General features: G+C 33.5%; 52 protein-coding genes, 2 tRNA genes and 3 pseudogenes (2 of these 57 cut by a window edge). 31 read left to right on the forward strand and 26 right to left on the reverse strand.

The window, feature by feature from the left end:
- Nucleotides 1-1,626, reverse strand: the beginning of a protein-coding gene (locus Trichorick_RS02360; protein ID WP_323738657.1) for a hypothetical protein. The gene continues 2,379 nt to the left of window position 1, outside the view; only the first 1,626 of its 4,005 coding nucleotides appear in the window; it begins with the start codon at nt 1,624-1,626; its stop codon lies beyond the left edge, outside the window.
- A 268-nt stretch (nt 1,627-1,894) separates the two neighbouring features.
- Between Trichorick_RS02360 and tkt the strand changes: the two genes are divergently transcribed.
- Nucleotides 1,895-3,874 (forward strand): transketolase, encoded by a 1,980-nt coding sequence (gene tkt / locus Trichorick_RS02365; RefSeq protein ID WP_323738658.1) that lies wholly within the window; start codon nt 1,895-1,897, stop codon nt 3,872-3,874.
- Between the two features lie 105 nt (nt 3,875-3,979).
- Nucleotides 3,980-4,858, forward strand: a complete 879-nt coding sequence (lpxC, locus tag Trichorick_RS02370; protein ID WP_323738659.1) for a UDP-3-O-acyl-N-acetylglucosamine deacetylase — start codon at nt 3,980-3,982, stop codon at nt 4,856-4,858.
- Nucleotides 4,859-5,071: 213 nt separating this feature from the next.
- Here the strand turns inward: lpxC and Trichorick_RS02375 are convergent, their stop codons facing one another.
- The 3 genes from Trichorick_RS02375 to Trichorick_RS02385 all read right to left on the reverse strand — a co-directional run bounded on the left by Trichorick_RS02375 (nt 5,072) and on the right by Trichorick_RS02385 (nt 6,828).
- On the reverse strand, nt 5,072-5,758 hold the full coding sequence (locus tag Trichorick_RS02375; RefSeq protein ID WP_323738660.1) for a hypothetical protein: 687 nt from the start codon (nt 5,756-5,758) through the stop codon (nt 5,072-5,074).
- A gap of 231 nt (nt 5,759-5,989) precedes the next feature.
- Nucleotides 5,990-6,550 carry a NifU family protein gene (locus tag Trichorick_RS02380; protein ID WP_323738661.1) on the reverse strand — a complete coding sequence of 187 codons (561 nt, stop codon included), beginning with the start codon at nt 6,548-6,550 and terminating at the stop codon, nt 5,990-5,992.
- A gap of 62 nt (nt 6,551-6,612) precedes the next feature.
- A complete protein-coding gene (locus Trichorick_RS02385; RefSeq protein ID WP_323738662.1) occupies nt 6,613-6,828 on the reverse strand; it encodes a YdcH family protein in 216 nt (71 codons plus the stop codon).
- 186 nt (nt 6,829-7,014) lie between these two features.
- Between Trichorick_RS02385 and tyrS the strand changes: the two genes are divergently transcribed.
- From tyrS to Trichorick_RS02440, 11 genes are all read left to right on the forward strand, one after another.
- A complete protein-coding gene (gene tyrS / locus Trichorick_RS02390) occupies nt 7,015-8,262 on the forward strand; it encodes a tyrosine--tRNA ligase (protein ID WP_323738663.1) in 1,248 nt (415 codons plus the stop codon).
- Nucleotides 8,263-8,476: 214 nt separating this feature from the next.
- A complete protein-coding gene (gene thrS / locus Trichorick_RS02395; protein WP_323738664.1) occupies nt 8,477-10,378 on the forward strand; it encodes a threonine--tRNA ligase in 1,902 nt (633 codons plus the stop codon).
- 161 nt (nt 10,379-10,539) lie between these two features.
- Complete coding sequence (gene infC, locus Trichorick_RS02400; protein ID WP_323738851.1) at nt 10,540-11,076, forward strand: translation initiation factor IF-3; 537 nt, start codon at nt 10,540-10,542, stop codon at nt 11,074-11,076.
- Between the two features lie 229 nt (nt 11,077-11,305).
- Nucleotides 11,306-11,382, forward strand: a tRNA-Arg gene (locus tag Trichorick_RS02405).
- A gap of 47 nt (nt 11,383-11,429) precedes the next feature.
- Entirely contained in the window at nt 11,430-12,938 is a 1,509-nt protein-coding gene (locus tag Trichorick_RS02410; protein WP_323738665.1) for a leucyl aminopeptidase, read from the forward strand.
- Nucleotides 12,939-12,955: 17 nt separating this feature from the next.
- The gene (locus Trichorick_RS02415) at nt 12,956-13,753 is read left to right on the forward strand and encodes a division plane positioning ATPase MipZ (RefSeq protein WP_410250259.1); all 798 of its coding nucleotides are present in this window, start codon (nt 12,956-12,958) and stop codon (nt 13,751-13,753) included.
- Nucleotides 13,754-14,076: 323 nt separating this feature from the next.
- A complete protein-coding gene (locus Trichorick_RS02420) occupies nt 14,077-14,772 on the forward strand; it encodes an SPOR domain-containing protein (protein WP_323738667.1) in 696 nt (231 codons plus the stop codon).
- A gap of 82 nt (nt 14,773-14,854) precedes the next feature.
- Nucleotides 14,855-15,448 (forward strand): dephospho-CoA kinase, encoded by a 594-nt coding sequence (coaE, locus tag Trichorick_RS02425; RefSeq protein WP_323738668.1) that lies wholly within the window; start codon nt 14,855-14,857, stop codon nt 15,446-15,448.
- Nucleotides 15,417-16,109 carry a DNA polymerase III subunit epsilon gene (gene dnaQ, locus Trichorick_RS02430; RefSeq protein ID WP_323738669.1) on the forward strand — a complete coding sequence of 231 codons (693 nt, stop codon included), beginning with the start codon at nt 15,417-15,419 and terminating at the stop codon, nt 16,107-16,109. The genes coaE and dnaQ overlap by 32 nt, the downstream gene beginning before the upstream one ends.
- A 143-nt stretch (nt 16,110-16,252) precedes the next feature.
- Nucleotides 16,253-16,876: a 5-formyltetrahydrofolate cyclo-ligase gene (locus Trichorick_RS02435; RefSeq protein WP_323738670.1), complete on the forward strand. Its 624-nt coding sequence runs from the start codon at nt 16,253-16,255 to the stop codon at nt 16,874-16,876.
- Nucleotides 16,873-17,562 (forward strand): CvpA family protein, encoded by a 690-nt coding sequence (locus tag Trichorick_RS02440; RefSeq protein WP_323738671.1) that lies wholly within the window; start codon nt 16,873-16,875, stop codon nt 17,560-17,562. The genes Trichorick_RS02435 and Trichorick_RS02440 overlap by 4 nt, the downstream gene beginning before the upstream one ends.
- 37 nt (nt 17,563-17,599) lie before the next feature.
- Here Trichorick_RS02440 and Trichorick_RS02445 read toward each other — a convergent pair.
- Both Trichorick_RS02445 and Trichorick_RS02450 read right to left on the reverse strand, forming a co-directional pair.
- Nucleotides 17,600-17,685: transfer RNA gene (locus Trichorick_RS02445), tRNA-Leu, on the reverse strand.
- Nucleotides 17,686-17,844: 159 nt separating this feature from the next.
- Nucleotides 17,845-18,303, reverse strand: a complete 459-nt coding sequence (locus Trichorick_RS02450) for a copper chaperone PCu(A)C (RefSeq protein WP_323738672.1) — start codon at nt 18,301-18,303, stop codon at nt 17,845-17,847.
- A 317-nt stretch (nt 18,304-18,620) separates the two neighbouring features.
- On the opposite strand from Trichorick_RS02450, the gene Trichorick_RS02455 reads away from it, so the two are divergent.
- From Trichorick_RS02455 to Trichorick_RS02470, 4 genes are all read left to right on the forward strand, one after another.
- Entirely contained in the window at nt 18,621-18,755 is a 135-nt protein-coding gene (locus Trichorick_RS02455) for a hypothetical protein (RefSeq protein WP_323738673.1), read from the forward strand.
- A gap of 64 nt (nt 18,756-18,819) precedes the next feature.
- A complete protein-coding gene (locus Trichorick_RS02460) occupies nt 18,820-19,362 on the forward strand; it encodes a hypothetical protein (protein WP_323738674.1) in 543 nt (180 codons plus the stop codon).
- Nucleotides 19,319-19,699, forward strand: coding sequence for an asparagine synthase-related protein (locus Trichorick_RS02465; protein WP_323738675.1), 381 nt, complete (start codon nt 19,319-19,321; stop codon nt 19,697-19,699). The genes Trichorick_RS02460 and Trichorick_RS02465 overlap by 44 nt, the downstream gene beginning before the upstream one ends.
- Nucleotides 19,696-21,174 carry an ATP-binding cassette domain-containing protein gene (locus Trichorick_RS02470; RefSeq protein ID WP_323738676.1) on the forward strand — a complete coding sequence of 493 codons (1,479 nt, stop codon included), beginning with the start codon at nt 19,696-19,698 and terminating at the stop codon, nt 21,172-21,174. Before Trichorick_RS02465 ends, Trichorick_RS02470 begins: the two co-directional genes overlap by 4 nt.
- A gap of 333 nt (nt 21,175-21,507) precedes the next feature.
- Here Trichorick_RS02470 and Trichorick_RS02475 read toward each other — a convergent pair whose 3' ends face one another.
- The 3 genes and pseudogenes from Trichorick_RS02475 to Trichorick_RS02485 form a co-directional block, all read right to left on the reverse strand.
- A complete protein-coding gene (locus Trichorick_RS02475) occupies nt 21,508-22,497 on the reverse strand; it encodes an ABC transporter substrate-binding protein (protein ID WP_323738677.1) in 990 nt (329 codons plus the stop codon).
- Nucleotides 22,494-22,790: a YerC/YecD family TrpR-related protein gene (locus Trichorick_RS02480; protein ID WP_323738678.1), complete on the reverse strand. Its 297-nt coding sequence runs from the start codon at nt 22,788-22,790 to the stop codon at nt 22,494-22,496. Before Trichorick_RS02480 ends, Trichorick_RS02475 begins: the two co-directional genes overlap by 4 nt.
- A gap of 103 nt (nt 22,791-22,893) precedes the next feature.
- Nucleotides 22,894-23,542: pseudogene (locus Trichorick_RS02485) on the reverse strand (IS982 family transposase).
- Between the two features lie 125 nt (nt 23,543-23,667).
- Between Trichorick_RS02485 and hemW the strand changes: the two are divergent.
- From hemW to Trichorick_RS02500, 3 genes and pseudogenes are all read left to right on the forward strand, one after another.
- On the forward strand, nt 23,668-24,843 hold the full coding sequence (gene hemW / locus Trichorick_RS02490) for a radical SAM family heme chaperone HemW (protein ID WP_323738679.1): 1,176 nt from the start codon (nt 23,668-23,670) through the stop codon (nt 24,841-24,843).
- Nucleotides 24,844-25,116: 273 nt separating this feature from the next.
- Nucleotides 25,117-26,724 (forward strand): hypothetical protein, encoded by a 1,608-nt coding sequence (locus tag Trichorick_RS02495; protein ID WP_323738680.1) that lies wholly within the window; start codon nt 25,117-25,119, stop codon nt 26,722-26,724.
- Nucleotides 26,725-26,828: 104 nt separating this feature from the next.
- A pseudogene (locus Trichorick_RS02500) lies at nt 26,829-27,496 on the forward strand (IS982 family transposase); the annotation flags it as partial.
- Here Trichorick_RS02500 and Trichorick_RS02505 read toward each other — a convergent pair.
- Together Trichorick_RS02505 and Trichorick_RS02510 are read right to left on the reverse strand one after the other, a co-directional pair.
- Nucleotides 27,475-27,963: a hypothetical protein gene (locus Trichorick_RS02505; RefSeq protein ID WP_323738682.1), complete on the reverse strand. Its 489-nt coding sequence runs from the start codon at nt 27,961-27,963 to the stop codon at nt 27,475-27,477. The pseudogene Trichorick_RS02500 and the gene Trichorick_RS02505 overlap by 22 nt on opposite strands.
- On the reverse strand, nt 27,941-28,522 hold the full coding sequence (locus tag Trichorick_RS02510; protein WP_323738683.1) for a recombinase family protein: 582 nt from the start codon (nt 28,520-28,522) through the stop codon (nt 27,941-27,943). The genes Trichorick_RS02505 and Trichorick_RS02510 overlap by 23 nt, the downstream gene beginning before the upstream one ends.
- Nucleotides 28,523-28,900: 378 nt before the next feature.
- Between Trichorick_RS02510 and Trichorick_RS02515 the strand changes: the two genes are divergently transcribed.
- From Trichorick_RS02515 to Trichorick_RS02530, 4 genes and pseudogenes are all read left to right on the forward strand, one after another.
- Complete coding sequence (locus tag Trichorick_RS02515) at nt 28,901-29,146, forward strand: AbrB/MazE/SpoVT family DNA-binding domain-containing protein (RefSeq protein ID WP_323738684.1); 246 nt, start codon at nt 28,901-28,903, stop codon at nt 29,144-29,146.
- A complete protein-coding gene (locus tag Trichorick_RS02520; protein ID WP_323738685.1) occupies nt 29,139-29,525 on the forward strand; it encodes a type II toxin-antitoxin system VapC family toxin in 387 nt (128 codons plus the stop codon). The genes Trichorick_RS02515 and Trichorick_RS02520 overlap by 8 nt, the downstream gene beginning before the upstream one ends.
- A 304-nt stretch (nt 29,526-29,829) precedes the next feature.
- Nucleotides 29,830-30,582, forward strand: a pseudogene (locus Trichorick_RS02525) (Na+/H+ antiporter NhaA).
- Nucleotides 30,579-30,839 carry a Na+/H+ antiporter NhaA gene (locus Trichorick_RS02530; protein ID WP_323738686.1) on the forward strand — a complete coding sequence of 87 codons (261 nt, stop codon included), beginning with the start codon at nt 30,579-30,581 and terminating at the stop codon, nt 30,837-30,839. The pseudogene Trichorick_RS02525 and the gene Trichorick_RS02530 overlap by 4 nt, the downstream one beginning before the upstream one ends.
- 204 nt (nt 30,840-31,043) lie before the next feature.
- On the opposite strand, the gene Trichorick_RS02535 is transcribed toward Trichorick_RS02530, so the two are convergent.
- Entirely contained in the window at nt 31,044-33,080 is a 2,037-nt protein-coding gene (locus tag Trichorick_RS02535; RefSeq protein WP_323738687.1) for a M3 family metallopeptidase, read from the reverse strand.
- A 375-nt stretch (nt 33,081-33,455) separates the two neighbouring features.
- Between Trichorick_RS02535 and Trichorick_RS02540 the strand changes: the two genes are divergently transcribed.
- Complete coding sequence (locus Trichorick_RS02540) at nt 33,456-34,025, forward strand: IS5 family transposase (protein ID WP_410250254.1); 570 nt, start codon at nt 33,456-33,458, stop codon at nt 34,023-34,025.
- Between the two features lie 344 nt (nt 34,026-34,369).
- Here Trichorick_RS02540 and Trichorick_RS02545 read toward each other — a convergent pair whose 3' ends face one another.
- The 8 genes from Trichorick_RS02545 to Trichorick_RS02580 form a co-directional block, all read right to left on the reverse strand.
- Nucleotides 34,370-35,212 carry a hypothetical protein gene (locus tag Trichorick_RS02545; RefSeq protein WP_323738688.1) on the reverse strand — a complete coding sequence of 281 codons (843 nt, stop codon included), beginning with the start codon at nt 35,210-35,212 and terminating at the stop codon, nt 34,370-34,372.
- Between the two features lie 625 nt (nt 35,213-35,837).
- Nucleotides 35,838-36,638 (reverse strand): exodeoxyribonuclease III, encoded by an 801-nt coding sequence (gene xth, locus Trichorick_RS02550; protein ID WP_323738689.1) that lies wholly within the window; start codon nt 36,636-36,638, stop codon nt 35,838-35,840.
- Between the two features lie 9 nt (nt 36,639-36,647).
- Nucleotides 36,648-38,033 carry a 2-polyprenylphenol 6-hydroxylase gene (ubiB, locus tag Trichorick_RS02555; RefSeq protein WP_410250255.1) on the reverse strand — a complete coding sequence of 462 codons (1,386 nt, stop codon included), beginning with the start codon at nt 38,031-38,033 and terminating at the stop codon, nt 36,648-36,650.
- Nucleotides 38,034-38,048: 15 nt separating this feature from the next.
- Nucleotides 38,049-38,816: a bifunctional demethylmenaquinone methyltransferase/2-methoxy-6-polyprenyl-1,4-benzoquinol methylase UbiE gene (gene ubiE, locus Trichorick_RS02560; RefSeq protein ID WP_323738691.1), complete on the reverse strand. Its 768-nt coding sequence runs from the start codon at nt 38,814-38,816 to the stop codon at nt 38,049-38,051.
- Between the two features lie 5 nt (nt 38,817-38,821).
- Nucleotides 38,822-39,244 (reverse strand): hypothetical protein, encoded by a 423-nt coding sequence (locus Trichorick_RS02565; protein WP_323738692.1) that lies wholly within the window; start codon nt 39,242-39,244, stop codon nt 38,822-38,824.
- A 119-nt stretch (nt 39,245-39,363) separates the two neighbouring features.
- A complete protein-coding gene (locus tag Trichorick_RS02570) occupies nt 39,364-40,119 on the reverse strand; it encodes an ABC transporter ATP-binding protein (protein ID WP_323738693.1) in 756 nt (251 codons plus the stop codon).
- Nucleotides 40,106-40,357, reverse strand: a complete 252-nt coding sequence (locus Trichorick_RS02575; protein ID WP_323738694.1) for a hypothetical protein — start codon at nt 40,355-40,357, stop codon at nt 40,106-40,108. Before Trichorick_RS02575 ends, Trichorick_RS02570 begins: the two co-directional genes overlap by 14 nt.
- Before the next feature lie 689 nt (nt 40,358-41,046).
- Complete coding sequence (locus Trichorick_RS02580) at nt 41,047-41,364, reverse strand: HesB/IscA family protein (protein WP_323738695.1); 318 nt, start codon at nt 41,362-41,364, stop codon at nt 41,047-41,049.
- 328 nt (nt 41,365-41,692) lie between these two features.
- On the opposite strand from Trichorick_RS02580, the gene Trichorick_RS02585 reads away from it, so the two are divergent.
- Together Trichorick_RS02585 and argS are read left to right on the forward strand one after the other, a co-directional pair.
- Complete coding sequence (locus Trichorick_RS02585; RefSeq protein WP_323738696.1) at nt 41,693-42,844, forward strand: deoxyguanosinetriphosphate triphosphohydrolase; 1,152 nt, start codon at nt 41,693-41,695, stop codon at nt 42,842-42,844.
- A gap of 2 nt (nt 42,845-42,846) precedes the next feature.
- On the forward strand, nt 42,847-44,580 hold the full coding sequence (gene argS, locus Trichorick_RS02590; RefSeq protein WP_323738697.1) for an arginine--tRNA ligase: 1,734 nt from the start codon (nt 42,847-42,849) through the stop codon (nt 44,578-44,580).
- 92 nt (nt 44,581-44,672) lie between these two features.
- Here argS and Trichorick_RS02595 read toward each other — a convergent pair whose 3' ends face one another.
- Together Trichorick_RS02595 and Trichorick_RS02600 are read right to left on the reverse strand one after the other, a co-directional pair.
- Complete coding sequence (locus Trichorick_RS02595) at nt 44,673-46,691, reverse strand: ATP-binding cassette domain-containing protein (RefSeq protein ID WP_323738698.1); 2,019 nt, start codon at nt 46,689-46,691, stop codon at nt 44,673-44,675.
- Between the two features lie 16 nt (nt 46,692-46,707).
- Nucleotides 46,708-48,585: a hypothetical protein gene (locus tag Trichorick_RS02600; RefSeq protein ID WP_323738699.1), complete on the reverse strand. Its 1,878-nt coding sequence runs from the start codon at nt 48,583-48,585 to the stop codon at nt 46,708-46,710.
- 210 nt (nt 48,586-48,795) lie between these two features.
- Between Trichorick_RS02600 and Trichorick_RS02605 the strand changes: the two genes are divergently transcribed.
- Nucleotides 48,796-49,902 carry an HlyD family secretion protein gene (locus Trichorick_RS02605; RefSeq protein ID WP_323738700.1) on the forward strand — a complete coding sequence of 369 codons (1,107 nt, stop codon included), beginning with the start codon at nt 48,796-48,798 and terminating at the stop codon, nt 49,900-49,902.
- Between the two features lie 137 nt (nt 49,903-50,039).
- On the opposite strand, the gene Trichorick_RS02610 is transcribed toward Trichorick_RS02605, so the two are convergent.
- The 4 genes from Trichorick_RS02610 to secA all read right to left on the reverse strand — a co-directional run bounded on the left by Trichorick_RS02610 (nt 50,040) and on the right by secA (nt 55,343).
- Nucleotides 50,040-50,690, reverse strand: a complete 651-nt coding sequence (locus tag Trichorick_RS02610) for an SCO family protein (protein WP_323738701.1) — start codon at nt 50,688-50,690, stop codon at nt 50,040-50,042.
- A 9-nt stretch (nt 50,691-50,699) separates the two neighbouring features.
- Nucleotides 50,700-51,686, reverse strand: a complete 987-nt coding sequence (hemB, locus tag Trichorick_RS02615; RefSeq protein WP_323738702.1) for a porphobilinogen synthase — start codon at nt 51,684-51,686, stop codon at nt 50,700-50,702.
- A 15-nt stretch (nt 51,687-51,701) separates the two neighbouring features.
- Nucleotides 51,702-52,442 carry a gamma-glutamyl-gamma-aminobutyrate hydrolase family protein gene (locus tag Trichorick_RS02620; RefSeq protein WP_323738703.1) on the reverse strand — a complete coding sequence of 247 codons (741 nt, stop codon included), beginning with the start codon at nt 52,440-52,442 and terminating at the stop codon, nt 51,702-51,704.
- 174 nt (nt 52,443-52,616) lie between these two features.
- Nucleotides 52,617-55,343: a preprotein translocase subunit SecA gene (gene secA / locus Trichorick_RS02625; RefSeq protein ID WP_323738704.1), complete on the reverse strand. Its 2,727-nt coding sequence runs from the start codon at nt 55,341-55,343 to the stop codon at nt 52,617-52,619.
- A 154-nt stretch (nt 55,344-55,497) separates the two neighbouring features.
- Between secA and Trichorick_RS02630 the strand changes: the two genes are divergently transcribed.
- From Trichorick_RS02630 to Trichorick_RS02640, 3 genes are all read left to right on the forward strand, one after another.
- Nucleotides 55,498-56,379 carry a peptidylprolyl isomerase gene (locus tag Trichorick_RS02630; RefSeq protein WP_323738705.1) on the forward strand — a complete coding sequence of 294 codons (882 nt, stop codon included), beginning with the start codon at nt 55,498-55,500 and terminating at the stop codon, nt 56,377-56,379.
- 147 nt (nt 56,380-56,526) lie between these two features.
- Nucleotides 56,527-57,516 (forward strand): tetraacyldisaccharide 4'-kinase, encoded by a 990-nt coding sequence (gene lpxK / locus Trichorick_RS02635; RefSeq protein WP_323738706.1) that lies wholly within the window; start codon nt 56,527-56,529, stop codon nt 57,514-57,516.
- On the forward strand, nt 57,479-57,671 hold the beginning of the coding sequence (locus tag Trichorick_RS02640; protein ID WP_323738707.1) for an LpxL/LpxP family acyltransferase. 680 nt of this gene lie beyond the right edge of the window; only the first 193 of its 873 coding nucleotides appear in the window; the start codon lies at nt 57,479-57,481; its stop codon lies off the right edge, out of view. Before lpxK ends, Trichorick_RS02640 begins: the two co-directional genes overlap by 38 nt.

Raw genomic sequence — 57,671 nt, forward strand, 5'->3', positions numbered from 1 at the left:
CAAATCTTGGATAGAGACTTCAGCAAGTTGTGCTCCAGGAAATAAATCTGCTGCTACTGATAAAGCAATGTTCTTACGATCCGCAAAAACAAACGCCATAAGTCCTTTGTTAACCTCAAATCCTAATTCTTCAATTGTCTTAATTATTTCCCCAGGCTCTTGGTTATAATTTATCTGATCTACAATCTGAGTTAATATAGCTGTCCCATTTAACTTAAAAGTCAAACCATATTCATCTTTAGCAGTTTGCAATAATTGCACTATATTATTTTGTATATTGTCAAAGGCAGAGATTTTACTAAGGATATTATCACCATTCATACCATTTAATTGTTGACCCCAATCAATATTTTCATAAGCCTTTAACAGCTTAATTACCTTCTTAAATTGTTGTTGATCATTTACATAATTAAATAGTTCTTTAAGTAAAGTAGTAGCTGACGCAAACATACCCATAGGAATCATAAATCCTGCTGGATGCATTATTGCTACTCCCAATTCTTGAGATGGAGTGTTGAAATCTATTTCCTGACCTTCATAAGCCTTTAACATATCAGAAATTTTTACTTTATCTCGAAATGCAATAAATACATCTACAAATTTAGTTTCAGTTTTTGCAATTGCTTGAACAAAATATTTATTAATATCAGCACCGTGATTAAGCTTATTAACAATGTCGTAAAATGCTGTATGATGATTTTGATCTTTTATTCCAAGATCTATTTTATTTTTAGCAAATGCCTTAACTGTTGGTAATAACTGCTCTGGTTGCATCCAATTATTCTGCTGAAAAAATGCGGTCATAAAATTACGTCCATGATGCATTCCACCATTAAAATTCTGCGCCCAATTGACGTCATGTTCTGACATTGCATCAAGAACCCGACCTAGGTCCTGATGCGGTATGTTTTTATTTGCTAAAATTTGTAAAGCTGTACCACTGACTCCATCTTGACTTGGTAGATTAAAATCAATTTTTATTCCTTCATTACTAAACGCTTTCAAAGCTAAATCTGTTGGCACTGTCCAGTTATTTAATATTGTATGAGCAAATTCATTTAAGTTGTATTTGCCTTTTAATAAACTAACCACCTCTTGTAATTGCTCATGATCGGTAATTTTAGCAGCTAAAGTTTGCGCTACATTTAAAGGTAACAGTGGCAATGCATCCTGCATAGGAACACCATTAGGTAGTAAATTTGACTCAACTAGATTTTTCAATGTTTTTACTAATCTCATATTAGATGTCTGCTGTATAAACCTTTCAACAATAGTTTGACCTGCTTGAATTTGATCAGTTGCAGTCAATTGAAAATTTTCTGCTAAAATCTTTACGGCTTGATCGTGCTGTTTTTTGATAGAACCATAAAAAAAATTATTCATGAATAAATTTTGTAACAATTGTAAATCAGCACTAATGTTAAAAGCCATTTCTGCGTTAGATATAGCTTGCAGAATTTCAGCTGGTTTTTGTGTACCATTCATTAATGGTGAAGTTAATAAATCTGCAAAATAACTATTATTTGTTTGATCATAAATATCTAATAAATTAATATTTTCGCCCTTCAACTCTTGTAACGACTGTTTTAATTCAGTTAAATTATTTAAATTCCTAAAATCTTTCATAAAATTACGCCTATAAATATTGAATAGAATTATTAATATACATTAATATATACTTAATAATCAAGTGTTTTGTTTTATTAATTTGTAATTTTTGTTATCAAAATAACATTGATACCATTAATCACCTAGCAATAATCATGCCATTGATAAATTATTGTCATTATCTAAGATTTAGTTTAGGATGTTTCAAAACTTGAGAACTCTCAATAAAATAGCGTCGAATAAAGAAGTTTTATAAGGACTTTAACATAATATACATCTCATCACTATGCTGACTAAAGATTCATATTTAAAATTAAGTAACTGTATTAGAGTATTAGCCGCTGATGCAGTTGAACATGCTAAATCTGGTCATCCTGGAATGCCACTAGGTATGGCCGATGTAATGACAAGTCTAGCCTTTGATTTTTTACGCTTTAATCCCAATGACCCTCTGTGGTTTAATCGAGATCGCTTAGTATTATCAGCAGGGCATGGCTCTATGCTACTTTATGCTTTTTATTATCTGACCGGCTATACTAATTTTACCATCTTTGATCTAAAAAATTTTCGTAAACTACACTCAAAAACTCCAGGGCATCCAGAATATGACGCCTATCAAGCAATTGAAACTACCACCGGTCCATTAGGACAAGGCTTCGCTAATGCCGTCGGAATGGCTATTGCTGCCAAGAAATATCAACATGTTCTTGGTAATAAGATCAGCAACTATAAAATTTATTGTATAGTTGGCGATGGTTGTTTAATGGAAGGAATAAGCTATGAAGCTGCTTCACTTGCTGGTCATTTAGGTCTTGATAATTTGATAGTTTTATTTGATGATAATCAAATTTCTATTGATGGTAAAACTAGCCTTGCTGTCTCTGAGGATCATTTAGGTGTATTTACTGCTCTTGGATGGGGAGTTAATGCTATTGATGGCCATGATTTTACACAAATTAGCTCTAGTTTAAATCAAGCACAAAATACCAACAAACCACAATTGATAGCTTGTCGCACTTTAATTGCCAAAGGCTGTACAAATAAAGCTGGATCTGAAACTGCACATGGCTCGCCATTAGGAGGTACTGAGATCAAATTATTAAAAACTCAGCTGCAAATGCCAGATGCTGCATTTGAGATTCCGGAAGAATTACGCGCTACGTGGAAAACAGCTTGGCAACGCAATAAATCAAATTATGAAACTTGGCAAAATCATTACGCTCAATTATCACCAACAGCACAGGAGTATTTAGCTCCGGTTAAAATTAATACTGATTTTTTAAATAACATTCAACTAGCAACTCAACCAGAATCAACTAGAGTATCGTCAGGACGCGTTATCCAAGAATTACTCAAGATGTCAACTAAAGTAATTTGTGGCTCAGCTGATTTATCATTCTCGAATAATATCAAAAATTCTCTGAGTGTTGTTATCACCAAAGATGATTTCAGTGGCAACTTCATTCATTATGGTGTTCGTGAACATGCAATGGCTGCAATTATGAATGGCCTTGCTTTGTCAGGATTCTTACCAATAGGGGGAACATTTTTCGTTTTTGTTGATTATATGAAACCGGCAGTGCGATTATCAGCAATGATGCGACAACAGGTAATTTATATCATGACCCATGATTCAATTGGAGTCGGTGAAGATGGTGCTACTCACCAACCGATTGAACAACTAGCAGGAATGCGTGCGATCCCCAATCTACAAGTACTGCGTCCGGCTGATTGCGCTGAAACCATTGAATGTTGGCAGATAGCTATATCTGATCACACCAGACCACACATGCTGGTCTTAACCAGACAAAATGTCCCACAAATCAAAGCATCTCTCGATTGGAGAAACACATCTTTAGGCGCATATGTAATTTCAGCAATAGCTCCACAATTAGATGTTAATAGTAATTTTGATGTTTGTATATTTGCTACCGGCTCTGAAGTCCAACTGGCATTGAACGCAGCAGAAACTTTGACCGTTGTCGATAATCTCAAAGTACAGGTAATTTCTATACCTTGTTTTGAATTATTTTTTAGACAAGATCAACAATATATCAACTCTATTATTCTAAAATCTACAAAATTATGCGTAGCAATTGAAGCTGGTTGTGCTTTTGGTTGGCACCAAATTATTGGAATAAATGGTATATTCTTTGGCATCAATCAATTTGGAGTATCAGCCCCTGCCGAAGTAGCCTATGAACACTTTACCTTAACTACCGAGAATATTGTAAATGCTATAAAAACTAAACTTTGTGATTTGTAACGTTATAACTCAGCTCATGAAATATTTTGTAATATAATGTCATTTGCTTTTAATATTCATTGATTTTAGACTCCTACAATCAATTTATTAACGCCTACTCCATATATGCTCAAACATTTATACGCACAATCTACAATAATTAATCCCATTAGTTGTTATGGCATAGGGGTACATTCTGGACAAAATATACAATTAACTTTAAAACCCACAAAACCAAACACTGGCATTATCTTTGTACGCACTGATGTTCAGTCAGAGATCAATTATATCGCAGCTTCATACTTAAATGTGGCAGATACTGCAATGTCCACTAACTTACAAAATCAACATATCCGCGTTAGCACCATAGAACATTTAATGGCAGCACTTTGGGGATGTGGAATTGATAATGTGATTGTTGAATTAGATGGCCCTGAAGTACCAATTATGGATGGTAGCAGTAAAGCCTTTGTTTTTATGATCGAATGTGCTGGAAAAAAACTACAAAATGTAGCAAAAAAATATCTAAAAATCCTTAAAGAAATTCGAGTCAGTGATCAAAATCGTGAAATTATAGCGTCGAAGTCAAAAACAATGCACATAAATTTAACTATAGAATTTGACAGTAAAGTTATTGGTAAACAAAATTTATTATTTTCTCAAACTATAAATTCTTTTAAAGAAAATTTAGCTAACGCCAGAACATTTGGTTTTTTAAATGAGCTTGACTATTTAAAAGATCGAGGATTAGCGCAAGGCGCTTCTCTGGATAATGCTATAGGAATTGATCGTGATACTATACTAAATCATGACGGACTAAGATATGAAGATGAATTCGTTAGGCACAAAGCTTTAGATATGGTAGGTGATTTGTACACATCAACAGCTAACATTGTAGCTTCATTTAATGCTTTAAAAACTGGTCATCAACTTAACAATGAATTACTACATAAGATTTTTAGTGATAGTCAAGCCTACACTTGGGTAGGAGCTAAAGACTTATAATCAATTCTATTGATTATAACTCAGTGTCGAACTATGTCAAATTGTCAAGCTTTGATGGCTTTGCCTGAAGCAATCAAATTTTGATGCTGTTGTGAGTGTTCACGGTTTTTTAAACATACTTTTCCGATGTCATTCCTGCTTTTGTAGAAATGACATCAGAGCTTACAGATCTAAAGCAAAGCCAAAAATCGCGAACAAGCGATCAATATTTTATTAAAATTTACCTTTGTCTACGCTTGGAGGATTACTTCTGCTTTTATCTAGTTGCTCAGTAAATTTCCCTACTACTTCTTTAGTAACTTCCTGAGTTACTTTTTGAGCACCTTTACTAGCTTGCCCACTTATTTCCTCAACTCCAGTTTTTGCAGTGCTTGTTATTTTATCAGCTCCTTCTTTTACTGCGCTTATAGTACCGGTTTTAACATTGTCTACTGCGGTATTCACAGTTTTTTTTGCATCATCCAGCACTTGATCTTTAGTTTCTTTACCAGATAAAAAATTACAAACACCACTCCATATGCTTTTTGCTGCAGTACCCAAGTTTCCTACTAGGTTATCAACCACCTTTTTTCCTGCTTCTAGCGCAGTATCTACCAATGCCTTACCAACGACATTTATAGTAGCGCATAAGCCGCTATTAACTTCCTTTAAGGTATCTTTAACCGTATCTCCAAAAGGTAATTTATCGATGCCTTTATTAATACTACCCTCTAGCCATGTAGTAGCCGTATCAATTGCGCCATAAGAAACTTCGGTAACTTTAGCACCCATTTCTTTTATTTTCTCATTAGCTAAATCTTGATACTGCTCTACCGCTTGTGTAGGCACTAGTGATTTTACTTTTTCAGTTAATACTCCTTGAAGTACTGAACCTAATTCTTCTGTTAAAGTGCCAGGCATAAATTTATCTCCATATTTGATTGATAATAAATAATTTAAAAAACTGTATCAGACCTAATTAAATTTAGTAATAATTATGTGATGCACTAGAGTCTACATAATAAACTATTTTCTTGTTTTTTTATAGAAAAACTATACCTAAACCATGTTAGTTAGTAGTGTTGTGTAAATTTTACACTTTTCTAAAATGTTGCAATAATATCATGCAAGAGAAGTCTAGATCTTTATGCTCTATTCTGAAACCGCTTCTACAGATTTTACTTCTGGTACAAAATGTTGTAGCATTGATTCAATACCATTTTTTAAAGTGATGCTTGAACTTGGGCAACCAGAACAAGCTCCATGTAATTCAAGTTTAACTACTCCATCCTTAAAACCACGATATATTATATCACCACCATCCATTGCAACAGAGGGTCTCACTCGTGTTTCTATAATTTCAATTATCTGTTTTTCTATATCAGAGACATCATCTAATTCGCTTGAGTATAATTTTTCTGCAGCGCAATCAAATATGGGCAAGTTCATGGTAAAGTGATCCATCATGGTCATCAAAATTTCTGGCTTAAGCACACTCCAATCGCTGGTGGTAGATTTTGTAATTGTAATAAAATCATCACCAAAAAATATTGCTGTTACATTTTCAATATCAAATAATTTTAAAGCCAAACTACTTTTTGCTTTGGCATGACTCGCATCGCTAAAATGTATTGGTTGATTACCAGCAATAGTGATCCCTGGTAAAAATTTCATTGCTTCTGGATTAGGGGTATGTTCGGTACGAATTAACATGATATGGTATTTACTCTAAATATTAAGATTCAGTAGTCTGTCATAGTCATAAACAACCAAATTCAAGCTACTATATCAGGATATAAGATTGACTTAATATATGCAATACGATCCTTTATAAATAATTTACGCTTTTTTAGCCTTTGCGTGGTAAGTTGATCTAAATCATTTTCTCCCTGATTCAAGCAATCATCTATTAACTGATTTAAGTTAGAATGCTCTTGCTCCAGTTGATTTAATTCTTCAGTTAGTGGCAATTCTTCATCGGTCATAGCCATAAATTAATTCCAGCATATTATTCCTTGAGTACTTTAATATATATCATAAATAGTTTCTTCTACAAAATATAATTACGAATCTTGCCCTAACTTTTAGTTAATTAATATGATATTTAACTTGACACCATTGCTAATTTTACCACAATTATATTGGTTATTATAATACAAAATACAAATATCTGTAAGATGAGTTTTATTAAAGACTTTATAGCTCGTGGCTACCTATACCAATGTACAAATTTAGATAAATTGACGCAATTATTTGCTACTCAGAGAGTCATTGCTTATGTAGGTTTTGATTGTACTGCCCCTTCATTGCATGTAGGTAATTTACTACAAATTATGATCTTAAGGTTATTGCAACACCATGGACATCAGCCTATTATTGTTATCGGCGGAGCGACGACTAAGATTGGTGATCCGACTGGTCGTGATGATTTACGAAAAATCCTTGATCATGAAGAGCTGACAAAAAATATTAATGGTATTAAAAATTCACTGGCCAAATTTATTAAATTTGGCGATGGTGCAAGTGATGCTATAATATTAGATAACTCGGAATGGCTTGAGCATATAAATTATCTTGGATTTTTACGTGATTATGGTAGATTGATCTCGGTTAATCGGATGCTCACGTTGGATTCGGTAAAAGCACGAATTGATCGAGAACAAGCATTAACATTTTTAGAATTTAATTATGCTTTATTACAAGCTTATGATTTTTGTCAGCTAAACAAAAAATATGGTTGTGTATTACAAATTGGTGGCAGCGATCAGTGGGGTAATATAGTTATGGGTGTAGATTTGTGTCACAAATTCTCTAAGCAGGAAGTGTATGGCATTACTACACCTTTACTAACCACAAGCTCTGGTCAAAAAATGGGTAAGTCAGTTAATGGTGCTGTTTGGTTAAATGAAGAAATATTAAGTCCATATGAGTATTATCAATTTTGGCGTAATTGTGCTGATGCTGATTTAACAAGATTTGCAAAATTATATGCTGAATTCACTGATGCTGAATTTGCTGAATTTAACCATTTAATTAACAGTAATATTAATGCTGCAAAAAAACAGCTAGCTTTTAAACTAACTGCTATTTGTCATGGTGAAGTAGCAGCTCATGACGCATTAACAACTGCTACTAAACTATTTGAACACAAGACGATAGATGCTAACTTACCCACTATTTTTGTTGCGCTTGATCAGCTTACAAATGGCATTCCTATTTGCGAACTGTTAGTAATTGCTAATTTAGTTAGTTCAAAATCTGAGGGTAGTAGATTAATTAGAGGTGGTGGCGCAAAAATTAACGATCATCCTATCAATGATGAAAATATGGTAGTTGATAGTAGCTTGCTGTTTGATCAAAGCTATTTGAAATTATCATCGGGCAAGAAAAAACATATATTGATTAAAGCAAAGACTTTATCTTAACCGATGATTTGTACTCGCAATGTCATCCTGAATTTATTTCAGGATCTCGTGAAATCCTGACGGAGATCCCGAAACAAGTTCGGGATGACGTGTTAGTTCAGAGTAACTGTAGTTAGTATAAACTTTAGTATAAATCTTTAAACGTTCTCGGTAAAAATATGGTTGTTGAAAACTCAAGATTGTTTAATAAATTTAGAGATATATAAGGTAATCAGTGATTAATATAGAACTTCCAGATAAAACTAAGATGCAATTTGAACTTGGCACTACAGGCTTTGACATTGCCAGTAAAATATCATCTTCACTAGCTAAAGAAGCATTGGTAATTGAAGTGGATGGTCAGCTCAAAGATTTAAGTTTGCCAATTAATTCTGATGCTAGCATCAGAATTTTAACTGCCAAAGATCAAGAATGTTTGGAAGTGTTGCGTCATGATGCTGCGCATATTCTCGCAGAAGCAGCAAAAGAGTTATTTCAAGATGATGTACAAGTAACCATAGGACCAGCGATTGAAAATGGTTTTTATTATGATTTTGCTACCAGTAAGCCATTTACCCCAGAGGATATAGTAGCTCTTGAAAAAAGAATGCACGAGATTGTCAAGCGTAATGAGAAAATTACTCGCGAAGTTTGGAATAGAGATGAGGCAATAAAATTTTTTCGCGATCAAAAAGAGTCTTATAAGGCAGAAATAATAGAATCAATACCCGTAGATCAACAAATTACTATTTATAAGCAAGGTAATTTTGTCGATATATGTCGTGGTCCGCATAGCCCTTCTACCGGCAAAGTAAAACATTTCAAGCTAATGAAAATTGCTGGTGCTTATTGGCGCGGTGATAGTAAAAATCAGATGTTACAGCGCATATACGGTACGGCTTGGGCTACGGCAAGTCAGCTTGATAATTATTTAAATATGCTGGAAGAAGCGGAAAAACGTGATCATAGAAAAGTTGGTCGCGAGCTTGACCTTTTTCATTTTCAAGATGAAGCTCAAGGTATGCCCTTCTGGCATGATAAAGGATGGAGCATTTATCGTACCATTGAGCAGTATATTAGAACTAAAATTAGAAAAGCTGGATATATTGAGGTAAAAACACCGGTACTGTTAGATAAAAGCCTTTGGGAAGCTTCGGGACATTGGGAAAAATTTAGAGAAAATATGTTTGCTTTAGAAGCTGATGAGAAAATATTAGCTTTAAAACCAATGAATTGTCCTTGCCATGTACAAATATTTAAACAAGGTACTAAGAGTTATCGCGATTTACCTTTGCGAATGGCAGAATTCGGTATGTGCCATCGTAATGAGGCTTCTGGTGGATTACATGGTTTAATGAGAGTGCGCTCAATGGTACAAGATGATGCGCACATTTTTTGTACTAATGATCAAATAATCAGTGAAACAGTAAATTTTTGTAAATTATTACAAGAGGTATATAGTGATTTCGGTTTTAATGTAGTTAACGTTAAATTTTCTGATCGCCCTGCACTTAGAGCGGGAACTGATGAGGTTTGGGATCAAGCAGAATCTGCGTTGCAGAAAGCAGTGGTTGCAGCTGGGCTGGAATATACTTTAAATCCTGGTGATGGAGCATTTTATGGACCAAAACTGGAATTTCATTTAAGAGATGCCATCGGTAGAGATTGGCAGTGCGGAACTCTGCAAGTAGATTTTGTCTTGCCAGAGCGTCTAGATGCTGTTTATATTGCAGCTGGCGGAGAAAAAAAACGCCCAGTAATGTTACATCGAGCAATTTTGGGATCATTAGAGAGGTTTATAGGCATCTTGATTGAAGAATATGTCGGTAAGTTTCCTTTGTGGCTGGCGCCTACGCAGGTTGCAGTAATTACTATTACTAATGATAGCGATGAATATGCAGCTCAAGTGAATAAGTTATTAGTCGAAAATGGTATAAGATCAGAACTTGACATTTCTGCAGAAAAAGTGAATTATAAAGTACGTAACTTCTCAAGTAAAAAGGTGCCACTGATAGCAGTCGTCGGTAAGCAGGAAGTTCTTGATGGAACTATAACATTACGGACATTAGGTTCAAGTGAACAGAAGGTAATGAGTGTGAAGGACTTAATACAGTTTATATTACTTGATACTCGGTGAAAATCTATGGATTGTGTTGTCATCGCTAGAGATCTCCAATGCGCAGCAAGTTTATGTACGCTCCGCGCTTCGACTCTATGAGCTCCTAGCACTCTTTGATTTTGACCTTCGTTTATTGATGTGCATAAAATCAAGTATTAACTATTTTAAGGAGTAAGGCTATTTCTGGAACAAAAGATAATAATTTCCCTAAAGCTAATAGAGATATTAGGGCCAAATTAGTTAGATTAGTTGATGAAAACGGTGAAATGTGTGGTGTGGTTACCATACAAGAAGCTTTGGAGCGTGCTTTGGCAGCTGCGTTAGATTTAGTTGAGGTATCGCCTACTGCTGAACCGCCGGTATGCAAGATATTAGATTTTGGCAAATTTAAATATGAATCTAAGAAAAAAGTTCACGATAGCAAAAAAAAGCAGAAAATTACCGTTATTAAAGAAATGAAATTTAAACTTAATATAGGTCAAGGTGATTTTGATACTAAGCTACGTAAAATAAAAGAGTTTCTTAGCGAAGGAGATAAAGTAAAGATTTCTTTATGGTTTAAAGGTAGAGAAATTATGCACCAAAATATAGGAATGCAGTTGTTTAATCGGATCATTTCTAATCTTGAAGGAATAGCAAAAATTGAATCAGAGCCAAAAATGGAAGGTAAACAAATTATGATGATGGTGTGTCCTATCTCCTCCGGTAGTAAGTAGATTATGCAAGAGATTTAATATTTTGTAAGCGTTCACGAATTTTTTAATTTGAACGTTAGTATACACATATAAGGCGTTATCACAAAGAACCGCTAGGCTCTTAAGCTTCGTGGTGACCAATTAGCTCAGTAAGAAAGAGCCTTATAAAGACTGGATTGCTTCGATTTTTAACAAAATCTCGCAATGACAACTTTTTACCATAAACGTTTACAATATTTTTGAGTTATTAGCGCCCTTAGCTCAGCAGGATAGAGCAACAGATTTCTAATCTGTGGGTCAGAGGTTCGAATCCTTTAGGGCGCGCCAAATTATTACCCAATTTTGCTTTAGACAATTGATTGATGAGTGTCAGCATGCTAAATATAAAATTTTCAAAACATACTTTATCTGATAATCAAGTTGAAGTTATCTTTATCGATGAACGGTTAAAACTTGATAATGCAACTATGATGTTCGATCAGCAACATCATGGTCTGATCTCAAAGACCATTCAGGATGCACGTGGCTTTTCTGGTAAAGCTGGTCAAAGTAAGATATTAACTACTACCAATAAAGCTGGTGCAGTTAAGCATTTAATTATTCTTGGTATCGGTGATGAATCAAAGCTGAAAGCTTCTTGTCTTGAAGAATTAGGGGGTAAGGTTTTATCATTAGCTAATTCAACTAAAGCAGTAAGCATTGGTATAATGTTAACCGGTAAAATTGGTGATTTCCAGTGTGAAGTTGCTGCAGCTTTATTAAGCAGTGGAATATTATTAGCATCTTATCAATTTGATTCATATTTTACTAAGAAAAAAGATGAAGACAAGAATTCTATAAATTCAGTGGAAATTTTGGTTGACGATATTGCGGTTGCAGAAAAACTATTTATTGAAAAAAAAGCTATAGCAACTGGAGTATTTAGTGCCAGAAATTATATCAGCGAGCCGCCTAATATTCTATATCCAGCATCTTATGCAGAGATGATTCAAAATGAACTTGAGCCTTTGGGAATTAAGGTGGAGATTTATGGCGAGCGAGAAATGCGCAACTTCGGTATGGGGGCTTTGCTTGGTGTAGGTCAAGGATCACAAAATGAATCTAAGTTAGTGGTGATGCAATATTTTGGTGAGAGTGATCACAACATAGCGCCGATAGCTCTGGTAGGTAAAGGCGTGACTTTTGATTCAGGTGGTATTTCAATCAAACCGGCAGCTGGTATGGGAGATATGAAGTATGATATGGCTGGCTCTGCTGCAGTGGTAGGAACGATAAAAGCTCTGGTTTTACGTAAGGCAAAAGTTAATGTTGTCGGAGTAATTGGTTTAGTCGAGAATATGCCATCTGGTAATGCTCAAAGACCAAGTGATATAGTTAAAACCATGTCTGGTCAAACTGCAGAAGTACTTAATACTGATGCTGAGGGAAGATTAGTGCTTGCCGATGCTATCTGGTATACTCAAGATAGATTCAAACCAAAATGTGTCATTGATCTTGCAACATTGACTGGAGCAATTGTCGTAGCTCTGGGAAATGTTTATGCCGGTTGTTTTGCCAATAACGAAGAATTAGCATCACAGTTGATTAAAGCTGGAGATCAGGTCAATGAAAAATTATGGCGCATGCCGTTGCATAAAGATTACGACAAAATGCTAAAGTCTGATATAGCTGATATGGCTAATATTAGTGGTGGTAATGGTGCTGGTAGTTCTACTGCAGCGCATTTTATTGGTCGTTTTGTTAATGAAAGTACTGCTTGGGCACATCTTGATATAGCAGGTGTGGCTTGGGAAAAAAATGGTAAAGCTATTTGTCCGAAAGGTGCCGTTGGTTACGGGGTGCGGTTGTTAAATCAATTTATCCAAGATAATTATGAAGTATAGCAAGGCACAGCCAGCTTATCCAAGATAGAAATATGTCTCGCATATTCGTAATTGGCAATGAAAAAGGGGGCGCAGGTAAAACTACCTGTGCGATGCATTTAATTAGTGCTCTTCTTGATCAAGGGTATAAAGTTGCCAGCATAGATACAGATTTACGTCAGCTTTCACTTACTAATTATATAAAAAATCGAGAATTATATAATCAAAAAAATCCCGATAAATTAGTGCCGCAACCTTGCCATTTTTATTTGACGACCAAAGGTGAAAATGATGAAGATGCAAATCTGTTGTTATTTGAACAAAAATTGTGTGATGCACGCAACTTAGCGGAGTATATAGTAATTGATACCCCTGGTTATCATTCATTATTATCAAAACTAGCTCACTCTTATGCCGATACCATAATTACGCCTATTAATGATAGTTTTATGGATCTGGACGTCATGGCTAAAATAAATCCTGATGATCTTAGTATTATTAGCCCATCTATTTATAGTCAGATGGTTTGGGAACAAAAAATGCAGCGAGCAGCACGGGATCAGAGCTCAATAGAGTGGATAGTGATGCGTAATCGATTAAGTCAAATTGATGCAGTAAATAAACGCAATGTAGGGTACGTGCTTGAAAAATTAGCAAAACGAATTAGTTTTAAAATTGCTCCTGGCTTTAGTGAGCGCGTAGTATTTCGAGAATTATTTTTATATGGCTTAACGTTACTTGATTTAACCACTGCAAATCTCGGAAAGCCATTGGCTTTATCTCATGTCGCCGCTAGGCAAGAATTGCGGGATTTTTTGACTTGTTTAGGTATATAGTTATTTAAGATGTCATCCTGAACACAAAGGGTCATCCTGAATTTATTTCAGGATCTTATGAAGTCCTGATGAGATCCCGAAACAAGTTCGGGATGACATGGTGTGTTCGGGATGATTTTTAATAATTGCATAAGATGCGAGAAACTTATTCCATAAACAAAAATTATAGCATTCGCTTATTAGACTTCCTGCAATGCCTAGAAATGGTTGAGAAATTTTTCAGACAAAAACGAAGTCGAGTGCCACAAGCAGTCTTTTGGTACTCAAGGAATGGAGACAAGTTTTGAGTGAGCAAAATTATAAACCAGCTATAGTTATGCAAGATGAAAATAGTATTTTCTATTATCTTAATTGGAGTGATAAGTTATTTTGTTTATAATAACTACTTTGCGTTTTCTATCCATGAAATTATCACTATTTATCCTGATAATACAGAAACTAAAATCAAACCTTTGCGTACAAGTGAGGCTTCTCTACATTCTTCAGATAATTTAACAGACTTTATAACATCAAAACAACATAATTATAATAAGAAAATTGATTTGCTTCCTGAACCAGAGCAACCGTTGAATATTGATTTTTTGTTTTCACGTAAACAAGAAGAATACTTAGATCCTATAGATATTATAATTACTGATATTGTGACAGGTAGTAAGGAACCATCTCCTATTACAACAAAATCGTCAACTATTAATAGCTCCTTGAATATTACTAAAGTTACTGAAAAAACAAAAGAACTAGATAAAACATTAATCCGGAATACAGTAAAACATAAATACACAATACAATTAGCTTCAGTTAAATCTGAAGTAGAAGGTATAGCTTTATGGGAAAAACTTAAAAAACGATATCCTAAATTACTCGTAGCGGACGAGATGATCATGCAAAAGATTAAGGATAATCAAGGCAAATTTTACTATATATTGCTGGTAAATGGATATAATAACTTAAATCAGGCAAAAAACATCTGTAAACAACTTGCTAAATCACAACAACGCTGTACAGTATTAACTAATTAATATAGTTGTTTATGCTGAATTCTGATAGTATTCATTGAATACTCTTGTAATTCTCCATTCTGAAATTTACAAATTAATCTCAATGATTGCAATAGGTATCACTGGTAGTTTCGCTTCCGGTAAAAGTTTTGTTCTAAACTATCTATCTTCTATGAAGTTTCATACCTTTTCTGCTGATGAATTTGTCAAGAATGTGTATAAAGATCAGTTTATTCAACAGCAAATTTTAAACTTAATACCAGAATTGAAGGTTTTTGATAAAATCGAAATAGCTAAATTAATTTATCACAATGAAAAAATTAGAGAAAGATTACAGAATTTTATTCACCCTTTGGTGATAGAGGCATTACTGGCATTTAAACAACAAAATAAAGATGATTTATTGCTTTTTGCTGAGATTCCATTATTATTTGAATCTCACTTTGAGTGCTATTTTGATTTGATAGTTACAACTTTTTGTTCTGAACAATCACGATTAGAACGTGCAAAAATGCGAGTTAATTTTGATCAGCAAATTTATGATTATATTGAAACCATTCAATTACCACAAGATTACAAGATTAAAAAAGCAAATTTTGATATCAATACTGACATAAATCTTATAGAATTAGAATCACAAATTCGTAAACTAATACAAAAATGTCATGAATATGCGCGAAATAATAATCGATACTGAAACCACTGGTCTTGACCCAAAAAGTGGGCATCGTATCGTAGAAATTGGAGCTCTAGAAATGATTAATAGAGTGTTAACTGGCGCTCAATTTCATTATTATCTTAATCCTGAACGTGATATGCCTACTGAAGCTTACAGGATTCATGGGATCTCAGGTGAGTTTCTTAAGAACAAACCAGTATTTAAAGATGTTGCTATTGAATTTTTACAATTTATTGCAGATAGTAAATTAGTTATTCATAATGCTCAATTTGATGTCAAGTTTCTTAATCATGAACTGTCATTAATCAATCAACCATCAATAGAGCTTAATAATACCATTGATACTCTTGCGATCTCCAGAAAAATGTTTCCTGGAATGAAGATCAGCTTAGATGCGCTATGCAAAAGATTTAATGTCGATAATTCTACGCGCCAGTTTCATGGAGCATTAAAAGATGCAGTATTGCTTGCTGAGGTCTATATAGAATTAATGGGAGGAAGGCAAGGGTTTTTTGAAATCACTAACAACAATCAACAGCAAAAATCTGCTATGGCTGTTATTACCACTTCTTATAAAGTTGACTCAGCAAAGCTTAAAGTAATATCACCTACTAGAGCAGAGCTAGAAAATCATAATAATTTTTTAACAAAACTCACTGTACCATCAAGCTGGTCATGATTATAGCTTCGCTAGTTGAATTATGGTACACCAAATATGCTGCGTCTCAGCTGTTGCGCAACAAAGTAATCACTGCTTGCACAGCCCCGAAGCGAAAAAATTAACATACTATAATTCAACCGAGCGACGCTATAGTTTCGAAAATGCATACACAATTAGTAAACAAAAATAATAGCAAGCTGCATAAACAACTTATTAGAGAACAAATAATTAGAGAACGTAAAGCATTTGATGAATATCAATATCAACAAGCTAATAATAAAATTTACAAAAATACATTGGAAGTAATTAATAATAGATGTCCAAAATTTTTTGGTAATACTAAAGCTTTAGGATCTAATAAACATTATATAGGTCTATACTGGCCACTTAAAGGCGAACCAGACTTATTAAGGATTGCTATTGTCGCTAATAGTTATATAGGTCTACCTAAAATATTAGAAACTCAGCAAATGATATTTGCCAAATATCATTTAGGTGACTCAGTTTCTCAAAGTTTAATACCTAATTTATATCAACCAACAGCAACTTTCGAAGTGTTTCCAGATATTATTATTATCCCTAGTCTTGCGCTTAGTATTAGTGGATATCGCTTAGGATTTGGGCAAGGATATTATGATCGTTACTTAAGTATAATTAAAGCATCTAATGCTGTAATCACAGTTGGAGTATGTTTTCATCAATGGTTAATGGAATATATACCTTATGAAATATTTGATCATAAATTAGATTATGTTATTACTGATCAATATGTAATAAAAACATGAATCTTAGTATATTTGATATAATAGTTTTAACAATTATCACTACATCATCAATGTTAGGAATGTATCGTGGCTTGATAAAGCTTAGCATTAGTTTTGTAGCATTTATGCTATCATTCTTAGCAGCGTATTTTTTATATCCTTTTGTAGAATTAATATTAGTAAGATATCTTGATAGTGCTGTAGTGATCATGATTCTTAGTAGTATCAGCTCATATCTTATATCGTTACTTATATTAGGTGTTGTTACAGCAAAACTTCATATAATGGTAGAAAATATTAGTGGAGGAATTGTTGATCGATTTCTTGGATTAGTAGCAGGATTTATTAGAGGAGGCATCATTGTTGTAATAATATTTGTAATTATTACAATATTAGCTTCAACTAGTTACCTAAAAGCAGAAACAATGGCGGATATTATCCAACATTGTGATAGTGAAAAACATCCAAAATGGTTGACTAACTCTCTGACCTCACCTTATCTTGAACAAACAAGCAGTGGCTTAATATCTTTTATATCAATTAGTTTCTTAGAATCTATTAAGTTACCAAAGCCTAATAAAACTATGAATGATAGTATAAAGTTAGATAATACAGGAAAGTATAACAATACAGCACCTAAATACCAGATTAATCCGGAGTTACAAGATGCTTTAGAGCGCGAGTTAGATGATTTGCTAATACAGTAAACAGTGATTTAGTAAGCCTTTGGAATTATAAATTAGGTGGTACCCGCGGCCGGACTTGAACCGGCAAGGGCTTACGCCCCACGGATTTTAAGTCCGTTATGTCTACCATTCCATCACGCGGGCACAATAATATATAATAGTTATATAGTTAATGCGAGCTCTAGAGCTTAAATTTAAACACAGCGATACACTAACTAAAAAAAAATAAAAGAGCAAGTATTTTATCGATAATTTAAGCTTTATGAGCAAATTTTTATAACATAAGAAGCATTTGGAAATAGCTTAGTTACCAGATTTAACTATAACTTCTACGGTTTGTGGATCAGCATTTTCAAATAATAACTGCAAATTAAATTTATCACCCACATTTAGCGCTTTTTGTAACTCGAAGAGCATAATATGCATTTTACCTGGCGCTAGTGTTATAGTACTCCCAGCTGGAATAACAATGTTATCTATCTTTATCATCCTACTCACTCCAGTCTGATCGACAAAACTATTGTGCAGTTCAATATTATTAGCGATAGTCGCTGCTGCACTTATAAGTTTATAATCTTTATCTGAATTATTCTTTATAGCTAAATACGCCGCAGAATTACCTTGAGCAGACATTGATGGTCTAGCCCATGGAGATGTTATTTCTAGACCAGTATGTTGAGTAGTTTTTGAATTTAAATCAGCAGCAAAAATGTTTGGTATAAAAGATAGAATAGCTAATAATAATAAAATTTTTTTGTACATATTAACGTCACTCACATATTAAATTTACGATAACTATATTATAGAATTGATCAAGCCAATACAAATAATTATTCTATTATTTTTGCCACTTGTTTTACAATATCCTGTGGTACATTGATACCAAATTTTTTGCTGCGTTAAGATCAAGGTACAACTCGGTGCTTTCTGAGAATCACAATTTAGTAGCTTCGTTATTTTAACCGCCGGTTATAAAAATATGCTGATCTTGCAATTATTAGATATTATAATATAAATGCGAAGCAATATTTAGCTTCGCAGATTCTTTCAAGTTTATTATTTATCAATAGGAGGAAATCATGAAAGCGCTGTTATTTAAATTATTTAATATTAAACAAGAAATAAATTTGGGTATTTCTATGCCAGCATCAGCAAACACTATGGGTATTCCAGGTGGCAATATAATGGAAGGCGCATTTTGGATCTGGAAATAACTAACAGCCCTTTATTGTATTTAGATCAATAAAGGGCAAGGAATATTAATGGATATTTAGCATCATGTATCTTCACTTTAGCGAACATATTTATTCTGTCTATTATAATAACGATCTAATTCTGTTAGATATACAGCGAGATAAATATATCATTTGTAATGAAGAAGTTAAAAAGTCTCTAGATATTGCTCTGAAACATGAATTACATTATTCCTCAGGAATATACTTGCCAACGATATTAGCTGACTTAATAATTGATAGAAAACTTAAATTTTTACCTAATAAGTTGAAAGCATTAGCACTCCAATATCGTTGGACTTATTGGGAACTGATCTGGAAAACAGTAAGTATTTTATATAGACATCTTTTCAAGCAACAACAAGTACTGCTTTATTATAAAATTGCTCCTTGGTATGCTGAACCAGAACAAATTAAAAAAATTGCAAGGAAAATCGTCAATTACAATCAGTTACTTGGTGATACTAGAACACCGGGTAAGTCTATGCAAATGCAGCTGCTAACCATCACTCTAGCTAGTACTCTAATTAATTTAAAAGGAGCGAATGTCTGTAATTTTTTTTCCATTTCTGACTCAGCCAATAATTGAATTAGCGCTTTCAATTAATAGCTATGATTCATTTAATTATAGTTATAACAGTTATGTATTTAGGCGTGAAATAAGCAATTTTTTTAATAGCGATGCAGTGTGGCGTAAAACTAAAGGGCAGACCACTGGAGTCTTTCAACGAAGTTTAGTAGAAAATCGAGATTATATTCTAGAATTATGTTTAAATGGGTTTGTTGCTAAGGCCGGGCTAATTAAGTCGAAGATTTTAGAAAAGTATATTTCACGAATAAGTAAAGGCTTAACAGATTATCAATGGTCGCTAATTCATCTATTATGTTATGAAATCTTCGTTGGCTGTTGGCAGAGCTTATTATGAAATTCAAAGCTATTCTAGTTAAGCTAATACGAATATTGTGGGATGGTAATGTTAATCAACGTATAATTATGTTGCTTAGTTTATTGTTAGTTTACCTTTCATCAATAGGGATAATTGCAGTACCGCTGTTATTTAAACATGCTATTGATTTATTACAGCAACAAGCAAATACTAATGAAGCATCATCTCCACTATGGATTATGGCGATATTATTAGCTTATGGATTATGTTGGATTTTAAATCAGAGTTTAGATTCTCTACGTACCTTTTTAGGATTCCGCTTTATTTCTAAAGCTTTGACCACACTACTTAGTAAATCTCTGGCTAAAATAATTAGAATGGATTTTAGGTTTCATATTAATAAAAAAAGTGGAGAAATAATCAGCGTTTTTAATCGAATGGAAGCAGGGTTACCTACATTGATGTATAGTATGTTGATTCAAGTAATCCCGCTTGTTATTGAGATAAGTTTAGCAGTAGCTGTTGTGATCTACTTATTTAGCTGGGAATATGGATTATTGTTGTTGGTGACTTTAGTTTCTTATTTAGCTTTTACTATAGTTACCGCCAAAAAAAATATCGAATATCAAGTCGAATATAATCAAAAAGCTAATGAATTCACTGTCTATAGCCTGGATGTTCTACAGCACTATGACACCGTTAAGTATTTTAATAATGAAGATTTCGAAAAGGATCAATTTGATCTTCGACTTAAAGGCAAAGAAGAAGCTACTATTTTCATGTATCAAAGGATGGGACTAATTAACTTGATACAAACCGTCATTGTTGGTAGCGGATTAACCTTAATTACTCTAAAATCTGGTTATGATGTGCTTAATTCCGACATGAGCTTAGGTGGATTTGTCTTGCTAAATACTTATCTAATACAATTTTCAGTACCTATGAGTAATTTTGGTTATATTCTGCTAAATTTAAAGCGTTCATTTATTGATATGCAAGCATTTTTTGATTTAACTAAAGACATGCAATCGACAAAATATTATCCGCAGCAGGATTTATCAATAACTAAACCAAATGTTGAATTTAAAAATGTAACTTACTTAACTGATGATCACCAAAAAATTCTTGATAATATTTCTTTCACCATTCCGTACGGACAAACTATAGCAATAATTGGAGAAAGCGGAGCCGGTAAATCTACTTTGGTTAAGTTACTATTGAAATTTATTGAACCTGCTGGTCAAATCTTAATTGGCGGTTATAATATTCAGCAAATCCCTGAGTCAGTACTGATTAATCTATTTGGGATAGTTCCACAAGATTGCGCTTTATTTAATCGTAGTATTAAAGAAAATATTGTTTATGGCAACTTGAACGCCAGCAATGCTGAAATACAAGATATTATGAATAAGCTGTCTATGCAGCATCTTAGTAATAAACGACATGTTGGAGAAAGAGAGGCCAAAGTGTCAGGCGGTGAAAAACAACGCATTGCTATAGCAAGGATTTTTTAAAAAAAACCTCAGATATGTATCTTTGATGAATTTACTTCCTCTTTGGATCAAACAACTGAAGATAAAGTCCTAACAATTGTAAAGAGGTTATTTAAGCATCAAACTAAAATAATCATTGCTCATAAACCAAGCACAATCGCGATTGCAGATAAAGTATTATACATTAAAAAAGGACAAATAATTCAATAGACCTCTCTCCCAAACTCTACTTTATGCAGGTAATTATAGTTAGGTAATGACAGTCAAATTTGTTTTGATAACAAAATTATAAGCCAGCTATAGTTATGCAAGAGGTCTATTATATTATAGAATTAATCAAACCAATCTAAATAATTATTCTATTATTTTTGCTGCTTGTTTTACAATGTCCTGTGGTACATTGATACCAAGTTTTTTTGCTGCGTTAAGATCAAGGTACAACTCGGTGCTTTCTGGAAATTCCACAGCTGGTAATGCACTATCTGAATCTTGTACGATACGAACGATCATTTTTCCCGTTTGCCACCCTACTTGATATTGATTTGGTCCGAGAGCAGCCACTGCTCCGCTGCCTATCGCATCAGTATCACTAACAAACACCGGTATAGTGGCTTCGTTTGCAGCTTTAATGATACTTTGCATAGCACTCAAAGCTGTGTTATCATTACTGATAAAAATTGCTTCACTACTCACTGCCAGCTTTGCAGCACTTTGTGCTACATCGGCAGTTTTACTTGCGGTTTGTTTGACTAAAGTTAGGTCAAACTTTGGACAAAGTTTCTCCAATTTTTGTACAATACTTACAGAATTTGCTTCACCTGGATTATATAAAATGCCAAGTTTTTTTAGTGACGGCAACAGCTTTTTAAATAACTCCAATTGTGGTTCTAACTGTACAAAATTCGATACACCCGAAATATTACCACCAGGTCTTTGAATGTTATTAACTAGCCCTGCTCCTAATGGATCGGTAACTGTGCTAAATACCATCTTTATTTGACCAAGTTTAGCATATTTAATAAAACTTTGAGCGGCAACAGTGCCAACGCCGACTACTATAGTTGGTGCTTGACCAACAAACTTATTAGCAATCTGTTGTGAAAGTGTTGCCATTCCTTGAGCGGATTCAATTCGTAAATCCAGATTATCATTCACTCTATACTCGGAATTAGCCAACGCTGCTATTATTCCTTTGGTTGTGGTATCTAATGCTGGGTGATCGGTAGTTTGATTAATATATACACTGATTTTCTTTGGCTTATCATTGTTTACAGCAAGAGCTGCTATACTCAACGACCAACAAAAAACTGCAATAATAAAGGTAATAAATAACGATTTTTTCATTTTAGGCTCCTAAATTTATATAACATGAGTTGATATCCTTGGTTATGTTCTTCTCTTAAAAATCTAGCCACTCTACCTATGGTAGTAAGGCTAGCACCGGTAATAGCATGAATTTGTCGATAAGATAATTCATTTTGATCTAGTAGCTGAGCCACTTTCCATCTTTCTTTTAATGCTTTTATTTCTTGTGGAGTACATAAATCCAAAATAAATCTCATGGCTTCATTTTTATCACTTAATTGTGCCAAAGCATCAAACAATTCGATTGTGGTATGATGGTCTGCATCTTTCATTTTAAACTATTTCCTGCTAAAGTGTAGTATCATACTATTACAGTAGTACAATATTGTCAAGACAAAATTTTGGAATATCTTTCAGGCGCTTAGATTTGTAACCTCAGTTCTGTATTAAATAATTTTTTGTAATAGCTGGTTTGGTAGGTTTCATAGAATAAGCAACCACAGTAGAGAGAATATGAACGAAAGCATTCCAAATTGATCTGTGTCTTGTATGTTCGAGCTCAAAAGAATATTTTAATATACTAAAAACGGTTTCAATAATTGAGCGTTTACGCAATAGAATTTTCTCGAATATAGGAATCAACTTATTTTTCATACCTTTCTTTATAACGGTAACCAGCTTTAATCCCCTTTGGTAAAGCTCATTAAAAAGATCCTGTTTTACATAACCTTTATCACTAAACAGTAGTATTAGTCATTGCTGGTACAGGCATTCTATCATCTACATTCTCTTTAGTTAATTTAAGATTTTGAATCTCTCCATTTTAGTTAATCAACAAATGTAATTTTAATCCAAAGAACCAACCCTTTGTAACCCCAACTCTGGATTAGATGAAGGTAAGAAGGTGATGTTTACAAGAAGATCGATGATATAACAATACAATCGTCAGAATCTCCGAATAGCTTATCTCCGGTATTCTAGTAAGTTTTCTACTAATCGGTAAATATGAGTTACTTATTCACTTATCGCTGAATTTTACAAAATCATCGACAAAACAAAATAGTGCGGTTATATCTTTCTTCATGTGATACTCTTGGTTTTATTGCTAAAACTTGTATAGAGTATCTCTAACCCCTTGTAAACATCACCTTCTAACCTTCATCTAATCCAGAGTTGGGGTTTAAAAAATCTAATGAGACCGTATCAGTGATGTCCAATAATATTTCGATATATGTACATTGGCCATTTTGTTTAGCTAAATGTCCATATTGTGATTTTAACTCTCATGTAGCAGAGACTATTAACCATGATGTTTGGTTAAAGTCATATTTGCAAGAGCTTGACTATTTTTCCAGCATTTTTGGCGGTAAATATATAAAATCAATTTTTTTTGGCGGTGGAACACCGTCTTTGATGGAGCCTAGAGTAGTACAAGGAATTATAGAAAAAATATCTTCATTAGCTATTATTAATAATAATACCGAAATTACTTTAGAAGCCAACCCCACTTCATTTGAGATAAATAAATTTAAAGAATTTAAAACATCAGGGATTAATCGAGTATCAATAGGGGTTCAGGCTTTAAAAAACAAAGATTTGTTTAAACTTGGTCGTCAGCATGATGCAGGAGCAGCAAGGCAAGCTATTATCCAAGCCAATAATATTTTTGATAAAGTATCATTTGATTTAATTTATGCTAGAAGTGGCCAAACTCTAAAAGAGTGGCAAATGGAATTAATGGAAGCATGTGAACTTGCTTCTGGGCATATTTCATTATATCAATTGACTGTTGAAAAAGGCACGGCATTTTATAAATTATTTCATGATGGGAAATTATCACTGCCCAATAATGATTTAGCAGCGCAAATGTATGAATGGACTACGGAATACCTTGCGACACAAGGTTATACAAGATACGAGATTTCAAATTACGCTAAAGACTCTTATGAATGTGTGCATAATTTGACTTATTGGAATTACCAGAGTTATCTAGGTATTGGTCCTGGAGCTCATAGTAGGATTATATCCAAGAACTCTGTATGTAGTATAATGATGTATCATAATCCAGCAAAGTGGTTAAGTGCTGTTCTGAAATCTGAGGCTGGTATTCAGTCATCAGCTAATTTAAGTGCAATAGAAGCGATCACTGAATGTGTGATGATGGGACTACGTTTAAAGGAAGGGATTAATATTAAGAATCTTTGGTGGTTAAGCGATTGTGTCGAAATGAAAGATGTAATCAACCTGGATATGGTGAAGTATTATTACAACTTAGGACTATTAATATATTCAGATAAGTATATTTATTTTACTAATAAAGGTTTGATGTTGCATAATTATTTGGTACCAAGGTTATTGGTATCCGAGTATAAGTTAATAAGCTAAATGTTTGTTAGTAAATCAAAGTTTAATATAGATTAAAATTATTGACATTTAGGATTTTATCAATTATTACTCATAATCTCCAGAAAAGAATAGATTCTTCGAAAACTGCATATAAGAAAGGAATTCTTGGAAAAAGAAGGGGAGCACCGCAAGCAGTCTCTTGTTTGTTGCGGAGCGGAGACAAGTTTTGAGTGAGCAAAATTACCTGTTAGATACAGTTTCCGAAGAAGTCTAATAAGGCTACCTTAATTTTAAATAAGTTAATGAGGATATATGAAAGAAAAATTAGATAATCTTTTACAACAAGAAAATGTTGTCTTATTAAGACAAACTTTAGAGGAAACTCCGGAAGCAGGGCTAGTGTGGGTGCCAGAAATTGATCTAAAAACTATTATACAAAATGGGAATAATGATTTAGCGCAGCTTCTCATTGAGAAAGTAACGCATGTGAATGTTAATCAGATTTTAGATAATGGTCTGCCGTTACTGGCTAATGCTATTAATCCGATGAACCTTCCGGTGCCACAATTAGTACAAGCTCTACTCGCAAGAGTTGACCTAGATTATAATGTTCATTTTAACAACACAACTTTATTTGCTTATGCGGTAGAGTATCTGAGAACAGATATAGCACTACAATTATTAACTCATGGACAAATAGATTTTTCTGAGGTAGTAACTTCTGTGCTTAATGCTAACTGGGTTAGTACTATAAGTTTAGCTATTAAGTCTGGCGATCTAGGATTGGTAAACACAATATTAGCCTATCCACAAGTAGATGCGGTATTCTTGAATAATAATGCAGCAAATACGGTATTATTTAATACACCTCAAGCAGTAGCGACAGCATTGGTAGATAAAGGATTAAATGTAAATTTAGATGGAATAATCCAAGTTAATCCACAATTTGCCCAAACTTTAGTTGAACATGGTGTTAATGTAAATCAGCAGGTAAATGGCCAGAAATTGTTTGAATATGCGATTGATCATTTAGGTCAGACTTGCCCAACTTTTGTAGGCGCGATTCTAGCTAGTGATAATTTAGATCATACTCAACAAAATCACACAGAATTATTTGTTTATGCAATTACTCATGGTCGAGTTGATTTAGCGCAGCAGTTGTTGAACTTGGCACAGGTAGATTTGATACAAGCCCCTTATGGTAATAATGTAATTACCGAAGTAATCAACTCTGACGATCTAGGATTGGTAAACACAATATTAGCCTATCCACAAGTAGATGCGGTATTCTTGAATAATAATGCAGCAAATACGGTATTATTTAATACACCTCAAGCGGTAGCGACAGCATTGGTAGATAAAGGATTAAATGTAAATTTAGATGGAATAATCCAAGTTAATCCACAATTTGCCCAAACTTTAGTTGAACATGGTGTTAATGTAAATCAGCAGGTAAATGGCCAGAAATTGTTTGAATATGCGATTGATCATTTAGGTCAGACTTGCCCAACTTTTGTAGGCGCGATTCTAGCTAGTGATAATTTAGATCATACTCAACAAAATCACACAGAATTATTTGATTATGCAATTCTGCATCAGCGGTCTGATATAGCAAAGCAGTTGTTGAACTTGGCACAGGTAGATTTGATACAAGCTCCTTATGGTAATAATGTAATTACAGAAGTAATCAACTCCGGTGATTTGGAATTGGTAAACACAATATTAGCCTATCCACAAGTAGATGCGGGATTCTTGAATCAGAATGTTCTGCATATTGTCAATGCTCAAACATCTACTAATATTGCAGTAGCACTAGTAGAACATGGCTTGCTTGTCGATCACAATGATTTAGTTACTATAGATCAAACTAATCATGATCTAGCTGTACTTCTTGGACAAATACAAAATATTGACCTTTAATACTTTGATAGATAAAAAAGTCTGCATAGAAATATGCAGACTTGACTTTATTATTAAATAAATCTCTGATAGTTATTTACTAACCTCAACTCTGGATTAGATGAAAAGACGACTTTCCGAATACCTTGAGTTATAACCGTTTTGTAGAACTTAATGTCTAGATTATTTTTACCGTTTAATATACTTTTGCATATGTTGTTTGGCGAAGAAACTGGTACATATTTTATGGATGCTACTGCAATTAAAATCTGCCACAATAAAAGACGCTATAGGAATAAAACATTTGCTGGACTTGCCAAGCAAGGTAAGTCATCTATGGGCTTTTTTTATGGATTTAAACTACATTTGGTGATCAATGAAAAAGTTGAATTTATTGCGCTAAAAATGACTAAAGGAAACGTAGATGATAGAGTTCCAGTGCCTGATTTAACAAGGGATTTAACTGGTTTTATATATGCTGACAAAGGTTATATTAAACAAAATCTATTCGTCAACTTATATGGAAGAGGATTGAAAATGGTGCATGGAATTAAAAAGAATATGCCGAATAAATTAATGGATTTAAACCTTACTACGAAAACGAAATATAATTGAAACAGTATTTGATTATTTGAAAAATAAAATGAACCTTGAACACACCAGACATAGATCACCGATTAACGCCTTTGTACATATACTATCCACCTTTATATCTTATTGCTTGAAGAAAAATAAACCTTCAATAAATTACGATTTTGATCTTTCTCTAAACTATGCGCTTATCTCGAACTGAGGTATAACCTTTAGTTTGTTGATCTGATTCGGATATTTACTTTCTCGGCGCATTATTATCTCGTATTTATCAGCATAAGCTTTATCATCATATTTTGCTAAAGTTGCCATGCCTTTAGGGATAGCTTGGATTACTTTTCTAACTGTACAATAGTTAGCTGGCGTTATATTTTGCCCCGCACAATATTCATTAATCTTTCTAGTAATATTTGCAATGCTTATATTTTGCTTATGCAAAAATAGTCCTTCGATAATTCCTTTAGTTTTATTGGTAATTTTACAGTATGTTCCTAAATCGGAACAATGCTTCCTATCTAAATTTTGTAACCCATTCTTCTTGTATTGCGCTATCCATCTCTGTAATGTGCGTAGTGCTGCTTCACTATTAGTAGATATGCTAGATAAGCTACTTTCTTGTTCAAGATATGGCTTAATTATAAGGTATTTACTGAACACATTTTTGGTCATTAGTAAATTCTATTTGCCAATTATATAGTGTCTGCCTTGAAACTTTAGCCATTTTTGCTAGATAAGATACTGAATATTTACCACTCTTCAGCATTCTTACATATTCTTGCCTTATGCTTTTATCTACTGAATAAGTACGACCTTTATATTTACCGAGCTCTTTTGCCCTTTTTACCCCCTCGTAAATTCTTCTATTAATTAAGTTCCTTTCAAATTCTGCTATTGAGCCCATCATATTGAACATTAACATCCCAGTATTAGTACTTGTATCCATTTGCTCTTTTAAGCTTTGGAAATATATAGATCGTTCTTTTAAATCGCTAATTATGCCTATTAAATCTTTCAAGCTTCTACCTAACCTATCAACTGCTGTAATAACTAACGTTTCACCCATTTGAATCTCGCTTAATAGCTTCGTAAGCTCCGGTCTTTTGGAATTTACTCCACTGATAATCTCAGAATAGACTTCTGTACATCCGGCTGTTTTTAATGAAACTATCTGTAAATCTAACGATTCTCGTTGATGCTTAGTTGAAACTCTAGCGTACCCAATTTTCATTTTTAACATCCTAGTTTATTTTTGATTGGGGTGATTGTTAATCATTTTGGTATAAATGTCAAACATAATGCTTATATTTGACATTTATTTGCTTGACACTTATATTTTATAGTTTGCGGTTTTTTGAAAAGGTGCTTCAATACGGCATTTCCTTAGTGTTGAAAACTTGTACAGTTAGACAAAGCCTTTAATTAGACAGTTTTATTATACTAATAATAATTTAGCTATTAAATTAAAATTTAATAGCATCATAATTTTAGTATCTAATAATAAAATAGCTCTTTAAATTAGCTTGATAGTCAAAGTAATAAATACTATACTAAGTTAGTATGATACTAGTGTATGGTATTATGTAATAGATACAATTGAGACACAATTATGTTAGCTAAATCTAAAATAGTTAAAGGTGGTAAAATCTCTATTCCTGCCATTTACCGTAAATCTCTCAAGCTTAAAGAAGGCGATGAAATAGTTTTTAATCTGAGTAACAATGAACTTACCTTAATTCCTATTAAGACTAACCTGCAAAAAGTGCGTGAAATGATTAATCAGTATCATGATCCAAATATAAGTTTGGTCGATAAGTTAATTCTAGAGCGAAGAGCAGAGGCTAAAAATGAATAAAGTAATATTAGATTCTTCGGCTCTGGTTGCGTTAATTAAGAATGAAGAAGGTAGTTCTATAGTAGAAGAATTATTAGGTAGCATAGTAATGTCTAGCATAAATGTTTCGGAAGTAGCCTCTATTCTATTAGACTCCGAAATGAATGTAGAACAAGTAAGTAAAGCAATTGAGCCTTTTATCGATTCTATAATAGCTTTTGATTTTAAATATTCTATTCTTTGTGCCTCTTTAAAGAAATCAACAAAACATTTAGGTTTATCTATTGGCGACAGAGCTTGCATTAGCCTAGGTATAAAACTTGGGCTACCTATCTATACGGCAGATAAAATTTGGGCAGAGCTTAAACTAGAAAATGCCGACATTAGGTTAATTAGATAAATTATCACATTACATACTTATCTGAAATACATCCACTACTGCGCCATTTAATTCACAAATTCACATCCTAGCTGACAATAAATATTAGAATAACCCGAATTCGGTTTGAATATAGCTATTTAAAAGAAATCGCTAACATTAGAGGAGCAAAATAAGTCATGCTACTCTGCAAAGGTAATTGATAAAGGAGGGATAATAGCGATGAAATTAAGCCATAAGAAGATTGAGACTATAGGTGGAATATTAATGATCGCTGCTATGTGAGCAGCTTTAATCTTATCTAACACTACAAACGTGGTATGAAGTGTTAATAAATAGTCCGATCAAGCTTGGATTTTTTAATTTTACTTTAGAACAATCGTTAAAGGTTATAGTAAAAGATACTTTAATGGTAATATTTTTTGCTTCTTATATAGGGATGGAGCTACGCCATGAATTTCATGAAGGCTTTCTTTCAGATAAAAAGCAGGTAATATTACCTTTTATGGCAGCATTAGGGGGTATAGCAATGCCGGCCATAATTTATTTTCTTATTAATATTAATCACTCAGAAAATTATAGTGGGTTTGCTATACCTTGTGCTACTGATATCGCCTTCGCAATTTGTCTATTTAACTTACTAGGCAGGTCAATACCTTCTTCTATAAAAGTGTTTTTGTTATCTATAGCAATCTTTGACGATTTAGGCGCTATCATTATTATTGCGGTTTTTATACCTCTGGTTTTAAAATACTCTGGCTATGGATAAGCTTACCTTTGTTAATTTGCTTATGGACTTTCTATAAAAAGAAAGTTACGGTGAGCTACTTCTACATCCTGTTAGGTAGCGCCTTAGTTATTTGCTTTCATAACGCGGTGCTCTATTACAACTCTTGCAGGATTTCTAGTAGGTTCTTCTATACCGTTAAACAAGGCTTCTGGCACTCCTTACTTAAAGGAATTGATGAATAGTCTGCACCCTATAGTACAATTTGGTATTTTACCGATTTTCTCATTCACGTCTAGCGGTGTAGTATTTTCAAGTGACCAATTTGGAGAGATGTTTAATCCTATGTGATTGGGGTATTTTTAGGTTTATTCCTAGGGAAACAATTAGGTATTACGTTATCCTCTTATATAGCTATTAAACTAAAATGGGCAGCGCTTCCACCGGACAGTAGTTTTATTTTTATTTATATAGCTTCGGTTTTCGCCGGCATAGGCTTCACCATGAGCCTTTTTATTGGCTTTCTAGCTTTCCCTATATCAATCTTACAAAATTTAGTAAAGATGGGAGTAATAGCAGGGTCTCTTAGCTGTGTAGTAATGGCATAGATACTAACTCTAGAGATAAAGCATATACTAAAAATGAAAGTAGGATAATTATCTTAAGTTAAGTAAGCTTTTTTGATCCCTGCGGTGCCTAATGTTCTTTTGTAGAGATGAATCTAGCGTTCTAATGGCTATCAGCTATCAGCATTAGAATGAAAAAGTTAGCGCTCATCGCTGATGTCACTACCTCTGACCACAACATCAAAGTTATTGCTCTATCCCACTATATTTCAGCAAGGCATCTATTTTTGGCTTTCTTCTTCGAAATTCTACAAACAAATCGATAGGTTTGCGAGAGCCACCTTGCTCTAATATACTCTTTAGGAATAATTGACCCGTTTCTTTATTCCATATCCCGTCTTCTTCAAACTTACTAAACGCATCGCTAGATAGTACCTCAGCCCATTTATAGCTATAATAACCAGCAGCATAACCGCCAGCAAAAATATGCGAAAAACTGTTTTGGAAACGGTTATAACTAGGAGGTTGTAACACAGACACCTCGCCCCTAACATCATCTAGCACTTGCCCAACGCTTTTTTCTGAGTCCTTACTTTCATGCATGTGAATTCTAAAATCAAATAGAGCAAACTCTAGTTGTCTTAGCATTGTTATTGCGGAATTATAGTTCTTAACTGCAATCAATTTATCGAACTCACTTCTAGGTAAAGGCTTGCCAGTTTCAACATGCTCTGATATAGATTCAACAACCTCCCATACATAAGTCCAATTTTCCATAAATTGACTTGGTAACTCCACAGCGTCCCATGGCACATTTGTTCCTGCTACGCTAGGGTAATCAACTATTGTCAATGTATGGTGTAGCATGTGTCCAAATTCATGGAACAAAGTTTTTATATCGTTATGAGAAAGTAGAGCCGTCTTACTACCATTTGATGGAGAGAAATTGGTTACCAAAAAAGCTACAGGCGTTTGTACTAGACCACTACTATACTTCATTCTTGAGACAAGACCAGACTGCCAAGCACCGCTTTGCTTGAAATTTCTGGTATATAAATCAACGTAAAATTTACCTCTTAAATTCTGCTTATTGTCATAAATTTCAAATAGTCTGACAGATTCATTCCATTTACTGAAATCCTCTACTTCCTTGATGTTAATGTCGTATAAGCGATTCACCAAATCAAATAAACCTTTAAAAACCTTATCTTCTGGAAAATATGGTCTTAAATCTTCTTCAGAGAAGTTAAAATGTATTTTTTTATAACAGACTGAGTAATAATTATAATCCCAAGGTGAAAAATTAGTTATTCCGTCATGCTCTTGTGCAAACAGCTTAAGGCTTGCAATTTCTCTAATACCTTGAGGTTTTGAGCGATCAGCAAGATCTTTCAGGAAATCCATTACTTCTTTAGTCGTGTCAGCCATCTTAGGGGAGAGGGAATATTCAGCATAATTTTTATAGCCAATTAACTGAGCTTTCTCTTGCCGTAATGCTAAAATTCTATCTATTAAATCACTATTATCGAATTGCTTTGCTTCTGCTTCATGTGAAGCACGAGTATTATATGCACGGTAAAAGATCTTTCTTAAATCTCGATCTTTAGCATAGGACATAACTGCTTCATAGCATGGATAATCTAATGTCAGCACCCATCCATCTTTGCCATCTATTTTGGCTTTAGCAATAGCTGCCTCGATAATATGTTTCGGTAAACCATCAAGCAGAACTTTTTTTTCAGTAGTAATGTGATACGACCAACTTTGCGTAGCATCTATTACGTTTTTAGAGAAATTATTACTAAGTTCACTTAAAGCGCTGTTTATTTCTTTAAGACGAGCCTTCTTCTCGGTATTTAAATCTATACCCGCATCTTTGAAGTTTCTGATAGCATTATCTATGCTAGTTTTTTGTGCATCATTGTAAGAGCTAAATTCTGTGCTGTTTCTAAGATTTAGAAATAAGTCATATAATTCTTTGTTTTGGCTTAAGTCGGTATAAAAATCGGAGAGTTTTCGTAATATTACCTCATAGGCGTTTCTTATCTCGTCTATATTGTTTACAGCATTAAGATGGCTAATCACGTTTTTGGCAAAACCTAATCTTGCTCCTTCTTCATCTAACCTTTGTATAGTATTATTCCATACAGGCTTTGTTACCTTATTGACGCTGTTTAGCGTGTTTTTAAAAGATTTTATTAATTCATCGATAGCAGGATCAAAATGTTCTGGTTTGATTTCGTTGAAATCAGGTAGTTCACCGTGGGTTAATAAAGGATTCATATTAGGCTCTTTAGATTTTGCAAATGTGTCTAGGCTTAAAGTAAAAAAGAAAACAAGGATGGTTTTCAATATTTTCATAAGCTGTATCCGATAGTTAGTATCTTTATTACCAAGAATCAATTGAAAATACTATAAGTAATTTAGATTCTTACTATAGTAATTCAGAATGAAATCTATTGTTCAATAGCTATTGTACTCGGCTTTGTTGCATGAATGGAAATGAACCGGTAAGATAGCGCTCTTATCAAAATTATTTATAGAGATGCGCTTACCGAAGAAAAAACCATTTAGCAATCACGTAAACGTTCAAAATTCAAAATCATTAATTGGAGAGAATATAACAGCATTTTACGCAACAGAGGTCGTATAGACTTTATGATTGCTTGTGATTTAAGTAAAAATTGGTATGCCGAAAGTAGCTATGATAAAAGACGTGGGAGGCAGCTAATATATAGCGATCAAGCTATTCTTGTATGTCAACAAATTAGATATTTGTTTAATTTCAAACTAAAACAGTGCCAAGGATTTATTAATTGGCTATTCGAAATATCAAGATTATTAATTACTTGTCCAGATTATACAACATTAAGTAGACGTAGCAAAAGCTTAAATACGGAGTCTTTGCTTTGCAACGAAAATAAAGAGTTTGATCATGTATCTATTGATAGTACAGGGATCCAAGTCTATACCGGTAATGAATGGCTGGAGAATAAGCACGGAAAACGATACTCGCGCATGATATGGAAAAAGCTGCATATTTTGGTAGGAGATAACGGCAAGATAATTGCTAATTCTACTACCGATCACAATAAAGATGATAGATCTCAAGTTAAGCTGTTATTGAAAAACGACAAAGCAAAAGAAATCCTAGCCGATTCTGGATACGACGGTGAGAACATATATCAAGATATAAGAGCAAAGGGCATGAAGCCAACTAACTATTAGACCGCCAAATCATCTAGTTGCCAAGAAAGCAAAAACTGAGCGTCAGCATAGTGCTACGTATCAACAAACTAAAGGTTATCATGCATGAAGAAACAAGAATAAATATGGACGCAGGGAATTGGTAGAGAATACCTTTTTCAGATTTAATAATTCTTTTGGTAGTAAATTTTTGTCGAGAGATGACTATAACATGAAAAATGAAATAACGATCAAATGTCAACTTTTAAACAGAATGTTTGAGATCGGCAAACCAATTTCTGTGCGCGTTGTATAAACCCAAATTCTGGGGCAAGGGGTACTTATACCTAAAATCCGATTCATGCAACAAAGCCATAAATTATTAGTTATGACAGTAATTTCCCTGCTTCTTCTATTAATTGATCAGCTAATACGATAGTCATAATTGAGCTTTTGATAAGCTCTAGCGCAGCTTTAAAATTATTTGCATCATCTTCATAATTAGTATTTAGATAATCTCTTGCAGTGCTATCGTGGACTTGAGTAGAAATCATTAAAACAGATAAAGCATTTTTTAATCTTTCAATTTGCCCACCAATCATTGAGAGACCATTAATTACGAATTTATCAACACTATCATTTGCTTGATTAGGGTCGGCGATAATATTTTGAGCATTAGCCTGATTAATTGGAGTCAATATATCTGTAGGAGCACCCAAACCTGTTGTAAGCAGAGACAAATCAGGTGTCGTAATCCGAATAACATCATTCATTAATATGTTAACTCTAACATCCATTGGAGCAACACTGACTGACGTAAGGTCAGCAGCATCAAAGAGATTTCTGCCATCAAAAGTAGCAGTGATGAATTGGCGATTAAGATCAGTTATGCTCAGTAAATATAAATCATTTAAAGCTATCAAAGGTATAGGATTGTTCACGGTATTAGCTTGAGCAATAATATCTTGTATTTTTATAAGTAGTTGTTTACTTGATAATAATATGGATCGTGCTACCGTAAGCATATTAATGCCATAAGCAATATTTTTTCCTAAACTTTTAAGAATAGGTACATTATTTCGTAATTGTGAACCTACAATATAATCTACAATACTAGCCTTGCTTCTATCGCCAGTAGCCATACGCTCGCCACTATCACGTAATTTTATAGTAGCTATTTTAACTGCGTAACCAGAGTGGTTGTTAACTGGATTAATGAAACTGACCATCAAACGAACTATGTTTTTAGATAAATTTGTATTAATTTTATAATAATACAGCGATGTATTTAATAAATTGCTAGAAGCTAGACTAATTCATCACAAAAATATTAATTTTTAATTGTAGCTTAATTACTAGGATTAGTATAGCAACTAGTCGGATATAAGCCAAAATATTATCTATAATCAATCATTTTTAGCATATATTTATAGACTAAAAAAGCGTTTTGTTTCCTAGTTAGGTAAAATAATTAATAAGACAGCTCTGATAATACCTTAAGAATCAAGCGCTAAATTTGAACTAAACAACTAAGTTGAGTATTATTTTTAATTACTTCAAACATGAAATGCAGCAGCTTTATTGCATAAACCCAGATTATTGAGAAAGGGACGGTATAAAGAAAAAGTACTAATTAAATTTAAATCTCTCCACAAGGTTCAAAGAACATTATCATTGATGAATAAGATGAGAAATATATTTGCTATATGCGGACGATATACAAAAATGCTAAAGATATAGAGAGCTGCATTTTTATTGCTAAATCAATTGAGATGAAGCTCTACAAGGCTTCTTGCTGCCTAAAATCCCAGAATGTTGTCTTTTATAGCTTGATACACTTAACTTGAAGGCGCCCTATACGCTTATCGTTTCATCAGTAATCTGCACAATATACGGCACATGATCCGATGGTAGTTGCCAATTTCTTGCATCGACAACTGCTTCTATCGCTATTAATCTGCTCTGGAGATTTTTACTTACCCAAATATGATCAAGTCTGCGTCCACGATTGGATTTTTGCCAGTCGATATTTCTATAACTCCACCAAGTATAAAATTTTTCATGTGCTGGAATAAAATACCTAGCACTGTCAATCAACCCTAAAGAATTTTGTAAATTAATTAAGGCAGCGCGCTCTACTCCAGTATGACTAACCACCTTGGATAATTGTTTGCTAGACCATACATCATGCTCTAATGGTGCAATATTTAAATCACCTGCCAAAATAATTTTACTCTCTTGATTACGATTAGCTTTAAACCATTCCTGAATCAATTGCACATATTCTAACTTATGTCTAAACTTAGGATTTTCGTTAATATCAGGGATATCACCACCAGCTGGAATATAAAAATTATGAATCTCAAGATCACCAATTTTTACTGCTACGTGTCTTTTATCGTCATTATATAACTTAATAGAGAAACTTGCATCAATAGGTAGCTTTGATATGATAGCTACACCATTATATGATTTTTGTCCTTGATAGTAAAGGTGACGGTAACCTATCTCATGCAGTGCATCAGCAGGAAATAAGTCATTAATAACTTTAGTCTCCTGCAGTAAGACAATATCAGGATTATGGGTCATTAATAATTGCTCAAGCAAAACTATTCTTAAACGAATAGAATTAATATTCCAAGTTACTATTTTCATTAATGGTATTTATTTATGTAGCTGATCCAATGCTGTCGTTACTGCTTGTTTTATTAAACGTAATATTTTAGCTTCAGGACTAGTATTTTTTGCTGCCCATTTTTTGATCCATGGCTCAGCAAGTTGCCACATATTAATTTCAGGATCTAAGCTATGGCCTATTCCTTCCACTACTACCATCGTCTTTTGTAATAATAAAAGCTGAGGTTGAGTTTCCATACCAAAATCTTCGGTAATTTTGAATAACTGTGCTAATAACTTGCCTATAGAAATTTCCTTAATTGGCAAGCCAATAATCGGCTCAGAAACAGCCCGACAACTCTGAGCAAATAATTCAACATTACAATGCGAAGGAATATAACCAGCTCTTAAATGAATTTTGGCGACTGTTTTATAATCACGTTGTAAAAAAGCAAATAAAATCTCAGCAATAGCAAGACGATCTTTCTCTGGCAACCTACCCATAATACCGAAATCTAATAATCCGATACTGCCATCTGCTCTTACTAAAATATTACCAGGATGCAAATCAGCATGAAAGAATCCATCTCTATAAGCCTGATTAAAAAATAATACTGCAATTTTTCTGGAAATAAGGTCTGGCTCTAACCCATCAGCAATCAATTGCTCCATGTCATATATAGATATACCCTCTATCCATTCGGTTACCATAACTTGTTGTGCAGTCATTGCCCAGTAAATTTTTGGTATATATACATCTAAATCATTTTTAAAATTGTCTGACATTTCTGAAGCAGCAGCTGCTTCCAATCTTAAATCCAGCTCTGATAACATGCTGGATTTAAACACATCAACAACTTCGACAATCTTTAGCCGTTTCAGTTTTATAAAAATAATTGGTAATATTCGAGCAAAAAAATATAATAATTTAATATCATTATTATATTTCGTATAAATTTGTGGCCGCAAAATTTTTACCGCGACCTTTTCTCCAGTTGATAATATTGCTTGATGCACTTGTGAAATAGAGGCTGCTGCAAATGGTTTATCTTCAAACACTGCAAACAATTCTTCTGTGCTTACACCTAAAGATTGTTTAATCATTTGCTTGGCTATCGCACTACTAAATGGCGGTAAACTATCCTGCAGATATTTCAAATTCTCTGCTACTGCAATTCCAACTAAGTCAGGTCTAGTCGATAGTGTCTGACCAAATTTGATATAAATTGGCCCTAATCGTTCAAAACAAGTAGTTAAACGTTTGCCAAAACTAGCTTTTGGTTTTTTAATTAATCCTAGAGGATAAAATATTAATTCAAGTAATTTTCCTAGAATTTTGATATAGATAGGGAATGTCATTCCATTACAATGAGTGAATAATTGTAATCTACTTACAATTACCAATATACGCAATAAATCAAATACAATTCTCATCAAGGCTACATATAGTTATAATTTATAACCGCTGTGAATAGCAACCACACCAAAGCTGAGGTTCTGGTAATGTACCTTACTAAAACCAGCTCGTGATATCATTGAGCTAAAAGTTTGTTGATCCGGAAACATGTTGATGCTCTCTACCAAATAATTATATGCAGCTTGGTTCCCAGTAACTATTTGGCCAATTTTAGGGATAATATTAAACGAGTAAAGATCATATAATTGTTGCAAACAATCAGATTCTACTTTGGAAAACTCGAGGCACAAAAATTTTCCACCAGGCTTTAGCACTCTGAAAGCTTCAATTAACGCTTGCTGTATCTGCTTTACGTTTCTAATGCCAAATGCTATAGTATAATAATCAAAACTATTACTTGCGAACGGTAGTTGTTCAGCATCTGCACATACATACTCCAATCCATGAATAATATTATTATTCATCGCTCGATCTAAAGCAATTTTTAACATCTCTTGATTAATATCACAAATCACTATCTGTGGATGTTGTTGTCTAATTTTAGCTCTATTAATAATACGAAATGAAATATCACCAGTTCCACCAGCAACATCTAAGATATTGGCATTTAAGTTAGGAATTTTTTTTACATATTCATCTTTCCATAAACGATGAATACCAAAGCTCATCAAATCATTCATTAGATCATATTTAGTGGCAACATCGGTAAAAACCTCATTAACTAGACCTTGCTTTATAGAGCCACTAGTTTTTCTAAACCCAAAATTAGTTGATGTTGATGGATCATTTTGATTAATCATAAAAATCACATTATCATTAAATATATATAATAACCAAACTTCAACCCACTACAGATTAATATCGTACTAATCATAGGAAATTTACTAAAACCAGCAATAACTGGTACAAATTTACCGAAAAAAGGAATTATACTTAATAATAAAAATATTCTATTATATTTTGCTAATTTTAATAACCTATTATTGCGCGTAAGCCGTTGTTGCTCTATTCCAGTTCGATCAAAAATATTATATAATACTTTACCAAAAAAATAATTAGCAAAATTTGCTACCAGACTAGCCACTGTTACCACAATAATAGTTATTTCTCTATTAGCAGAATTAAAAGCTTTGATGGTATAAACCATAATTTCCTTACTGGTATTAATTGCCAGACTACTCACAAAACTATCGGTAAATAATAGTAGATATATTTCAATTTTACTCACGAAAAATATTATAGTAAATTACGATGAATTAGCATAATTTTATAGAAGTTATGCTGAATTCATTTCAGCATCTTACAATTGTCGATTGTGCGGCGAGATATGCCTCTAGATATTGCCAACTAGGTGTACTGGATAGGTCCCTCAGTAAGCCCATGGACAAATTGATGAAGATAAGGATCGTCTGCATCCTCCATTTCTTCTTTTGAACCGTACCAGATAATCTTACCTTGATAAATTAACGCCACATCGTTCGCTATTATCGCTGCACTATTAAGGTCATGAGTAATGGTTATAGTAGTTGCACCAAGCTCTGTTCTAACCTTAATAATCAGTTCATTAATAATATTTGCCATAATTGGATCGAGCCCAGTGGTAGGCTCATCAAAGAAAATGATTTCTGGATTACTACAAATAGCTCTAGCAAGAGCAACACGTTTTTGCATTCCACCAGACAATTCAGCTGGATAAAAATTTAATATTCTTTCTGATAAACCCACAGACTTAAGTTTAGCTACTGCCATAGATTGTTTATCACTCTTTGAAAGCTGATATAATCTTTCAGCAAAAAAAGTGATATTATCCTGCACTGTCAACGAATCAAACAAAGCGCCGTTTTGAAATAAGAACCCACATTTCTTCATTATATCAAATCTGGTTTTGCTAGACATACAGGTAGTATCAGTGCCATCAATAATAATACTGCCACTATCAGGGGTAATCAAACCAATAATAGTTTTAATCAACACTGATTTACCAGTACCAGAACCACCTAAAATAACTAAAGAATCCCCTTGTTTAATATCCAAATCAATACCATTCAACACCGTATGTCGACCAAACGATTTATATAATGATTGAATTTTAATTTTTACCATATTTGATGTCTTGTATATCCTGCTCAATTTTATTTAACCGAGAATTTATTTTGTCTATTATATAAGTTACCCACAAAGCCAGTATGCTAAACCCTATCATTTTATCTACATAGCCGGCAACTTTTGCTCCAAATAGAGAAATAGCAATATACTCCAACCCTGACCACACAAGCCAAAAAAAGCCGATAATAAAAAGTATTCCTAAAACAATACCCAGCTTCCGTGGCCATCTATCCATGACATATACTCACTTTAATATATTTAATTGTATTAATGTAGCTTATTTATAATAAAATTCAAACAAAACATTATATTTAACCTATAAGAATTATATCTCAAAATATTCAAATTTTTATCTATACAAAGTTAAAGTATTATATTGTTCCGAATTCAAACGTTGAACTGTGTCAATTAAAAATAAGGTTTGTCATTAGACCTCTTGCATAACCTATTCTGGTTGGTAATTTTGTTGTCAAAATCGTCTCCATTACGCAGCAAACAAGAGACTGCTTGCGGTACTCGATTTCGTTTTTGTCTGAAAAATTCCGTAACTTTCTAGGTTATGCAAGAGGTCTATTGCGAGACCATTTATTGTCGAAGCAATCCAGTTAATATGCCGAGTTTTTCTGGATTGCTTCAAGCAAAGCTCTCAAGTAAGACGACTTGACACAGTTTCAACGAACATTCTCGAAATTCACAGTTTATTATTAAACATCAACCAAATAATAAAGCAAATTACCAAGAACTGTAGCAGTATTACTCCATCATAAGTTATCCATTTAGCCAGATATTGTCTAAAAAATTGTAACAGCCCCAAAGGTATTGACATTATGCAAATTTTGATAATACTATTATTATTCATTTTTTGTCATATATTAATGGTTTGCAAGTTAAGGAGAATGCTCAATAAACTTAAAGCTTTTTATATCAAACGCTAAAAGAATTACCACAACCGCATTTACCAGTTGCTTTTGGGTTTTTAATCTCAAAATAAGAAGTGCCTAACTCTTCGACAAAATCTATAATACATCCAGACATATATTGCATGGACACTTCATCTATAGCAATTTTAATATCATCTTGCACAATAATATAATCTTTTTTTGTAATTTCTGATACAAATTCATACTTATACTGAAACCCTGAGCAACCGCCACCATCTACAGAAATTCTAAGAATCATCCCAATATCAGGCTGCAAAACCTTTATTCTTTTAAATGCATTGTTAGTAGCAGTGATATACATATATATTAGCTTCTTCAGTTAAAATTAGACCACAGTCAATTTGCGTAGAGCTTTGTGTACACTTAAATTATGCGAAGAATTACAAGAACCTATTATACTTAAAAATTCTATTGTTGAAAAGTATCTCATCTAGTTCTATATTAGTAGAAATTCTTGATATTTCAAGCTAGAACCTAGACATTTTTAATTATTTTTCATAAAATTTACATTTATGATCTTTCACAAAATAATTAAGCCTGTGCTTCTGAAGCCCGCACTAATTTCGGGTAAATCTGTTACCACAAACTTAGCATTGTTAATATTTTGCTAAAAATTTAGGAGTATTTTAATGCTTGCTTCTTATGCCTGCGACCCTATAAACACAAAAGGTAGATTATACCCTGAGCAATCAACCCCTTATAGAAATGAATTTGAACGTGATCGCGACCGCTTAATTCACTCTAATGCTTTTAGAAGACTACAATACAAAACTCAAGTGTTCGTTAATCATGAAGGAGATCATTATCGAAATCGCCTTACGCATTCAATAGAAGTATCAACCGTAGCGCGTTCAATTGCCAAAGCTCTTGATCTCTCAGATGATCTGGCAGAGAGCGTTGCACTTGCACATGATTTAGGTCATACCCCTTTTGGACATGCAGGAGAGGAAGCTTTAAATGAGTGTGTAAAACAGCACCAGAAATTCTCGCATAATGCGCATTCTTTAAAAATTCTTACTCGACTAGAGCATAAATATGCAACATATGATGGATTGAATTTAAGTTGGGAAATATTAGAAGGTATTGTAAAACATAATGGACCATTAATTGACGACATACCAGAATATGTATTGGAATATAATGCTATAAATGATCTTGATTTGCAGAATTATTCTTCAGCAGAAGCTCAACTCTCATCATTATCCGATGATATAGCGTATATTTGTCATGACTTGGAAGATAGTGTGCGTGCCAATATTATAGATTTTAATCATTTATCGGAACTTACATTAATTGATCAGTATATTTTTGATATTAGATCAAGATTTAATGATATAAAACCGTCTCGATTAATTTATGAAGTAGTAAGAAAATTAATACATCATTTTATAGAAAGCTTATTATCTCAAACTAAAACTAATCTAAAATTATACAAAATTGAAACTGCTACAGACATACGAAACTTGAGTCATCAACTCGTAGATTTTACTGATCCTATAAAAAATGAAATAATACAAATCAAGCAATTTCTACTGGCAAAAGTATATAAACACCCCAAAGTTGTATCAGTTACTCTAAAATGTCAAAAAATTATCACCGAACTTTTTGCGTTGTATATAAATAATATTAATTTATTACCTTATAGCTGGCAAGCGCTAATTGACGCGCAATGCCCTAAATCTAAAGCTTTAACTGTAGCAGATTATATTGCTGGGATGACCGATCGTTTTGCCATCAATGAGTATAAAACACATTATAACATTAATTTTGACAACATATAATTATGAATATTTTTAACCAATTAAAACAAGATATTATTCAAGCCGGGCAAAAAATATCTACTGATCATAGTGTATTAGCACTAACCAATATTGAAATACCCAAAGATCCTTTGAATGGTGATTTATCAACAAATATTGCGATGATTATAGCAGCGAAAGAAGGAATAAATCCTAGAGAAGTAGCAATAAAATTTAAGGAATTAATGTCAAATATTCCATATATTGCTCATCTTGAAATAGCCGGACCTGGATTCATTAATTTTACGATCAAAGCAGATAGATGGCATAATTGTATTCAACAAATTTTAAGCGATGATGAAGAATTTATCAGCATTAAGATTAGTGAAGGTGAAAAAGTAAATATAGAATTTGTTTCTGCCAATCCAACTGGACCACTACATATCGGCCATGCACGCGGAGCCGTTTATGGTGATGCTCTTGCGCGGTTACTGGATAAATGCGGATATAAAGTTACCAAAGAATATTATGTAAATGATGCCGGATCGCAAATAGATATTTTAATACAAACCGCCATCTTAAGGTACAAACAAGCGTTAACCGGAGAAGAGATTTTGATTCCGACCGGGCTCTATCCTGGCGAATATTTAATACCAGTCGGAATTAAGCTTGCCGAAGAATTTGGCGACAAACTGCTAACACTAGCTGATAACGAATGTAATAATATAGTAAAGCAATTTGTAATTACCGCAATGCTTGCAATTATAGCGAATGATCTACATGCTTTAAAGGTTGAACATGATATCTTTTTCTCTGAGCAATCTTTACATGATAATAATCTAATAGACACTACCGTAAACTCCTTAAGAAAAACAGGATTAGTATATGAAGGTACCATTCCTGCCCCAAAAGGTAAGATCGACCCAAATTGGCAGGAACGTACTCAAGCGCTGTTTAAATCAACTATGTTTGGTGATGATCAAGATCGACCACTGCAAAAATCCGATGGCTCATGGTCTTATTTTGCAGCTGATCTTGCTTATGCTAAAGATAAAATCCAGCGCGGTTTCAATAATTTAATTTATATATTAGGAGCAGATCATAGTGGCTATGTGGCTCGAATAAAAGCAACTATCCAAGCTGTCGGCGAAGGTAAGATTAAGCATGATATAAAAATTTGTCAACTAGTCAACTTTGTCGAAAATGGCATTCCCGTTAAAATGTCAAAGCGCAAGGGAAGTTTTACTACGGTTAAAGATGTTATTGAAGAAGTTGATGTCGATATTATCAGATTTATAATGTTAACACGCAAAAATGATGCAATCCTTGATTTTGATTTAGCCAAAGTTAAGGAACAATCAAAAGAAAATCCAGTATTCTATGTTCAATACGCTCATGTTAGAATCGTCTCTATTCTAGCTAATGGCGCTGAACATACTCCACAAGCATACGAAAAATTTATCAACAAACAATTTGATTTATCATTGCTAGCTTCCGAGGAAGAGATCGGCTTAATCAAGTTACTGGCTTCATGGCCAAAAATACTTGAAGGAGCAGCAAAACATTTTGAACCACATCGAATTGCTTTTTATTTATTAAACGTTGCCGCAAGATTCCATGCCCTCTGGAATCTTGGCAAAGAAAATAATGATTATCGTTTTGTGATTGAAAGTGACATTGAATTAACAGCTACACGCCTAGCGCTAGCAAAAGCTATACAAAAAATTATCGTCAATGGGTTAGAAATTATAGGAATTCAACCAATGGATAAGATGTAACAGTGAGCGTTAGACCTCTTGCATAATCTAGAAATGGTCTCCAATATCATTATGCAAAAGGTCTAATAGAATCTTAATTATACTGATTGGTATTATTTGTCACTAATCAATAAAGGATATAACTTACCTTGATTGATGGTAAACGCCTGTGCAAACATTGGTGCAAATCTTTTGCGATTACTAAAAACACAAAGGCCGATATTTTTCTGTTTAGTATAATCTATTATTTGTTTTAGAATTTGTGCACCGCTCTCATCATCTAGGTAGTCAAAAGGCTCATCAATAATTATAAAATCAGCATTAACTAAGAATATCCTAGATAGCATAAATTTTTTACTCTCGCCTGATGAAAAAGGAACTTTCTCAAAATTTATAATTTCTTGAGCTAATCCATGTTCTATTTTATTTACTTTTTCTAATAAACCAACTTTATTCAAAGCATCCGCAATATCAAGATGAGTAACTGATTGATTATCTAGTTTTAAATTATCAAGAATTGTTCCAGTAAAAAATCTTGCTGTTGCCGGAGAAAAATGTATTTTTGACCTAATATCACTCTGACCAAAATTAGATAATTCTAGACTATTAATTTCTATTGAGCCTTGATGTATTGGCTGTAGTCCGGCTAGAGCATTAAACAATGTAGATTTTCCTGATCCTGGCTTACCATATATAAAACTATTGCTTTGACGATCTAAGGTAACATTTAAGCTATCCAATACCATTTCTCTTGAATTAAAACTTATTGATACCGACTTTACCGTAATATTATCTACTCTCTCAAGTGGTAAACTAGAGGTATGTTCCAGTGGTAATTTAGAAAAATGTTCTAAGTTAGAAAATAGCATTTTTAATCGATAAAAATTAAACAATAGACCGGTGATTTTTGATGTAGAAACAGCTCGTGAGGTAAACATAGAGCAAGCGGCTAATTGTCCAATAGTCAGAGTACCTTCAATAACTTGCACAGCCCCAATTGATACCACAGTGATTAAAGATCCAAACATTATTAAAGTCGAAACGTGATTAATACAAGCAAAAATTGTATTATAGTGAAGTCGTTTACTGCCTCCAATATCGGCTTTTATTTCTTTGTTACAAAAATAATTCTCCATATTTGCTAACTTAATAAAGTTGATGGATTGCATTATCTCTGTTTGAATGTGTTTTTTCTCAAAGGTTTTTTCTGTAGAAAGGTGAACAAAGTTTTTTATTGTTGATTGATAAAATAAATTAATTATGACTACAATCGATATAGCTATAATCGTTACATATACCAAATCACCACCGATAAAATAGATCATGAAGATAAACAGCAACATAAATGGTACGTCAATCACGGCTATTATATGTAATAATCCCATAAACCTAGTCAACGACTGGCCATCACTAATAACTTGAGATAAAAATGAGTTGACTTCTGGAGCGCTATTTGCTTTGACGTGTATTAGTCTATTGGTAAAAAATTCATCTACTTGTTCTTCTAACTCTTCAATATTTTCACCTATAAGAAAAGTTAGAGCAGCTCGATTAACAAACCAAATTAATAAAAATACGATTGCGACTAAAAGTAACCACATTAAATTGCTGATAAAGCCATTAGGCAGTACTTTATCGAATACATTCATGTCAAAAAGGGGGACAATAAAGGCTAGGATGTTGGTGATTAGACCACCAATGAAAATATATATTCCGTTTTTGCTAAATAACTGACGCATAAACCAATTAAAAGTAATTTTCTCTGGTAATGCTGCTACGTGTGCGTGTACTCGTTCTTGAGGATGAAAGGTTAGTGCAAATAGCAGTGTATTTTTATTATCAATAGTTAATATTTCGTTGTAGTTACAGATCTTTGATTCGTTATCATCTTCTGCTGTATATAGTAAATAACTTTTATTTTCCTCAGCCAAGACATCTTTGATATTAGTAATTTCTGCAATATTAAAATGTAAACTTGCTAACCTTAATTTTAATTCTTCTAGGTTAATATCTTCAGCTGATAATTTTTTCTTGATATACTCAACAGTATGATTATCTAAATTATATTGTTGTTTTAATTGTATTATAATATTAAAAAATACTTCCTTGTTCACATTATCTTCCTTGTTCATTAATTATTAAAGATGATTAGTGGTGATCATCGATAAAATTTGCATCTCCAACAGCTCCATCGTCTATTATTGGAGTAATATGATCTTCTATTGGTGTTATCAGGTCTTCTTGTGGCGTAAAATCAATAGAAGAAATATCATTTTGATGAATATTATTAGAAAAATTATCTAGCGTTACTCGAATTGAAGATAGATTTATAGTGCTAATATCTGTAATAGGTGAGGTAAATACTACTGTATGTGATATCTCTCCAGCCTGAAATATAATTTGGCCAGAATGATACTCGGTGTCACCAGAATATATCTGATAATTCATTGATGCCTCACCAGAATTATTAGTAATTGCCTGATTAAGCGTAACCATAAATTCTAACTGCATGTTGCCGTTATCTATTGATTGTGAATATATATTGGCAGAGTGACCAGGGTCTATCGGAAATCCTGTTACCTCAATATTTCCGGTAGCAGTTATATGATATGCATTACCGTATGGGGCATCATTGGGAAAAGATATTGATTGTACAGCTTCTGCTTCTGACATATAATATACACCCAACGCAATAATATAATCACCTGCTGCTAAATCTCCTAAATGTAGAAAAGAATCTAAACCAGTAGTAGAATTATCATGCCCCAAACCACCATCATCATTAAAGCCTATCTGAGTTCCAAATTTGCCATCAGCCGTTTGTTCAAAAACTCGTAAATATGTATCCCAACTACTATTGAAATTGGAACTAACATCCAAAGTTAGATCACCGCCATTATGGTGTATATGCCATTGATCTACCGAAGAATGTCCACTTTCATTAATGATTGTACCCGCGAGTACTATTCCAGTAGTTATTGGTTCAGTTAGTGATACTGTAGCATCTGATAATTCAATTTCCAATGGTCTGAACACTCCGGTTTGAACTAAACTGGATACTATATCATCATTGTGCAATTCATTAACATTAATTGATATATCGCCTGCTGCAAGAGTTTCGATATTTTCTCTATTTAAATTTGTGCTCCAATTACCATCATCTTCTACGTTCACGATGGTAGTAACATTATTTCCCAGATTATCAACTAGTCTAAGTTCAACACTACTATTTGCTGAAGCAGTGCCAGACAGTGTTAATAGTTCATTATAACTTATGTTATCCCAAGCTAAATTGTGAATAGTCAAGGGGATAGGGTTATCCGGAGGAGTAACATCCGGAGGGGTAACATCCGGAGGGGTAACATCCGGAGGAGTAACATCCGGAGGAGTAACATCCGGAGGAGTAACATCCGGAGGAGTAACATCCGGAGGAGTAACATCCGAAATAATTAGTGTGGAGTTATCATTGCTATTCGTATTAGCAAGATTTACTGAAGTAGCAGCTGTACTATTTATATCTTGTATAGGTGAAATCGTCTGAGTTATACTATTAACAATATTACTGGTGCTAGAAGTAGACGAAGATGATTCAGAAGTTGCAGCAAAAGCTTGAGTAGATTCATGATGATTTTGAGTTTCTTGTTGTTCTTGGCTTTCAGATACTACTGAATGATTTTCATTTGGCGCTGCTTCAGAAGTAGAATTTTCTGAGGTTGTTGATGTTTGTACTTCCTGTTTTACTGTAATATCATTACCAGCCTGCACATTATTAACTTTGCTAAATTCACTGTTGGTATTACCAGCTGAATTTAAAATTTTGCTATTATTTTCTGTATTGCCTTGCTCAACGTCGGTATTATATTCAGTTTCGGTGGAGGTATTAGCAGAGTTTATTGATAGTAGCTTAGTTGTTTCTTCTTTATTTTCAGTTGATTCTTGTACTAAGCTATTCATAGCTGAGGTTACAGTAGAAGTATTAACAGTTGTGCGCATAGCTTCTGTGTCATTACCAGTTTTTTTTGACACCTTAACTTCTCCACATATTAGTCTACTTAATGTTACTCTTTTGCTTAACTATTTTACTCAATCATTTTGTTTTTCATAAATAATTTGCGATAATAATTGAATTAGCTTCCATAGTTTTTTATAAAAAATATTAATTTAGCCACAATATATTTACATTTCTAACCAGATGTCATAAAATTAATATTAAATTTTCATTAATCATGGAGTTTTATGACCGCACAACGAATTATGGGCTTAAGTTTTTTATTATTATGTCTATTGATCGTTATCAGCAATTTTGTTTACATCGAAATATTTTCAAGAGCTCAAGGAGAAGTAGTCCCATATAACTCTATTGTCAAAGCTGATTTTTTTGAGGCTGGTATTATCTCTAAGATCAGTGTACAGGAAGGAGATCATGTTAATGAGGGACAGGTATTGGCAGAACTTGATGCCCAAGAATATTCCCTCCAAACAAAACTACTATCTGATAAAATTCAATATGTTACGCACAAAATAGATTTGCTTAAAGGGTTGTTAATTGATCAACAGAAAATAGTTGCTAATAATGAAAATAAGATGTTGAATCAAAGTAATTTTGATGAATTAAGAGAAAATTATATTGATCAGATCAAAAATTTTCAGGATTTATTAGCTGCAGATGCCCGAGAATATGATGTAGTACAAGCTCTTATTGCTAAAGGTTCACTTGCAAAAATGACCGATATTACTATAAAACAAAGAGTACTCAAAGATGAGCAATCTTTAGTAAAGGCTATAAAAGACTTTGAAGAAAAAATTATATTTGAAATGGAAAAATATATAGAACAAAAGCAGGATCTAGAAAACAACCTAAAAGTCTATCAAGTATATCTTGAAAGATCAACTCTAAAAGCTCCTGCAAATGGAGTTATCGAAAAAATATATTTCGAGCAAGATGGTCAATACGCAGCAAAAGGGACAACATTTGCTGATATTATTGAAGATACTGCAGATAAATTTAAAATACAATTAAAGATGAGCACTGATAAGATTGGTAAAATACACGAGAATGCACCTGTATATATCAGAATTGATACTTATGATCATGGTATCTTTGGCACGATCATGGGTAAAATTATTAATATTAGTATAAATGCTACAGAAGTGACACAAAGTGCAAAATTTTACTTAATCGATGTTTTACCAGAAAAGCCTTATTTAACTTATAAAAATAAAACCTATCCTTTAAAATATGGAATGTCATTGTATGGTACAATCGGCCGAGGTAAGGTTTCTGCATTTGCATATTTTATGAAGCCAGTAATTGAATCTTTTAATGATATTGGAGCATTATAAATTATTCCTGTCACTCTAAAAGGTTCTGTCGCATCGGCGTTATTGCATGAATCAGAGTTTGAAGAGTTCTTTATACTCTATTACACCCGTTATTAGTACACTTGGAATTTGATATAACAACGTAAATATCCACCGCTTCAATGACTTATATTATTAACTCTAATAAAATCTATGATCTCTTCAGCGCTGGAGCTAAAGTAAAAATGCTTGAAATATTGCCCATCTTTATCTAATAAATAAACGAATGATGAATGGTCAATCATATAATTCTTATTACCTTCTGCAGTTTTATTATCTATCGATCTAGCATAATATACTTTAAATTTATCAGCAACCTCTTTGATTTGCCCAACATTTCCAGTTAAGCCAATAAATTTGGGATGAAAATGTGGTAAATACTCCTTTAATACTTCTACAGTATCACGCTCAGGGTCTATAGTGATAAATACCGGAGTTATATTTATTTTATACTTATCGAGTGCATTTAAAACTTCCGTTAATTTATAAAGAGAAGTCGGACAAATATCAGGACAGTAAGTAAAACCAAAATATATCATACTTAAATGCCCTTTTAACATAGAACTATTGAAATTCTTACCGTTAAAATCGGTAAGTTCAAAATCCCCACCTATTTGCGCATCATCTTTAATATTATCACCATGTCCTGCAAGAGGTTTAACTGGCGTTTCAATAGATAATAATAGATATAACGCAATTATTAGCACCATAGCACCAACTGCTATAATCACTTTAATGGTATTACTAATAGTTTTTTCTTCTTTGTTCATATTTTTTACTTACCTTTGAGCTAAAATTTCAGCAAATTCTAAAGCTGCATAGCTAAAAATAGCTGAAGCCCCTGCCCGCCGAAAAGCAATGAGAGACTCCATCATACTTTCCTGCCAGTTAATGGCTCCAGCTAAAGCAGCAAATTTTAGCATTGCGTATTCACCGCTCACTTGATAAGCAAAAACACTTGACTCAAAATTAGTTGCTGCTGCATGAATTACATCTAGAAACGGCATCCCAGGCTTGATCATCACCATATCAGCGCCCTCCATCAAATCTTGTTCAATTTCACGCATCGCTTCTTTAACATTACGTATATCCATTTGATAAGTAGCCTTACTTAAATATGATCCTTTACTACTACCCACTGCATCACGAAAAGGAGAATAGAAGCTAGAAGCATATTTAGCAGCATATGCCAAAATATTTACATTGATAAATCCTTCATCATCCAATCCCTCACGTATCGCTGCTATTCTACCATCCATCATATCTGAAGGGGCTACGATATCAGCTCCTGCCTTTGCTAATACTAATGCCTGATTAGATAAAGCTTCGACTGTTTTATCATTATCGACGTCACCATCATCACCTACAATACCATCGTGACCATGAGTAGTATATGGATCCAAAGCAATGTCACATATTATTCCAATATCAATTCCAGCGTTCTTTAAGCTCCTGATAGTTCTACAGAGCAAGTTATCCAAGTTATAAGCTTCATCTGCATCATCGCTCTTTAATTCCTGTTCAATACAGGGGAATATTGCAATTGCCTTGATTCCAGCTTTTGCTGCTTTTTTTGCAGTAACTATTACCTTATCTATAGAATATCGATAAACACCAGGCATAGTTTTTATTTCCTGCTGTTGATTTTTACCTTCGATTACAAATATTGGTAATATCAAATTAGTTGGAGAAATGGTAGTCTCTGCTACTAATTCTCGTAACCATTCGGCTTTTCTATTACGCCTTAATCGTACTGTTGGATACATAATTCTATTCCTAATTTATAAGTTCTCAGTTGCAGCTTCTACTAACCCTTTAAATATAGCAAAATCTATATCATTTGCGTTTAAATATTCAGGATGCCACTGCACTCCTAATACAAATTTATGCTGTGGCGACTCTATTGCTTCAACAATATTATCTGCTGCGGTTGCTGTTATAATCAAGCCATCTCCTATCTTACCAAGAGCCTGGTGATGATTAGAATTTATCATCACTTCTTTATTTGCTGTCAACTTCGATAATATACTACCTTCAACTATATTAATATTATGCGCTGGTGTATTTTTAGTATCCGGTTGTTTATGGTTAATCGTAGAACTGATATAATCAGGTATATGTTGGATCAAATCACCACCAAAAAATATATTTAATAACTGCATTCCATGACATATTCCTAGGAATGGCAGATCTCGCTCTATAGCCTTTTGCAAAATTGCCAGTTCAAAATCTGTTTTCTCATCATCATTTCTTACCTCAACATATTTAGAATTAATCTCTTGATGGTAAAATTTAGGATGAATATCTTCATCACTTCCTGGAATAATTAGTCCATCTACTATATCAAGAACCTCTGCTATTGCCTCAATTTGATAAGGTATCATTATTGCTATTCCCCCAGCCTTAATGATACTCGCTACATAATTTTGCCTTAATACATACCACGGAAACGATGAATATCTATATTTTTCAGAATCTTCAGCTAAATCCAAAACAATACCGATTACTGGCTTTTTTCTCATAAAACAATTACCTCAATTAAAATTACAGCACACACTCCCTGAACTTGAAATGAAGGACATTGGTACGAGGTCAAAATCAAGGAGTGCTAGAAGTCACATAGTCGAGGAGCGCAGCGTATGATTAATACGTGAGCACCGCAGATCTATGGTGACGACGCCGCAATCCGCAGATTTTCACCTCGTACCATGGCAATGTTTGTATTTTTTTTCTGACCCACAAGGACACAGCTCATTTCGTGCAATCTTACCCCAGCTAGTGGGATCATCTTGCACTCTATCTTTAGGATCGACGTAAGCTTTAATTGGTTGCAAGGCAGTTTCTATACTAGCGCCGGAATTATATTTAGAAAATGCTGGATCCTCTCTAGTTTCACTCATTTTCTGTAGTCGCTTATGCGCTAGTGACAGTGTATTACGATCTAAATGTTGTGCATCTATATGTAAATAACTTACTCTCTGGACAAAAAGCTCTCTTAAACATACTAACATATGTTCAAACAACGTAAAAGCCTCTCTCTTATATTCATTTAAAGGATCTTTCTGCCCGTATGCTCTGAGCGAAATTCCTTGCCTTAAATAATCAAGATTATGTAAGTGATCCTTCCAAACCTGATCAAGAGTGGTCAGCAAAATATACTTAACCGCATCTCGCATAATATCGACGCCATAATTACTACGTTTCATTTCATAAAGATCATGAACCATTTCGGTAATTTTTTTGATAATTTCGACCTCAGTAACATTCTCATTTTGAATAGTTGCTATATCAAATTTTATAGAAAATACACGTAATAACTCACCAGCTAAAGCATGCAAATCCCAATCTTCTCGATATGATTTTGGTTTAATAAATGATAAGACGATACTCTCTATCGCTTGCTCTGTCATGTTATCAAAAAAATAGCCTGCATCATTGGCTAGAATAATTTCATTTCTCTGTTCATAAACTATTTTTCGTTGATCACTCATTACATCATCAAAACGCAAAAGATTTTTACGAATCTCATAATTGTGCGCTTCTACTTTTTGTTGTGCTTTTTCCAGTGAACGACTAATCATTGGATGGTGAATAGCTTCTCCTCCTTTTAAACCTAATGTACGAAGGATTCCAGAAATACGGTCTGAAGCAAAAATACGCATCAAATCATCTTCTAGTGATAGGAAAAATTTAGTGCTTCCTGGATCTCCTTGTCTACCAGATCGACCTCTTAACTGATTGTCGATCCTACGACTTTCATGCCTCTCAGTACCAATAACAAACAAACCACCAGCAGCAATTACTTGTCGTTTGTCTTCCATGATTTGTTGCTTAATTTTATCTACCGTCGCTTTATATTCTTCTGCTGTTAAACTCTGTGAATCTAGTTGATCTACTAGCATATCCTCATTACCACCGAGCCTAATATCAGTACCACGCCCTGCCATGTTAGTAGCAATGGTTACTGCTTTCGGCCTTCCTGCTTGCGCAATAATATAAGCTTCCTGTTCATGAAATTTTGCATTTAATATGTTATGTTTAATTTTATGCTTTTTAAGTATTGTCGATAATTCTTCTGATTTCTCAATGCTCACAGTACCAACAAGCACCGGTTGCGCGCGTTCATAACAATCTTTAATCAATTTTAAAATTGCTTCATACTTATCTTGCTTACTACCATAAATCTCATCATCATAATCAATCCTCTGTACCGGATGATGGGTAGGCACTGCCACTACTTCAAGATTATATATATCTTTTAATTCTGCCGCCTCAGTCATTGCCGTACCGGTCATTCCTGACAGTTTAGGATACATTCTAAAATAATTCTGAAAGGTTATGGAAGCTAATGTTTGGTTTTCATTTTGAACCTTAACTCCTTCTTTGGCTTCCAGTGCTTGATGCAGGCCTTCCGAATATCTCCTCCCTTCCATTATCCGGCCGGTCATCTCATCAATAATCATTACTTTGCCTTCTTGCACGATATAATCGACATTAGCATTAAACAATGTATGAGCCTTAAGCGCCTGATTAACATAATGAACTAGACTTAGATTCTCAAAGTCATATAAGCTACTATTTTTAGTAATCAAACTTTGTGCAACCATTGCTGATTCCAGCTGATTAATACCACTCTCAGTTAAATTCACTGTGCGCAGTTTTTCATCTTTTTCATAGTCAGCAGTTGTTAACTGTCGAACTAACGTATTAATTTCATTATAAAGTGTAGAATTATCATCTACAGGTCCTGAGATAATTAATGGTGTTCGTGCTTCATCAATTAGAATTGAATCTACTTCATCAATAATCGCAAAATTACAGGGACGCAGAACTCTGGTTTCTTCGCTGTATTTCATATTATCTCGTAAAAAATCAAAACCCAACTCATTATTTGTAGCATATGTAATATCCTGTAAATAAGCATGACGTCGGTCTGCGTCGCTCATATTGCTAATAATACATCCCACAGATAGACCAAGAAATTCATAAATTTTACCCATCCATTCAGAATCACGTTTTGCCAAATAATCATTTACCGTTACAATATGCACACCTTTTCCAGTCAAAGCATTTAAATATGCCGGCAATGTGGATACCAGAGTCTTTCCTTCGCCAGTGCGCATTTCTGCCACCATATTTTGATGTAATATCAACCCACCAATTAACTGCACATCGAAGTGTCTTGTCCCATGCACTCGCCTTGCTGCCTCTCGTACTACTGCAAATGCTTCATAAATCAAGCTGTCTAAAGCATTGCCTTGCGCAACTCTATGTTTGAATTCAGCAGTTTTATCTTTTAGTTGTTGATCAGATAATGCTTGTATTTGAGGCTCTAATTGGTTAATTTTGATGACTTCTGGACGTAATTTTTTAATTATGCGGTCATTAGCAGTGCCGATGAATTTTTTTAGTATCGAAAACATTAATTAATCCTGTATTTACAAAATAACCATATTAAAATATGGTATTTTGCAAATTTAGCAAACAAATTGTAAATAGCTGTTGACGAATGCAATATATGCTTCTAAAAGGACTAATTATATTTAATAAAATTAACAGATAATAATGAGCCGAAAAATGAAAAAATTAGCAATAATTCTCTTATCAGCTAGTCTAACCTACAACGTAGCTTTTGCAGAAAATGATCCTATTGTTGCAACATATAAGGGTGGAGAAGTGCGGGAATCGCAAATAATGCAGCAATTTAAACCAGCATTAGATATGCAGCCTGGAAATAAGGATAAAAAATTCTCGGAATTTGATCGAAATTTACAAGAAGCACTAGTTCGCGGCTATATCAATGTCCAGCTTCTTAATCAGGAAGCCAAGGCTCTTGGAATTGAAACTGCAAAAGAATTTCAGGAAAAATTAAATAATGTTAAAACTCAGTTGCTGCAACAAGAGCTTATTGAACGTCAAGTAAAAGCAGTAGTTACTGATGCAATGATTGATGCTGAATATAAAAAACTAGTTGAGAGTTTAAAAGGTCAGGAAGAAATAAAAGTTAGCCATATCTTAGTTGATAGCGAAGAGAAAGCTAAAGAAATCAAAAAGAAATTAAGTAAAGGTGCTAAATTTTCAGCATTAGTCAAAGAGTTCTCTAGTGATGAAGGTTCAAAAGCAAATAACGGCGAAATTGGCTATATTACTAAAGGTCAGTTAGTTCCTGAATTTGAAGCTAAAGCCTTTTCCATGAAAGTTAAAGAAATTTCTGATCCAGTAAAAACTCAATTTGGATGGCACATCATTCAAGTGCTTGATAAGAGAGCCGCACAAGTGCCAACAGCAGAAACTGAAAAACCTAATATAACTTCTAGGCTTAGTAGAGAAGCTGTAGAAAAATACTTTACTGATCTAGCAAGTAAAGCTGATATTAAGTTAAATTTGCCAAAATCAGAAACTACGCCTGAAGCAAATAAAACAGCGCCAGTTCCTGCTACTGCTGAACCTACAAAGTAATATATATAGACTGTATTATAATTTAGGTTATAATACAGTCCAGTTTTTGAATATTTACAAAATAAAATAACCTCGCAATAGATTATTACCTCTCAGTTGCTAAAACTTCTAACAACTATCGGTATTAACCCCAACAAAATCTCGAGAGTGTTCAAACTCAATTATCCTAAATTCTGGTATAGCAGAAATATTGTTGCTTGCTTATTATGGTTACCCAGTAAACTCTATTTTACTCTTGGAGTAATTAGGCATTATTTTGCAAAGCCGACAACATTCCCGGCACCAGTGATTTGCATTGGGAATGCTAGTATTGGCGGAACTGGTAAAACTCAAATAGTAATTTGGTTAATTAAATTACTAAAGGCAAAAAATATTAATGCCATAGTCATTACTAAAGCTTATAAAAGTTCAGTAAAAACTGCGCTTTTAGTTCAAAAACACCATACTGCCCATGATGTAGGTGATGAATCATTGTTAATTTCAAAATATACTACAGTTATTGCAGCAGCAAAAATCCAAAGCGCTTTAGTTCTTGTTGAATCTTTAAATCCTGAAGTAATAATAGTTGATGACGGCCTACAGAATCCAAATTTCACTAAAGACTTCACTATTTTATCAGTTGATGGTCACAGAGGGTTTGGTAATGGTTGGCTTATACCAGCAGGCCCGTTACGTCAATACCCATCTACAGCTTTTGATATTGCTAATGTAGTTATTATATTAGAAGGTACTGATAATACCACATTACAACAAACAATGTTCTTTTGTAGTAAACCAATATTTAATGCTACTAGTATTGTTAACATTAATTTAGATAAAACTAAAACTTATTTTGCTTTCTGTGCTATAGGCAATCCTGATCGTTTTTTTAATACACTGCAAGCAAACGGAATAACACTTGCAGGATTCAAGACATTCCCAGATCATCATCATTACTCCGATGATGATTGTAAATATTTACAAAATCAAGCCCGTAACTTGCATGCTACTTTAATTACTACTAGCAAAGATCATGTTAAAATCTACAATAAATTATTAGTTGAGAATCTTGAAATTGAATTATCTATTAACAATCAAGAATTATTACAAGATTTAATATATGAAAAAATTTTTAAGAAAGATAAAGCATATAATTGAATATGTGTTATTTTTAGCAATCATAAACTTACTTAAGCTTTTTGGTATAGATAGGTCGGCAAATTTATGTAGTACACTCGCAAAAAAAATTGGCCCATTATTACCAGTCACTCATATTGCTAAAAAAAACCTACAGGCTGTATTTAGTGATAGTA

Source organism: Candidatus Trichorickettsia mobilis (genome assembly GCF_034366785.1).
GTDB lineage: Bacteria > Pseudomonadota > Alphaproteobacteria > Rickettsiales > Rickettsiaceae > Trichorickettsia > Trichorickettsia mobilis_A.

Coding starts and splice junctions, on each gene's coding strand:
- tkt (WP_323738658.1), top strand. CDS start 1,895: ATGCTGACTAAAGATTCATATTTAAAATTAAGTAACTGTATTAGAGTA.
- lpxC (WP_323738659.1), top strand. CDS start 3,980: ATGCTCAAACATTTATACGCACAATCTACAATAATTAATCCCATTAGT.
- Trichorick_RS02375 (WP_323738660.1), bottom strand. CDS start 5,758: ATGCCTGGCACTTTAACAGAAGAATTAGGTTCAGTACTTCAAGGAGTA.
- Trichorick_RS02380 (WP_323738661.1), bottom strand. CDS start 6,550: ATGTTAATTCGTACCGAACATACCCCTAATCCAGAAGCAATGAAATTT.
- Trichorick_RS02385 (WP_323738662.1), bottom strand. CDS start 6,828: ATGGCTATGACCGATGAAGAATTGCCACTAACTGAAGAATTAAATCAA.
- tyrS (WP_323738663.1), top strand. CDS start 7,015: ATGAGTTTTATTAAAGACTTTATAGCTCGTGGCTACCTATACCAATGT.
- Trichorick_RS02410 (WP_323738665.1), top strand. CDS start 11,430: ATGCTAAATATAAAATTTTCAAAACATACTTTATCTGATAATCAAGTT.
- Trichorick_RS02420 (WP_323738667.1), top strand. CDS start 14,077: ATGAAAATAGTATTTTCTATTATCTTAATTGGAGTGATAAGTTATTTT.
- coaE (WP_323738668.1), top strand. CDS start 14,855: ATGATTGCAATAGGTATCACTGGTAGTTTCGCTTCCGGTAAAAGTTTT.
- dnaQ (WP_323738669.1), top strand. CDS start 15,417: ATGAATATGCGCGAAATAATAATCGATACTGAAACCACTGGTCTTGAC.
- Trichorick_RS02435 (WP_323738670.1), top strand. CDS start 16,253: ATGCATACACAATTAGTAAACAAAAATAATAGCAAGCTGCATAAACAA.
- Trichorick_RS02440 (WP_323738671.1), top strand. CDS start 16,873: ATGAATCTTAGTATATTTGATATAATAGTTTTAACAATTATCACTACA.
- Trichorick_RS02450 (WP_323738672.1), bottom strand. CDS start 18,303: ATGTACAAAAAAATTTTATTATTATTAGCTATTCTATCTTTTATACCA.
- Trichorick_RS02455 (WP_323738673.1), top strand. CDS start 18,621: ATGAAAGCGCTGTTATTTAAATTATTTAATATTAAACAAGAAATAAAT.
- Trichorick_RS02460 (WP_323738674.1), top strand. CDS start 18,820: ATGTATCTTCACTTTAGCGAACATATTTATTCTGTCTATTATAATAAC.
- Trichorick_RS02465 (WP_323738675.1), top strand. CDS start 19,319: ATGTCTGTAATTTTTTTTCCATTTCTGACTCAGCCAATAATTGAATTA.
- Trichorick_RS02470 (WP_323738676.1), top strand. CDS start 19,696: ATGAAATTCAAAGCTATTCTAGTTAAGCTAATACGAATATTGTGGGAT.
- Trichorick_RS02475 (WP_323738677.1), bottom strand. CDS start 22,497: ATGAAAAAATCGTTATTTATTACCTTTATTATTGCAGTTTTTTGTTGG.
- Trichorick_RS02480 (WP_323738678.1), bottom strand. CDS start 22,790: ATGAAAGATGCAGACCATCATACCACAATCGAATTGTTTGATGCTTTG.
- hemW (WP_323738679.1), top strand. CDS start 23,668: ATGTCCAATAATATTTCGATATATGTACATTGGCCATTTTGTTTAGCT.
- Trichorick_RS02495 (WP_323738680.1), top strand. CDS start 25,117: ATGAAAGAAAAATTAGATAATCTTTTACAACAAGAAAATGTTGTCTTA.
- Trichorick_RS02505 (WP_323738682.1), bottom strand. CDS start 27,963: ATGACCAAAAATGTGTTCAGTAAATACCTTATAATTAAGCCATATCTT.
- Trichorick_RS02510 (WP_323738683.1), bottom strand. CDS start 28,522: ATGAAAATTGGGTACGCTAGAGTTTCAACTAAGCATCAACGAGAATCG.
- Trichorick_RS02515 (WP_323738684.1), top strand. CDS start 28,901: ATGTTAGCTAAATCTAAAATAGTTAAAGGTGGTAAAATCTCTATTCCT.
- Trichorick_RS02520 (WP_323738685.1), top strand. CDS start 29,139: ATGAATAAAGTAATATTAGATTCTTCGGCTCTGGTTGCGTTAATTAAG.
- Trichorick_RS02535 (WP_323738687.1), bottom strand. CDS start 33,080: ATGAATCCTTTATTAACCCACGGTGAACTACCTGATTTCAACGAAATC.
- Trichorick_RS02540 (WP_410250254.1), top strand. CDS start 33,456: ATGATTGCTTGTGATTTAAGTAAAAATTGGTATGCCGAAAGTAGCTAT.
- Trichorick_RS02545 (WP_323738688.1), bottom strand. CDS start 35,212: ATGGTCAGTTTCATTAATCCAGTTAACAACCACTCTGGTTACGCAGTT.
- xth (WP_323738689.1), bottom strand. CDS start 36,638: ATGAAAATAGTAACTTGGAATATTAATTCTATTCGTTTAAGAATAGTT.
- ubiB (WP_410250255.1), bottom strand. CDS start 38,033: ATGAGAATTGTATTTGATTTATTGCGTATATTGGTAATTGTAAGTAGA.
- ubiE (WP_323738691.1), bottom strand. CDS start 38,816: ATGATTAATCAAAATGATCCATCAACATCAACTAATTTTGGGTTTAGA.
- Trichorick_RS02570 (WP_323738693.1), bottom strand. CDS start 40,119: ATGGTAAAAATTAAAATTCAATCATTATATAAATCGTTTGGTCGACAT.
- Trichorick_RS02575 (WP_323738694.1), bottom strand. CDS start 40,357: ATGGATAGATGGCCACGGAAGCTGGGTATTGTTTTAGGAATACTTTTT.
- Trichorick_RS02580 (WP_323738695.1), bottom strand. CDS start 41,364: ATGTATATCACTGCTACTAACAATGCATTTAAAAGAATAAAGGTTTTG.
- Trichorick_RS02585 (WP_323738696.1), top strand. CDS start 41,693: ATGCTTGCTTCTTATGCCTGCGACCCTATAAACACAAAAGGTAGATTA.
- argS (WP_323738697.1), top strand. CDS start 42,847: ATGAATATTTTTAACCAATTAAAACAAGATATTATTCAAGCCGGGCAA.
- Trichorick_RS02595 (WP_323738698.1), bottom strand. CDS start 46,691: ATGAACAAGGAAGATAATGTGAACAAGGAAGTATTTTTTAATATTATA.
- Trichorick_RS02605 (WP_323738700.1), top strand. CDS start 48,796: ATGACCGCACAACGAATTATGGGCTTAAGTTTTTTATTATTATGTCTA.
- Trichorick_RS02610 (WP_323738701.1), bottom strand. CDS start 50,690: ATGAACAAAGAAGAAAAAACTATTAGTAATACCATTAAAGTGATTATA.
- hemB (WP_323738702.1), bottom strand. CDS start 51,686: ATGTATCCAACAGTACGATTAAGGCGTAATAGAAAAGCCGAATGGTTA.
- Trichorick_RS02620 (WP_323738703.1), bottom strand. CDS start 52,442: ATGAGAAAAAAGCCAGTAATCGGTATTGTTTTGGATTTAGCTGAAGAT.
- secA (WP_323738704.1), bottom strand. CDS start 55,343: ATGTTTTCGATACTAAAAAAATTCATCGGCACTGCTAATGACCGCATA.
- Trichorick_RS02630 (WP_323738705.1), top strand. CDS start 55,498: ATGAAAAAATTAGCAATAATTCTCTTATCAGCTAGTCTAACCTACAAC.